A 57,671-nucleotide genomic window follows, 5' to 3' on the forward strand; every position below is an offset into this window, starting at 1 on the left:
GTATTTTATTTTAGACCGGATACTTTATAGCCTGGGTGAAGCAAAGCGTAACCGCTTTGCTTCACCCAGGCTACACTTATGCTACATTTTTACGCTTTAGAATTCTTCTCAGAGGGTATAGAACGGACAATTAAAACATCACATTCTGCACCATGCAAAATGGCATTTGCTGTTGAACCTAATAATAAGGAAAGACCATGCTTGCCATGACTTCCTGTAACAATCAAATCGATATGGCGCTCTTGTGCAACCCTTAAAATTTCATTTTTTGTGGAGCCAAATTCAATAAATCGGTGTTTTGCATCTACTCCCAACTTTTCACCCAATTCATTCAGTTCTTTTTCAGCTTGCTCGCGAATAGATAATTCAACTTCAGCAAATCCGGCAAAACCAGGATAAGCATAAGCAGGAATGGGTTCTACGACATGAACTAATATCAGATCAGCGCCATTCTCATCAGCAATTTTTTTCGCTTTATGCGCTGCTATAATACCAACCTCATCAAAGTCAGTAGCAAACAATACCCTCTTATACATCATTTTCTCCTTATAATTCTGATGCCTATTTATAGACTAGCAGATTTAAAATTAATTGCATTACAAAAAGATACGTTTCACATCGTAATAGAAAGTATTTAAAAACAAAAGGGAAAATAAAAAGAGTGAATGATGTTAAAAAAGCGCATTTATCGTAAAAAATCAAAAATGCCCTGTTTCGCTTTTGAGAAATAGTTACAAATTTAAAGGAGTCGTGTGTAATACAATAAATTTTACCACCTCTACGTACCGCGCATAAAGCGCGGTACGTAGGGTGAAAAAATGTGTGGGGATCGCTCAGCGTTGCGCTTGAGTTCTCGATCTTTATAAATCAATCCAGATCTTTATCTCTTAACTTCAGATGCGCTTCAGCTTTAGCAATTGCCTTGCGAATTGCTTTAGCCTCTTCTGATTGTTCTGGGGCCAGTTTTAACAAACGTCGCCAATAACTTATTGCATCTTCATACGCATGGCTTACAAAAGCATTCATTGCGAGCATCGCCAATGCATCGGGCTGATTTGGATTGTTTTTTAATAATCGGTTAAATAGTTCAGTGATCTGTTCGGTAAATTGCTGATTATTCAGTACCCACAAACTGTGCGCATAATTCACTGCATATTGTTCATCATCGGGATTAAATTGATATGCTTTTGCAAAAGCATTTACAGCATTTTGTTTTTCATTTTGGCCGCTGTACAAACGTCCTAAGAGATACCAACCTTTAGCACTTTTTGGGGTTTCATCCAATTTTGCACGCAATTTCTCGATTAATTCTTGTGGACTTTTAATCGATTCCAACATTTTTTTAGCTTGTTTCTGTGAATTAAGATGATGGAGATGCTCTTGCCATCCTCCAAAGCCGCCCCAATAAAAATATCCTGTAAATGCCCCTAAAAAAATAGCAGGAACCAGCAACAGGCTGGCGGTAAAACGGCGCCTGAATGGATAAACCATGAGTATACAGGCTAAGCCAGTTAGACCTGCTGCTAATCCCAATAACCACCATTCATTCATAAAAAGCTCGCTAAATTATGCATGTTCCTTCTCTCGGACTCCAAAACAAGTGCGCCAGAAAATAACAAATCCTAAGAGTAAAAATAAAATAGGTCCAAACCACAATAAAAAAGTCACTGCTTTAACCGGAGGATTAAACAGGATAAAATCTCCGTAACGAGCAGTCAGATAATCACTGATTTCACTATCACTCTTACCCTCTTTCACCATGTGATAAACTTGATTACGCAAATCTTTAGCTAATTCAGCATTAGAATCTGCCAAATCTTGATTTTGACATACCAGGCAACGCAAGTCTTTGAGCAGATGATTAAATTGAGCTTCCTTTTGAGCAGAATCCAAAGGATAAGTACTATTTGCCCAGGCCAGCGAACTTAAAAAAAGAAAAAAACACCCGAAAATAAAGCCTATTCTCATGAGGTTTGCTCCAGCTGCTTCATTAAAGGTAAAATCTCTTTTTGCCACATCTCTTGAGTCATAATTCCAGCATGTCGATAACGAATTATTCCTTTCTTATCGATCACAAAAGTCTCTGGTGCGCCATACACACCTAAATCGATAGCAACTTTTCCATCCTGGTCTTCGATGACACGCTTATAAGGATTTCCCCATTGCTTCAACCAGAGGAGCGCGTCCGTAGATTTGTCTTTATAATTCAACCCATAAATCGGCACTCCTTCACGCGCCAATTGCAACATAAAAACCTGTTCATCAACACAAGCTGCACACCAACTAGCCCAAACATTTAACAAAACCACCTGACCACGTAATTGTGTGGAACTAAAAAAAGAATTCGGGTGATACAATTCAGGTAGGTTAAAGTGAGGTAATGACTTTCCAAGTTGTACTGAAGGTAATTCATGCGGATTTAAGGATAAACCACGCCAAAGAAAGACACAAAGCAGCAAAAAAAGAGTAATTGGAATCACTTTCCATCCTATTTTTTTCATGCTTTCAACTCCTGGGTACCAATTATTGCTTGCTGTCTTTTTTGATAATAGCGCCTATCTGTCAGTGCAAAAAAACCACCGGCTAAAATCATAAACCCACCGGCCCAAATCCAACGAATTAAAGGTTTGTAATAGAGTCTTACTGACCAAGAGTTATCAGCTAATGGCTCACCTAAAGCAACATAAATATCTCTAAAGGGTGTTACGTCAATTGCGGACTCAGTCATTGCCATTTGACCTACTGTATAAAGTCTTTTTTCAGGATAAATCAGCTTGCTCTTGCCCTGATAATTAATTTTAAATTGGGCTTTAGTTCCTTTATAGTTTGGTCCGATTAACGGTTCCTGGTGTATAAACTCAATAGAATAACCAAGTAACGATACTTTTTTTCCAAGCTCCATGGGTACATCATCTTGCACACCATAAGCTGTAGAAACAGCAATACCAATTACCGTAGTTGCTACTCCCAAATGTGCGAGAATCATTCCCCAAAAAGCTTGCCCTACTTGATATAAACCACGATCAAAAATCCGTCTATAAGCAGCTTGAAATGTACTTAAAATCACCCAGAAAGCCAGGCTCAACCCGATAAAAGCTGAACTATTAAATTCTTTAGCTGTAGTAATTAACAAAACTAAAGGTATTAAGAAGCTAAGAAAAACTGTTTTCCAAAGCTTTTTTAATACACTTCGCCAATGATCTCTGTTCCATCTTAAATGAACACCAATTCCCATTAATAACAACAAAGGAATCATTAAAGGAATGAATACCGAATTAAAATAAGGAGCTCCGACAGATAGTTTACCCAGGCCTAAACCTTCAACAAGCAATGGATACACAGTTCCCATTAAAACAGTGAGCATAATTACTACTAAAAAAACATTATTTAATAATAAAGCACTTTCCCTAGAAAAAGGACTGGGATTGCTGCCTGAATGTAAGGTTTGTGCTCTAAAAAGGAACAATAATAAAGAACCACCAATAACAAATAATAAAAATACTAAGATATATAATCCGCGCTGCGGATCTACGGCAAATGCATGAACAGAGGTCAAAACACCGGAACGCACAAGAAAAGTACCGATTAAGCTTAAAGAAAAAGCAGCAATTGCAAGCAACATGGTCCATGCTTTAAATTGTTGGCGCTGCTCAGTTACTGCCAAAGAATGCAATAAAGCAGTTCCTACTAACCAAGGCATAAAAGAGGCATTTTCGACTGGATCCCAAAACCACCATCCACCCCAACCCAACTCCCGATAAGCCCACCAGCTTCCCAAAGTGATACCCGCCGTTAAACAACACCATGCGGCTAATGTCCAAGGTCTAGTCCACTTTGACCAACTGGCTTCTACTCTACCCGCCCAAAGTGCAGCAATGGCAAAGGCGAAGGCTACAGAAAAACCTACATACCCCATATACAACATTGGCGGATGAAATAAAAAACCCGGATCTTGCAATAAGGGATTCAAATCACGACCTTGTGTATCTAAAACCTGAAACTGACGTAAAAAAGGATTGGATGTAGTCAACAAAAAAAGAATAAATCCAATACTCAGCCAACCGAGAACAACTAAAACGCGAGTCCGCATTTCTTTATCCAAACCCGTACTGCAAAAAGCTACCAGCAACGTCCAAAAGCTCAGAATGGAGACCCATAACAACATGGAACCTTCATGCCCGCCCCAAACAGCACAGAACTTATAAAACCACGGTAAGTTAATGCTGGAATTACTGAGTACGTAAATTACCGAGAAATCATCTTTTAAAAAACAAAGGGTGAGGAAAAGATAGGTCAAGGCAATGAAGAAAGACTGGCAGACTGCATAAGTACGTGCAGCATCTATCCAATTACTTCGTTTTAATTGCAACCCAACGAGTGGAATTAATGCAAGCATTATGGAAGAAAGCAAAGCCAAAACCAAAGAAAAAAGCCCTAATTCTGCAATCATGAATGTACCTTTTGGGATAAAGCTGCTTTCACTTCCGGCGGCATATAATTCGCATCATGCTTCGCCAATACCTGTGAGGCACGAAAATGTTGGTTATCAAGCAGCTGCCCTTCAGCAACTACACCCTGCCCCTCTCTAAATAAGTCTGGAAGAATACCCGTATATTTTACGGTAATGGTTTGATTAAAATCGGTTATTTTAAATTCTACATCCAAACCTTTTTTCGAGCGAATAATAGAATCCTTTTCAACCATCCCCCCCATACGAATATTATGCTGCTGTGGTGCTTCACCTGCTACAGCCTGGGTAGGAGTATAAAACAAGCTTATATTTTGTCTCAGTGCATACAAAACCAACGCTGCAGCAATGGATAAAATAGACAGGGTAAATACTAAAATCATTATCTTACGTCGGCGTGCTGGAATCATCTTTATCGCTTAAACCATTGTTGTAATTTTTGTCGTGTCTGTTTTCCTTTCCATTTCATACCTAATAAATTCATTACTAAAACAACACAGACCAAACCATAAGCCGGCCAGACATAAATGGAGTATCCTCCCATTGCCAACCACTCTAAAAGTTGATTCATTTAAATTCCCCTTCAAATTGAATCTTGACCCAAGCTTGCCTCTTTTCCCTAAGCAATAATTCATGACGCGCTTTCTCTAAAATAATCCACAAACAGTATAAAAAAAATCCAGCTATGGTCAACAATAAAGGATATAACATACTTCCATCAATCTTAGGCTTGGCAAAGACTGACAAAGTAGATCCTTGATGCAAAGTATTCCACCAATAAACTGAATAATGAATAATCGGTAAATCAATAATTCCCACCAAAGTTAGAATGGCAATAATTTTATCTCCATTATCTTTATTTTTTATCGCATAGTGGGTTGCTAAAATTGCAGCATAAAGCAATAAAAGAATTAATTCAGAAGTCAAACGAGCATCCCAAACCCACCAAGTACCCCACATAGGTTTACCCCAAATACTGCCAGTCACCAGCGCAAGAAAAGCCATACTAAGGCCAACTTGAGCAACAATATTAATTAAAAGACCTGCTATTTTAATACGCCAAACCAAAAGCAATACAGCTAAAAAACCCATCCAGGCATAGAGCATCATGGACAAAAAAGCACTGGGTACATGGACGTAGATAATGCGGAACGCATCACCTTGTTGATAATCAGGGGGGGTAAATACCAATCCCCAAATGATACCAACAACTAAGATCACTAAAGCGCCCACTGCCAAACTTGGAGTGAAGCGTCCAGTAAAATTATAAAAAAACTTAGGCGATGCCAGTTGATATAATAACTTCCACATAGGAATAATTGAAATCAAAAAAAGCGGATTTTAACACGTATCCCCCTATTCGCAAAACCCAGAAGCCTTAGAATCTGTTTTCATTTCGCGAGCTTAAGCTAAAATGCTCTGTAGGATCGTCAGTTTGATAGAAACTTTGATATGTATAAGCCATTATTCAATAAGTAGTGCACTCTACTTACGTAGTAATGTAGCCTGGGTGAAGGCGAAGCCGTAACCCAAGTTTCTGGATAAACAGCACGCTTCCATAACCCGGGTTACGCTTCGCTTCACCCAGGCTACATGTATCTAACAATAACGAGAAAATCAGGACAGTTTGGCCAAGATAGTAGAAATGGAAACAGACCCTATTCAATGTGACTGATGCGTATTATCCCGGCAATAGCATAAGGTAAAAAACCTGTAGCAACTACAGACATTGCAAGTAATAAGGCTAAATAGGCACTAATTGGCAATCCTTGCATGGCTATATTTAAAGTGCCGCTTCCAAAGATAAGTAAAGGCAAGGTTAGCGGCAATAAAATTAAAGCCATTAAAAGCCCCTTCTGGTTGACTCCAACTCCAAATGCAGCAGCCAAAGCACAGAGAAAAAGTAAGGCTGGGGTGCCGCAAATTATAGTAAGCGCAAGCACCTCTGTTTCCCAAACACTCAATGAAAATAGTAAAGCAACCACAGGACATAAAATGAGTAAAGGCAATAAATTAAATAACCAATGAGCAATTACTTTTGCACCAACCAGTAAAGGTAAAGACTGACCGGAAACAATCCATTGTTCGATCACACCATGTTCATAATCTTGTTGAAATAAGCGCTCGGAAGAGAGCAAAAAAGACAAGAGTATCGCCATCCAAACTAAACCAGGGGCAATCGTTTTAAGCAGCACGACTTCCGGCTTGAGAGTCAGAGGAAACATAAAAAGAAAAATTAAGAGAAACAAACATGAGTTCACTAAAAAACGAATTTGACGCACCTGAATAAGCAACTCACGTTTGCATTGTTTGGCAAATAAAGAAAAGGAAGAAATCACAAACAATACTCCTCATAATCAGAGGGATTTAGCGGTAATTGCTGGTGAGAAGTTAATAAAACTGAGCCACCCTGCTTTCGATGAACTGCGATTTTATCCATAATCAGGGCAATAGCCTTATCATCTAATGCGATTAAAGGCTCATCAAGAAGCCATAATTTGACATTGGAGAACCACAAGCGTAGTAATCCTGCTTGCCTGCGCTGTCCGGCAGATAACAAGCCACAAGGGACATCAAGGTGGTGTTCGAGTGTAAAAATTGAAGCGAGTTCTTCTAAGTTATTATGCCCTTCTTTCTTTATACTGCGCGATGAGGAAGCATAATGCAGATCAAAGAAACAATTCTCTTTTAAGGTTAAATTAGGGTTAATACCCGTTTTGTGACCTACAAAACACACATGACGCTGGTAAGCAGATTGGTCCTTAGCAATATTTTTTCCAAAAAATTGAATTTCACCTTGAAGCGGATGATATAAACCGGCGATTAATTTTAATAGAGTGGTCTTACCTGCACCATTTCTACCACGTAAATGAAGTAATCCTCCTGTGGGCAAATGAAAGCTTACTTTATTTAATAAAGGTTGATCCTGATAATCAAAATCAAGGTTAATCACATCAAGCATAGGCCATGATACACTTCTTTGGTTGATATTTAAGTAGCCTGGGTGCAGCGCAGCGGAACCCTGGAAAATTTCGAACTCTTAATCCCGGGTTCCGCTACGCTGCACCCAGGCTACACTTAATAAAGAAATAGTACTCGAACTAAAAAACAAAACAAGTTTTAATTCATTGCCAAACCCTTTTCAAACTCTAAATCACTTTTTCGTTCTGCAACCATTTCTCTAAAGGCTTTTACAGAAGAAGTATCGCGTCGAAAAAACCAAGTTGTAAATCCCTGGCTTGTTGCAAGCACTGTATATGCAGTTTTTTTCATTAATTCTTCAACTACATCATCAAAAGTCTCTAAAGTGGTTTCTTCGAGTTGTTTTTTAAAGTTCAAAAGTATTTTGCTTTTTAAAAAATCTCCTTTGAGTCCTTGATACTCCCCACCTAACTCATCACCATCTGCATTGAAAATATGAAATCTATTTTCTGACGGATCTTTTACTTCAGCTTCATAATGAGTACCTTGCAAACGTAGTTCTGGTTTTATAATTTCATTAGCACTTTTGATTAAATCGGCACAAACTTCATTTTCAACGCTTATAGCCTCTAATAGATTTGGAGATAGTTCTTGATTAGAAAGCTCAAATATATTAGGACCAATCATTGAAGCCAAATTTTCTGCGGGCATCTTTGTTTGCGCTACCTTTTCTAAAGATTTTTTTAACATCGCAAACAAGTAATATGTGATTTTTTGATTAGTCTCTGATTTTTTTCCTAAAATATTGTTTATTGCTTTTTTATATTCAAGTAATTTATTTTTATTATCACTCAACTGTTTTTGGTCCTCTAGGCTAAATAGAGGTTCACCATTTTCTTGCAATTTCTGTAAAACTTTCTTCAATAAGTTAGCACACTCAAGTTGGTTCATTGTAGAAAAATCCATCTTACCTTTTTGGATTTCAGCTAATTTAGCATTAACAAGAGTCAATGAACCTGCAACCCGAAATATACCTTCTTCAGCCTTACCCCTTAACTCATTGTCTATTTTTTTAATGAGAATCAATGCAGCGTACTGCAAGTTTTCAATTTTTTTTTGCCTTAATTTTTCATCAGATGGCATATATCCCCCTATTTTTTACAACTAATTTACCTTCTACTTAAATGGACTCTTGCGAACCGCCTTATTGATCGCCATAATTTGTTTTTATTTTTTTTAAGGTTTTAGTAATGGAATTTTTAAGTCAATACGGTATGTTTCTTTTAAAATCAGTAACGGTAGTTATTGCCTGCCTAGTAGTCTTTGCAGGTTTTTTTTCTATGAGCCGTAAACAAAAGCCTAAACTGGAGATTACGTCTTTAAATAAGCATTATGAGCATATCACATCCATAATGAACAAAGAAGTTCTTGGTAAGAAATTGCCCAAAAAGAAAAAAAGCACGTCAGAACAGCCCACACTTTATGTAATTGATTTTCACGGTGATATTAGAGCCTCTCAGGTAGAACAGCTTAGAGATGAAGTAACTGCGATTCTTTGCACGGCAAAGCCTGGAGATGAAGTTTTAGTTCGTCTGGATAGCCCTGGAGGTATAGTCAATAGTTATGGACTGGCTGCTTCGCAGCTCCAACGCATTCGTGATAAAAAGATTCCTTTGACTGTAAGTATCGATAAAATGGCAGCCAGTGGCGGTTACTTAATGGCCTGTGTTGCTAATCAAATCATTGCTGCTCCTTTTGCAATTATTGGCTCTATAGGTGTAGTAGCCCAAATACCCAATTTCCATCGTTGGCTTAAAAAACACGATGTAGATGTAGAACTATTAACTGCAGGGGAATATAAACGCACGCTAACACTTTTAGGCGAGAATACTGAAAAAGGCAGAAAAAAAGCTCAGGATGATCTGGAAAAGATACATGCTATTTTTAGAAATTTTGTAGCTGAGCATCGGGGGCAACTCAATATAGAGCAAGTTTCTACAGGAGAACATTGGTTAGCCAAAGATGCTTTTGATCTGCATCTCGTAGATAAATTATGCACAAGCGATGACTATCTCATAGAAAAAATTGCAAGCCATAAAGCATTTAAACTCACTGTTCCAGCCAAAAGTTCTCTAGCAAATAAATTACTTAAGCCGGCGATGCGGTTTATGCACCCATGGGGTTAAGGAAACAACACATCAAACTCAACAGCTGAATTATAATGATAAATAACAAAAAGCCTTAATATTCAAAATACTGGGTAAACGGATGAATTTTAGATAATGGTGTATAATTAATTTATATTACAAAATGGAGTGAGCCATGAGTGACTTTAAATCAAAACTACCTGATCTCAAAGAGTTAGCTTCAATGACAGGAAAGTTATTTACAGATATTAAAAAGAGCGTTGGCGAAATCGTTCACAACTATAAAGAAAATAGAGCACAGCAAGCAGAAGAAACGGAACAAACAAAGGGAGAGCCAGTTAAAGAAGCCAAACCCCAAAAACCTGTTGAGGAAAGTAAAGCTGCTGCCGAACCGGTTAAGCCTTCTGAACCTATTGAAACCATTGAGACTATTGAAACTGTTGAAACTATTGAAGTAGTCGAACCTAAAAAATCAAAAACTGATGACACCAAAGAATAAATAGTTACCCATTCTACTCAAACAATGTAATTGTTCAGAGGGTCTGTTTGAAGCTTGATGGAAAACCCTATTTAAGGTTGAACTCAAATAGGGCTTCCCGGCCATAGAGTTGAACGCTTACCAAACAAATTTACACTGATGAGTTCAAACCCGCTCAGGGCGTGTAAGTCCGTATTTGCGCATTTTTTCAACCAAAGTAGTACGTCTCATATTCAAGTAACTTGCGGCATGAGCCACTACCCAATCTGATTCATTTAATGCTTGACTAATTAGTGCTAACTCAGTTTTTACCAAGTGTTCTTTTAAGTCTATTCCTTCTGCAGTGGAAATCTGCTCCTGATTTATCACCTCTAATAAAGCTTCTCGTTCAGAGTTGGATGTATCAGATTCTACATATAGGGGCATATATTCACCACGGACTTTTTGTGGCAAATCCTCTTTACTTAAAATTCCTTTGGGATACAAAATAGTTAGTCGTTCTACTAAATTAGCTAATTCTCTGATGTTACCTGGCCAACTGTACTGGCTTAATACAGCCATCGCATCGGGCATTAAACGTACGCTGGGCCTGTTTTCGCTCTCAATGCGTGCAATCAATTCGTTAAATAACAAAGGAATATCTTCTGCCCGCTCTCTTAAAGGAGGCATTTCTATAGGAAATACATTCAGCCTATAAAATAAATCCTCCCTAAATTTCCCTTCTTTAATCGCTTCTTCCAAATTTCTATGTGTCGCAGCAATAATTCTTACATTAACATCAATGCTCTTATTGGATCCAACTCGCTCAAAACAGCGCTCTTGCAGTACTCTTAATAATTTCACTTGCATAGGCAAAGGCATATCCCCTATTTCATCAAGAAATAGAGTCCCTCCGTTCGCTAATTCAAATCGTCCTTGTCGGGAAGTAATTGCACCAGTGAATGCACCCTTTTCATGGCCAAACAATTCACTTTCTAGCAATTCTCCCGGAATAGCACCGCAGTTAATTGGGATAAAAGGTTTCGTAGCTCTTGATGATAATGCGTGGATATTACGTGCAACAACCTCTTTGCCTGTTCCTGATTCTCCAAGGATTAAAACACTGGCTTCAGTATCAGAAACTTGCTCTATTAATCGGCGAACATTGCGAATACTGTGACTATTACCCACCAGACTACGTAATAAAGGATTTTTATGATCGCTAATCATAATGGTTTTTACCGCTTCTTTAGCAATTTGACATTGATGCAAGGATTCCATTATTTGCGCATAAGTAAAAGGGAACGGTTGACAAGCAACAACATTGCGCAAGAGGCATTGAGTATTATTTAATTTTTGACCCACCACAATGATTGGAACTTTAGAAAACTTGTTTACCAAAGAATCCAGCTCATTTATTGTTTCTTGAATTGATTCGCTTGCACTAAGAAGAATAACGTCGGGACTCATATCAGAAAAGTACCATTCGCTATACTTACTGACTTCAGTAGATTCACCGATAAAATCCAGTATTGTGCGTAGCTTGCCGCAACGACTTTCATTATTATCAATGATAAGAACCTTGTCATTAATACTCATAAACTTATCCTTAAGTTTCATACACTTACCATCATTCTCTCCCTTAAAGCGAGGAAAGACTTTCAATAATTAATTTATCGATAGCACACGATTAATTTAAAACCATTACACTGATTCCCAAAACACAATTCCTGACTACCAATTGTTTTAGTAGCACTTACCTGGGTTTCTTTCACAAAATACTTAGCCTGCATAAAGCCCATACGATTGCAAAAAGAATTGGCTGCCCGTGAACCACAACCTTGTTTTTGGTCATAACACCAATCTACACGATAATCATTAAAACGAGGGACGGCAAAACGTTTTTCCCGATAGTGATAAGGTTTTGGAGGGTTATGAGATAAGCCAGTAGCGCAAACAATAGTCATAAATCCGTTGCAGCGCCACCCTTTGCAGCTTTGACTGGTGGATAAGTAATGGGTTAATCCTATATTGTAGGCTATTTCATTATCGCTGGAATAATCATAACCAAGCATTTGGCAATAATGATCTGCTACGACTTTGCCACATTCCTTACCATCTGCAGTACAATAATCCAGGCGCTCCCCTAGATAAGTGGGATGCCAAAAATTTCGAAAAGCTTTATTGTGCTTTTCACTTGTATTTGCTTGGCCTGAAAAGGAACAAAATAAAAAAACTAAAAACATAAAGTAACGAAAATTGATCATTAAAAACAATCCTTTAGCGATTATTAAATCATGTTAGCCTATGATGTCTACTGGTACAAGAGTAACATAAGGTAAATCACTATTGATTTATTAAATGTAGCACATCTAATTTCATTCATTTGCAAATAACGGTTATTTTTGCTAGTTAATCTGGTAGAATAATGACCATGAAAATATTTTTTATTTTTTTTGCAATACTTCTTGTACTGCTCCCATATACAATGAGCAATAAAAATATTGTTTCTAATCCTGTTACAACTACACGTGCAGGACCTGCAACTCAATGTTTACAAAAAGCGCCTCTTACTGCATCGATTCGCTGTAATTTTAGCCAAGCCTATGTCATACCAACTGAATTGAGCTTATCAAAGACCCATTCACTGATGGGTTTGCTCTCTTTTTCTTTATATCTTTTATCTCTATGCTCAGGATTTACAAAACGAATCTATAAGCCACCACGTTCATTTTCTAATAATTAACCCCTATTTTTAAATGCTTATGCCGATGACCGGTTATATTATTGGAGAATTTTATGAAAAATTTATTTAAAATCATTTTATTAGTTATGGTAATTTCTTATTTGCCTACATCTTTATGGGCTTCAACAGAGAGCGAAAATCATAATGAAAAGAATTATTTTCAATTTGCTATCCCTGAATATCATACAAGTAGACAATCAGGACAAACAGTTAATATTTATGTGCGCTACGCCTACAAGAAAAAATTACCGAACAGTGAATACCCTGACTATCGGGTGCTACGTACGACTGTTTTAAAGTATATGGAGCCTACAGTGGAATTTCCTCAAGAAGTATTTTGGGAAATTCTTGCTACCGCAATGGGGAGAGATTTAATGAAAAACTACCCCCTGGATGGTGTCAGTATTCAACTGGACGTTCTGGATAACCAAAATCCCAACAGTTTTGAGCCAGGTGATCATGGACCTACATTTACTGTAGGTGACATAGAACCTATGGATGTTCATCACTAACTGGATAAATTCAAGATACAAGCCTGGGAGAAGCGCAGCGAAGCCCAGGGTTTCTGGAGTTCCAACTAGAATATAATCAAATATTCCCCTTTTAACCAATTCGTAAAAGGGGAATATATAAAATGAGAGGAGCAGTCAGAATCTCGCATTCACCCAGGCTACAAGTTTAATTTGGCTAAATAGGATTATCACTGTCTATAAATAGATGTTCTAACTCAAACTGAGAGGCAAGATGCTTTCCTAAAGCCTGAATGCCGTAACGCTCTGTTGCATGATGTCCGCAAGAATAATAATGAACCCCTAATTCTTTTGCTTGATAATAAGTTCGTTCGGATATTTCTCCACTTATATAAGCATCTACACCTAAACGAAATGCATCCTCAATAAAGTCCTGCGCTCCGCCACTGCACCAGGCAATATGAGTGATCGGTTTTTCACTGCCTTCGATAGATAAAGGGGGGCGCCTTAATTTTTTTGTTAAATACTCAGCAAATTCTGCGTGTTTCATCGTTTGAGCTAACTTTCCTGACCAAAGCAGATTGTCAGTACCACCTGCTCTATGCGTGTGTACCATATCTACTTCAAATAATTTGGCCAGGCAGGCATTATTTCCAAGATCAGGATGACAATCCAAAGGAAGATGATAGGCAAATAAATTTAATTTATTGCATAATAACATATAAATTCGTTGCCGTTTCATCCCTATAATCACAGGTGTTTCACCACGCCAAAAGTAGCCATGATGAACCAGCAAAGCATCTGCGTTCCATGCAATAGCTTGAGTAATGGCATCCTCAGATGCAGTGACTGCAGTACAAATTCGGCTAATCTGTTCTTTGCCTTCAACCTGCATTCCATTAGGAGCATAATCATTGTAGCGTTCGCAACCCAACAATTGATGCAGGTATAATGATAGTTCTTCTTTAGTAATCACCGGTCAGAAACTCGCTTGATGTCAGCACCTAGTAAAGATAGTTTTTCTTCTATGCGTTCATATCCTCTATCTACATGATAGATACGCTCAACTGAGGTTTCACCTTCTGCAACTAATCCAGCTAAAATCAAACTGGCTGAGGCACGTAAATCCGTTGCCATAACAGGTGCGCCGGTTAATTTCTCAACGCCATTAATTATTGCTGTATTTCCATTGAGTTGAATCTGCGCCCCCATGCGCTGTAACTCCTGCACATGCATAAAACGATTTTCAAATATCGTTTCAACAATAGTTGAAGAACCAACTGCTACTGAGTTCATCGCCATAAATTGAGCCTGCATGTCTGTTGCAAAAGCTGGGTAGGGTGCCGTAGAAATATTTACTGCCTGAGGGCGTTGATTGTGCATATTAAGACTAACCCAATCTTCACCTATGGTTAATTCCGCACCGGCTTCTTCAAACTTACATAACTGTGATAATAAAGTATCAGGTCGTACTCGTTTTACAGTAACATGTCCTCGTGTTAAAGCCCCGGCAGCAAGATAAGTTCCTGCCTCAATTCGGTCAGACATTACAGAGTAAGTCCCACCTGAAAGTGATTCGACACCTTCAACCTCAATTATTGAAGTTCCAGCACCAGAAATCTTTGCGCCCATTTGAATTAGAAAATTGGCTAAATCAACCACTTCTGGCTCGCGGGCAGCATTTTTAATAATTGTTGTCCCTTCAGCAAGAGTGGCTGCCATAAGCACATTTTCAGTACCGGTCACAGTGACTGTATCAAACATTAAACGCTTTCCTTGTAAACGACCACGTTTACAGCGGGCATTGATGTAACCATTTTTGACTGTGATATCAGCCCCCATAGTTTTCAACGCTTTTAAATGCAAATCGACAGGTCTTGTCCCAATAGCACAACCTCCGGGTAACGATACATCTGCCTTACCAAATCGAGCAAGCAAAGGTCCCAAAACTAAAATCGAAGCACGCATCGTTTTAACTAAATCATAAGGAGCAACAAACTCATTTACTTGACTCGCATCAACCTGGACATTCATTTTCTCGTCAACAATTAATTGGGCACCTAATTGACCGAGTAACTCCATCATAGTGGTTATATCTTTGAGATGAGGGACATTGGAAATGGTGACATGATCTCGTGCCAGTAAACTTGCAGCCATAATGGGTAAAGCAGCATTTTTTGCTCCTGAAATAACTACTTCACCATTGAGTGCTTTACCACCATTTATTAATAATTTATCCATTTTGCGTTCCCCATTCTTCTTTTGTCCACGTCTTCATGCTGATCGCGTGAAGTTTACCCGTGGTAATCAATTCTTTCAGCTGTGCATAAACCCACTGCTGTCTGGCTATCTTAGGCTTATTTAAAAAGACATCACTTACTACAGTTATCTGATATTGATAACCATCCCCCTCCACTTTGATGTAAAAAACATCATCTATGGCTTTAAACTTTTGTTCTATTTCTTCATTACTTATCATTAAAATTAGCTCACAAATTGAAATAAATACAACTTTTGACAACAAATACATTTAGGGTGAAAGCACAAGCATTTCCTAGGGTTCTGTTATCCAAATAAAAAAGAAAACCCGGGCTACGGCACTCACCTTCACCCAGGCTACAATTTATAATCCTAAAAAAAGTAACCACTTTCCAAAAAATTGGAAATTCCTCTCAGAAAATTACAAAAAAATTATACGGCCTCCAAAATACGTTTCACGCCACAAAACTCTGCTAAAGATTGGGTTTCATCAGGTATGCCTATGATTTCAAAAAGTTTATTATTTTTTTTACATAGCTTTCTAGCCTCAATAAGCAATGCTAAACCAGCACTATCACAATGCTTCACATCACTTAGATCCAGACTAAAGCGATCACTTTTATCTTCCATCAAAGCCTGATAAAGCTTTGCCCGCACGACAACAACTGACTTAAATGTAAGCTCGATACCCGGTTTAAAACAAACGTTATTCACCATTAGGCCGCCCTTTTAAGTTGCTTTTTTTCCATTAACTTGATGACATCGTCAATACTGGAATTTTGTAAGGCCGCTGCAAACTGTGATCTGAAACTTTGCAACAAACTCACTCCTTCAACGCTGATATCATAAATCTTCCACTGACCATTTTTGTCAACAAGACTATAAGACAACGGAATATTTTGACCTTCGGCACGAACAATAATGCTGTTCACTCGCAAAAATCGAGAACTCAGGGAGCCTCTTAAAGGTAAAAATTGTATGCTTTCATTGGTGTACTGTGCCAAGGGGCTAGAATAAGTACGAATCACCAAACGTGTAAACGCTTTGGAAAATTGCGCTCTTTGAGAGCTTGTTGCTTTACTCCATGCCTGTCTTCCCAAAACAGAACGTGACATACCCGCTACATCAACAATAGGGAGCAAATTTGTTTCTACAGCCTGATAAATAATATTGGGATTGCTTTTTAATTTGGCTTTATTTTCTTTTAGGGTAGCAATGATATTATTGGCAGTTTGCTCTAGCATAGGTATGGGAGAGTTTTGTGACGCATTCATCATAGGAGATAAAATCACACTGACAACGAATAAAATTGTTTTTATTATTCTCATGTTCTGACCTTATTTTTTAATGTTAAACAGTAGTTGACCAATTAAATTTTCAAGAATAATTGCTTCTTGAGTCTTTCCAATCACATCTCCATTTCGTAAATAAGGATGGTCTTTATCATCATCATCCTCAAAACCCGGGACAATACTAATATAATTAGAACCAAGCAACCCTTCTGTTAAAATCCGCGCTGAAGCATCTTCATAAGGTATTTTCTTATCACTACGCAAGCGCATAGTTACCTTTGCATTAAGTTCTCCTGGCTGCAAATCAATATGAGTTACTTCTCCAATTCTAACTCCCGCCACAGTAACAGGTGCCCGCACTTTCAATCCACCAATATCAGTAAAATCTGCAGTTACCTCATAGCTGTCATGAGACATAAGACTAGAAAAACCGCTCACTTTCATTGTCATGACTAACAAAGCCAATATACCAAGCAACATAAATAGGCCGACACTAAAATCTACGTAACGTTGCTTACTCATTTACCAATCTCCAATCATCATTGCGGTCAACAAAAAATCCAGCCCTAATACAGCAAGCGATGAATAAACTACTGTTTTCGTCGTCGCCTGACTAATACCTTCTGCAGTAGGCACACATTCAAAACCCTGGAATACAGAAATCCAGGTTACAACAAAAGCAAAAACTAAACTTTTAATGATACCACTGAGTACATCAATACGGAAATCCACTGCTGCTTGCATATTGGACCAAAAACTTCCCGCATCTACACCTAACCAGTGAACACCGATAAAATAACCTCCAAAGATAGCTACAGCAGAAAAAATTAATGCCAAAAAAGGTAAGGTAATAAAACCCGCTATAAAACGAGGATAAATAACCCTGCCTAAAGGGTCAACTCCCATCATATCCATACTGGATAACTGCTCTGTTGCTTTCATCAAACCAATTTCAGCGGTTAAAGCAGAGCCTGCACGCCCAGCAAACAATAAGGCACTAATTACTGGTCCAAGTTCTCTTGAGATACTTAAGGCCAATAATTGACCCAATTGACTTGATGCACCAAATTTTTGCAACGTGTTATAACCCTGCAAACCAACAACCATACCAATAAATAAAGCAGAAACAACGATAATCAAACACGACAAAACACCAACAAAATGGATTTGATAGCGCAGCAAAGGCCAAAGCTTTGAAATTCCTGGTCTTCTAAACAGCATGAAGAACAGAAATAATCCGGAACTCCCCAAGTTTTGCAAAACCCGTGAACTGCGGTTACCGATACGCGTGATGAACTCAAGCATCTAATAGCTCCTCTATATACGATCTGGCTGGATAATGAAAAGGAACAACTCCATCCGCTTCTCCATGCATAAATTGTTTGATCTGAGGCTCAGATGATTGAATTAGCTCCTCAGGAGTTCCTTGTCCAATGATTTTGCTGCCAGAAATAAGGTAAATATAATCTGCTATAGAGCAGGTTTCTTCGACATCATGTGAGACAATAATTGTTGTTGTATGCAATAACTCATTTAACCTTTTGATCAAGCGAACTAAAACACCCAGAGAAATTGGATCCTGTCCTGTAAATGGTTCATCGTACATCATAAGTTCTGGATCCATTGCGATAGTACGCGCTAAAGCAACTCGTCGGGCCATTCCGCCTGATAACTGAGCCGGCATCAGAGAGGCAGCCCCCCGCAAACCAACTGCTTCAAGTTTCATCAATACGATGTCACGCAACATCGATTCATTTAATTGAGTATGTTCTCGTAAAGGGAAAGCCACGTTATCAAACACAGAAAGATGAGTAAATAACGCAGAACTTTGAAAAAGCAAGCCCATGTTGCGCCTCGCTTCATACAAAGCCCTACGAGGTAATAGATGCATATTTTGACCATTAACATGAATAACGCCACTGTCAGGTCTTAGCTGAGCACCAATTAACTGCAGTAAGGTAGTCTTTCCAGAACCACTGGGCCCCATAATTGCGGTAATCTTACCTCGCTTAACCACCATATCAATGCCATTGAAAATGTACCGACTTTCACGAGTGAAGACTAAATTTTTTATTTCAACCCAATTTTCAGGCATGTTCTCTTTTCCGGTTATAGCCAAAAGTAGAAGTATATACTGGATCGAAAAAAAAAATGAGGTGTTTAATCCTATTTATTCAAATGTTTTTTTGTTAAAATGAAAAATAAACAAAAAACATCCAATAGCCTATGAATTTCTGCACACTTGGACTTGCTGTTATTGAAACTGAAGCACAAGCTGTCTTTGAATTAACCCAGCGAATCGATAACCGATTTGAAAAAGCCTGTGAATTGTTGCTTGCCTGCCCAGGAAGGATCGTCGTAACGGGTATGGGAAAATCAGGTCATATAGCGAACAAAATTGCTGCTACCTTATCAAGTACAGGCAGTCCCTCATTTTTTATGCATCCAGGTGAAGCAAGTCACGGAGATCTGGGAATGATTACCCGACAGGATACCGTAATTGCTATTTCTCACTCGGGCAACACGTTAGAATTAGTCACTTTACTTCCTTTATTAAAGCGATTGGAAGTTCCTCTGATTACCTTAACTGGAAACTCTGAATCGACTTTAGCGAAAGCAGCTGATGTTAATTTAGATGTCAGTATCAAACAGGAAGCATGTCCACTTGGTCTTGCGCCAACAACCAGTACTACCGTTGCCTTAGTTATGGGGGATGCACTGGCGATTGCACTGTTACAGGCCAGGGGATTTAGTGAGGAAGACTTTGCTTTGTCGCATCCTGGAGGGTCTTTAGGTAAACGACTTTTACTGCGCATTGACGATCTCTGTCATCAGGGAGGACAACTTCCGCTTGTGCATGAAAATGCAACAGTGAGTGAAGCACTCATTGAAGTAACGGATAAAAAATTGGGCATGACCTGCGTTATCGATCATAAAGGGTATCTTGTTGGAATCTATACAGATGGAGATGTTCGACGGACTCTGACACGTCAGTATGATATTAATACGACTCCAATAAAAGAAGTCATGACGCGTAATGCCCGTACAATTCCTAAGGGAATGCTTGCTGCCGAAGCTTTAGCTATTATGCAAAAACACTGTATCACTTCATTAATTGTCATCGATGAAGAAAAACGTCCGGAAGCTGTTCTTCATCTTCATGATTTATTAAAAGCAGGTGTTTTTTAAATGAATAAATTAATTGAACGAGCCAAAAATATTAAATGTCTTATCTGTGATTTGGATGGGGTTCTTACTGATGGCCTCTTGTATATTGATAATCATTTTAATGAATTGAAAACATTCCACATTCACGATGGAGTAGGTTTAAAATTACTCATGGCTGCTGGAATTGAAGTAGCCGTTATTACTGGCTCGCGCAATGCTGTAGTGGATCACAGGATGCACCAATTAGGTATTATTCATTATTATAAAGATCAGTTGGATAAACAGGAGACATACAAGCAGCTGAAAAATAAATTAAATCTTCAGGATGAGCATTTTGCTTATATTGGTGATGATATTCCTGACGCTCCAATTATGCAGCAAGTCGGTCTTAGCGTTGCAGTTGCCAATGCAGTGTACCCAATTAAAGAAATTGCCATGTGGCAAACGTCCCTATCAGGTGGTCGTGGAGCAGTACGCGAGTTATGCGACCTTATTCTTAATGCACAAAATAAAATGAATTTGGCAATAGCAGGTTATCTAAAATAATGAACGCAACAAAACAATTCATGTGGCTTTTTTTTACTTTAATTCTCCTCGCATGCTCAGGATGGTATTACAGCCACTCAAGAACATTAATTCGCCTGGATAGTGAAACCTTGGCGAATTCAGTAGATACCACGATTTCTAACGTTACAGTACGTCAGTTTAATCAAAAAGGACTGCTTGCCAATCAACTCACCTCCCCCTTTATGCAACATATTCAAAGAGATAATGTCTATTTATTTCAAAATCCACATATTGTAGTAAGTCAGGAAGAGCAACCACCCTGGGATATTAGCTCAATAAAAGCCAAATCGTTTGAAGGTGGAAAACAAATAACCTTTACAGGTAATGTTGTTGTGCGCCAAAAAAAGGGGAATAACTCACAAGAAAGTACGTTAAAAACAGAAGAAGTAACCTACTACCCTAAGGAAAAGAAGGCAAGTTCCGATGTGCTTGTTACATACGAGCAACCAGGTAATATTATTCAATCGACTGGAATGAATGCTTATCTCGATGAAAAAAGAGTAGAGTTACTCCACCAGGCAAGAGGAAGTTATGTTCCAGCGCATGGTTAACTACAGTCTGTTCTTTCTTTTAATATTTACTTCTTTTGCATACGCGCTTACAGAAGATAAAGAAAAAGTAATGCATGTAATGGCAGACTCAGCGGATCTCAGTCAACAGGAGCATAAAGGGATTTATACTGGCAATGTTGAATTGGTACAAGGTACAACAAATCTGCAAGCCGCTAAAGCAGTGACTCTAGGGAATAAAAAAAATCAACTTGAAGTCGCTATAGCCACTGGAACTCCTGAGAAACAAGCACATTATTGGACAATAACCGATCCCAACAAACCGCCAGTACATGCCTATGCAGACACCATTCGTTATTATCCACTGCGTCATTTAATTGAACTACTAGGAAATGCTCGAGTAGAACAAGGAGAAAACTCTTTTTCTGCTGCAAAAATAAGCTATGATACTGAAAAACAACATGTTTTGTCTCAAGGTAATGGCAGTAAACGAATAACTATTATTTATCATCCAGAAAAGAAACCATCATGAGCATCCTGGAAGCGCGAAATCTAAAAAAATCGTTTAAATCGCGAACTGTAGTTAATGGCATCAGTATCCATATTAAAAAAGGTGAGTGTGTTGGTCTGTTAGGACCTAATGGGGCAGGAAAAACAACCTGTTTTTATATGATCGTTGGTTTGCAATCATGCGATGAGGGTCAAATCTTCCTGTCCAACCAGGATATAACAACATATGCCATGCATCAAAGAGCACGCTTAGGGATCAGCTATCTTCCCCAAGAAGCCTCTGTTTTTCGTAAACTCACTGTGGCGGAAAATATCATGGCCATCCTAGAACTTAGGCCTGATCTAAATGAACAAGCCCGAGAAGAAAAACTGGATTTGTTGCTTCAAGAATTTCATATTTCACATCTTCATAAAAGTCTGGGTATGTCCTTATCCGGGGGAGAAAGACGACGTGTTGAGATTGCAAGAGCACTTGCAATAGAGCCATCTTTTATCCTTCTTGATGAACCTTTTGCCGGGGTCGACCCTATTTCGGTCATTGATATCAAAAAAATCATCCAACATTTATGTAATAAAGGCATTGGTGTTTTAATTACTGATCATAATGTAAGAGAAACCCTAGATATATGCGAACGGGCCTATATTGTCAGCCAAGGAAAAATATTGTGCGAAGGAACCCCGAATATTATACTGGCCAATCAACAGGTAAGAGCTGTTTATTTAGGTGAGGAATTCACTTTATAAAATAAAATTGTAGGTTGAGTACCTTCTGTAGCCTGGGTGCAGCGCAGCGAAACCCGGGGTTAACTAACTCGGATACATAATTCCCGGGTTTCGCTGCGCTGCACCCAGGCTACATCATCAACCAATATTTTGATTTAACATGTTACTTATTATTGACAATTATGACTCATTTACCTACAACTTGGTACAATATTTCCAATGCCTCAATCAGGAGGTATGTGTTTACACCCATGACCAAATCAGTGTGAACCAAATAAAAAAACTTGCTCCTAAATACTTGGTCATTTCACCAGGGCCCAAAGCCCCTCAAGATGCAGGTATTTCTATGGAGGCTATTCGTACGTTTTACCGCACCATTCCTATATTAGGCGTTTGTCTGGGACACCAAAGCATCGCTCAAGTCTTTGGCGGTCGAATAATTCCTGCTCCGGAAATCATGCATGGAAAAACGTCAATCATAGAACATAATCAACAAGGAATTTTTAAAAATATTCCAAATTATTTCAAAGCAACTCGTTATCATTCCTTAGCAGTAGATAAAAACACTCTTCCAGAATGTTTTTCTATTGATGCATGGGTGTATGATACAATTATGGCAATTTCGCATCGTCATTATCCTGTTTTTGGTCTACAATTTCATCCAGAAGCAATATTAAGCCAATATGGACTGCAATTATTAGAGAATTTCTTAAAATATGAAACCCAATCTTCTGTTTGAGCATCTCATCGCGAAAAAAAATTTAGATCCAGAGCAAATGAAAACCGTCATTCATGCGTGTATGTCAGGTCAATATAATGATGTACAAATCGCGACTTTTTTAGCGCTCATGCGTATGAAAGGGGAAACAACCGATGAATTAATTGCTGCAGCTGAAGTAATGCAGCAATTAGCCCATCCAATAGAATTAGGTCCTAACCTAATTGATATTGTTGGAACAGGAGGTGACGGTAAAAATACATTTAATGTCTCAACGGCATGTAGTTTTGTAGTAGCTGCAGCAGGATACCCGGTGGCAAAACATGGCAATCGTTCTGTCTCAAGCAGTAGCGGTAGTGCCGACTTATTAGAACAAGCAGGCTTTATATTAAACCTATCCGATCAGCAAATAAAAACGTGCATTCAACAATGTGGCTTGGCATTTTTATTTGCCCCCCACTACCATCCCGCGATGCAACACGCACGCTCGGCACGACAACAACTTGGCATTCGAACCTTGTTCAATCTACTTGGCCCCTTAATTAATCCTGCCCGAGTAAAAAAGCAAGTTGTTGGTGTATTTTCAACAGCTTGGCAAAAACCATTAGCTGCAGTTCTTGCTCATTTAGGAAGTGAAAGAGCCTTGGTAGTAAGTTCCCAAGATGGTTTAGATGAGATCAGTGTTGCAGCGCCTACAGACGTCATTGAGTATCGAGAAGGAACTTTTAATCACTGGATAATTAATCCAGAAGACTATAAGATCAAACATCACACGTTAAATGAAGTTATTGTTGATTCGCCAGCCCAAAGTTTAGAATTGATTCAAGCAGTGTTTTCTGGAAAACAAGGTGCGGCACGCGATATGGTTTTATTGAATTCTGCTGCAGCAATATACTGCGCGCATGGAGAGATTTCTTTTCTACACGCATTAGAGCAGGCCAAAATCGTTATAGATAATGGTAAAGCCAGCCATTGTTTTACTCAACTTAGTCAACTAACCCAAACTTTAAATAAAGAATCGCATCATGAATAGTATGTTACAACGTATCGCTCAACGTAAGCAGGAAGAAGTTGCTCTTGCAAAGAAAAATAAACCCTTAAATGTATTAATACAACAACCCCTTATGGAGCGACGTGATTTTGTTGCCGCTCTGCAATCTAAGGAAACACCAGCAATTATTGCAGAAATTAAACGCGCCTCTCCAAGCAAAGGATTGATTCGAGAAGATTTCAATGTGAACGAGATCGCTACAAGCTATGGGGAACATGGTGCACGCTGCCTTTCAGTGCTTACTGATGTAGATTTTTTTCAAGGTCACCCTGATTATATAGCCCAAGCAAAATCACATTGTAAATTACCTGTACTCCGAAAAGACTTTATTCTTGACACTTATCAAATTCATGAAAGCCTAGCATTAGGTGCAGACTGTATCTTACTTATTGTCGCTTTACTTGATGATGTGCAGTTAGCAGAGTTCTGTCAATTAGCGCAGGAGCTGGAAATGGCGGTACTTGTGGAAAGCCATAGCAAAGAAGAACTGGATCGCGCCTTACGGTTACCCACACCTTTAATTGGCATTAATAATCGCAGTCTTCATACTTTTAAGACAGACATTCAACTCAGTATCCAGTTAAAACAATATATCCCACAAGATAAAATAGCCATTACTGAAAGTGGCATTAATACATATTCAGATATAAATTTGATGCAATCTCATGGAATTAATACTTTTCTCATAGGAGAAAGTCTAATGAGAGCCAAAGATATAGGAAAAGCTCTAGATCAGCTTATAACTGGAGAGTAGCACAAATGTAATCGTATTTTGTAGCCTGGGTGGAGGCGCAAGCCGTAACCCGGGTTTCTGGATATGAATGAACCTTTCGACCCCGGGTTACGCTGCGCTTCACCCAGCTACGTAACTACTCCCAATTTGGCTCAGAGGGTTGCGATGGCTCAGGCTCAGGAGAACCAGGATCATCAGGCTCATAAGGTACTGGTTCTGTTGGATATTCGTCAGGCTCATCAGGATACTCATAAGGCTCTGGTATTTCGTCGCCGTTTTTCAAAATAACACCCTTATGTTTAGAAGATTTATAAAATTATAGCAAAAGGAATGAAAATGAAAGTAGCTGTAATCACCGGAGCTGCGAATGGGATTGGCTTAGCATTAAGCGAAATCAATTTACAACGCGGCAACATTGTAGTTATGGTAGATAAAGATGAAATGAAACTGAAGCAGGAAGCCGAACGATTATTGACCCTGTTCCCAGAAAAAATTCTAGAAATTTCTTGTGATATAACACAACCTACTGACGTAGCACAATTGACACAGCTCGTTGAAAATAAATTAGGGCGTATTGATTGGATCTATAATAATGCAGGCATTATAGGTCAATTAGCCCCCCTTTGGGACTTGAGTTCCGAACACATCCAAAAAGTCATGGAGGTTAATTTACATGGAATGATTCATATCATCCAGGCTTTTATTCCTTTTTTATTCCAACAAACTTTTCATTCGCATATTATCAATATAGCGAGCTTATATTCGTTATGTACGGGTTCCCAAACTGCTCCTTATGCCATGTCAAAACATGCAGTACTCGCCTTGTCTGAATCATTGTTTTTTGATCTGGCACGCATGAAAAAACCAGTAGATGTCTCCGTAGTTTTTCCTTCTTTTACTGATACATCTCTTTTATCTCATACTACCAACGTCAATTCGTCCTTTCATGAAGTGTTGCAATCTCTTTTATCACATTCACGCCCTGCCCTAGATATAGCGGAACATATTGTTCATGAAGTGGAACAAAAGAAATTCTATATTTTTCCAGATAAAGAAGTAAAAGGATATTGTGAGGAACGTACCAAGGCAATGATTTTACAAGAAAACCCGCATGTAACCAATATTGAAAAATTAATGGCTGCGCTCATGAAACGTCAGGAATCCAGGAATTAAAATGTAGGTAATTGATCAGAGTAAACCTCACACGAAAGACCTGAGCTAGTACAAATGTAGCCTGGGTGCAGCGCAGCGGAATACGGGGTTTCAGAATATGAATGAACACATCGATTCCAGGTTCTGCTGCGCTGCACCCAGGCTACGATTATGTAATTAAGCTTCCAACATATCCAATAATTCTCGACGGAATTTATGATAATCAACCTCTACAGCATGTCGTGTATGCGATTTAAATCGATAATGAGGCTTATTCATTTCCTCATGAGCTTTTTCATGCAATTTATCAGGTCGTTTTAAAGTTCCCATAATGATGCGAGCAGCTATTTTTGATTGATAATCAGCAAGCGGCCAAATACATCCTTGAGGCTGGCACAAACCAATAAAATATAGATTATCGTAGTCTGGATGCATCATTTTTCGATAAAGTGGTATCTTTGTTGAATTACTGAAGTCAGCAATTTGCTTGTCAATAAACGGGAAACTTATTTTATAACCCGTAGCAAAAATCACTGTATCAAACTCTTCCGACTTGCCGTGGGTAAAATAGACACGATTTCCTTCAAAATGAGTAATTCCCGGGCGCGGAAAAATTTCACCATGACGAATAAAATAAAGCAGTTCTGTGTTAATCGTTGGATGAATTTCTAAAGGACCACAATCTGGTTTCATTAATTTATATTTGGAATATCTACCTTGAAGAATTCGAGCAAAAAAACTCAAAACCTTCTGCCTTAACCAAGAAGGCATCCACCTGATTTTTGCCACCGCATCATCAGTCGGCTTGCCAAATACAAATTTAGGAAAAATATGATAACCTCTGCGCATACTGATGCAGGTTCTTGGAGAAATACGTGCCACCTCTACAGCAATATCACACGCAGAGTTGCCGCCTCCAACTACCAAAACACGTTGCCCCTTAAACTCAGAAGCTTTTTTATATTGATGTGAGTGAAGCAGCTTACCAGAGAACTCACCTGGGTATTCAGGCATAAAAGGATCCCAATGATGGCCATTAGCAACCAATAAATAATCAAAATACTCTTCATGGGTACCCTGATTATTTTCAAAAATGACTTTCCATTGATGTTGATCAGTATGCTTGACGTGTAAAACAGTGGTATTAAAGCGGATGTATTTAGTTAAATCAAAATGATTTGCATAGCTTCTAAAATAATCTAATACCAAAGTATGTGATGGATAATCAGGATAATTCTTTGGCATAGGAAAGTCTTCAAACTCCGACCAACGCTTTGAACTGATAATATGGGTCGTTTCATACACACTGGAATGATTGTTTTTCTCGTCATATACCCAATTCCCACCGATCTGATTATTTTTTTCAAATACAGTGATATCCGTGACACCCTGCTCTTGTAGATTTTTAATTGCAGCAAGTCCGCTTGGACCTGCTCCGATAACGCAGACACGAGGAAAATTTTCTTTACCCTTTTGCTTTATTTGCATTACTCAACACCTTTTTTACTTCTTCCATTATCATTGCTTGTACAACAGGCTCTTTATCAATCGTGAAATGATTCACCGTAACGCCTTTTATCGCAGCAACATTAATGTTGTCAATACGAGTTTGCCCCGGATTTACAGCCCTGAGCTTCAAACCACTAAACATGGGCACATACCCAGATTTATAAAAGTTCATTGCGTGTTTCACGTTAGGAGGCACAACAGTTTGAGATACAGCATCAACAGTAACCAATAAGTCCACAGAAATACCTGCTTTATTCAAATTACGCGCAACCTTGATTTGCTCATTAGCACCTAAAGAATGTCCCACTAAAATAATGGGCCTATGCTGTTTATGGTTCTGATAATAAGCAACAATTTTACGAGTCACATTACCCGCGTTGTACCACATGTCACTGGGTGCTGCTACATTACACTCTTCTTCAACAGTGTCACTAAGTGTTCTCATCCCCGTGCTAAAAACCCCTAATCCACCTAACATAGTATGCACTTCACCATGATAGGGCTGCGACTTGCTTACTTTCACTGTCTTCGCTGCTTTTTTCGATGCATTCTGGGTCGCAGATTGAGCTGTTTTAGGTATTGGTCTTTTCTCTGAAGCCCTGCCGCCTGATAGGTCGACACAACCAGCTACACTCATGGTTATGAGTAAAAACAAAAATGAGCTGAAAACATTTAATTTTCTATTTCGGAATAAGTTCATTTTATTTTTATTTATTATTTTAAAGCGGGGATCATAGCTTATTCTGCGAAGGTTTGCCAAGATGAGCTTAGTGATGAAGTGAAATTCTTTTATCTCTATAAGTAAGTTATTAATTTTGATACTCTTCGTGTGAGATAGGGTCTGTTTACATTTCTACTATCTTGGTCAAAACCGTTTGATTTTGACTCAAGCTAGCGAAATGTAAACAACCCTACAAACGTTTATATTTAAAATTTAGGGAACAACCCTAATCTGGTATGTCATTGTATGGGGACAATCACAATTGATCATAGAAAAAAAGAACGCAATTCTTACTGTCAGCCAACTTAATCGACAGGTTAAAAGCTATCTTGAAAATGAACTGGGTACGATCCATGTCGAAGGAGAACTCTCTAATTTGAGTAAGCCGGTCTCTGGGCATTTTTATTTTACCTTGAAAGATACTCATGCTCAAATTCGCTGTGTTTATTTTAAAAATCGCCATACCAGCGCCCTTGCATATAAACTTTGCGATGGGCAACATATAGTCGCCAGCGGAAGATTAAGTCTGTATGAAGCTCGTGGCGATTATCAATTAATCGTAGAACAAATTACCGAAGCGGGTCTAGGGGCGCTCTATCAGCGTTTTGAAGAGTTAAAAAACAAACTGGCTGCCGAAGGTTTATTTGATTCAATAAAAAAAAGACCAATTCCCGTCATGCCTCGTGCCATTGGAGTGATTACTTCAACCACTGGTGCTGCAATTCGCGATATATTATCCACTCTTGCTCGACGATTTCCTTTAGCTGATGTCCTCATCTATCCAAGTGAGGTTCAAGGTTCTTCAGCAGCACAACAACTGATTAAGGCATTAAAACGTGCAAACTCAGAGAACCGATGTGATGTACTTCTGCTTGCTCGCGGTGGAGGAAGTATTGAAGATTTATGGGCATTTAATGATGAACAATTAGCACGCGATATTGCAAACAGCACAATCCCTATCGTATCAGGCGTGGGACACGAAACAGATTTTACAATTGCCGACTTTGTAGCGGATTACAGGGCAGAAACACCCACAGCAGCTGCTACTGCGGTGACTCCTGATTGTAATGAATTGCTCAAATTATTAAATCACTCCATCTCACGTATGCATGAAGCAATGTACCGTTTTTTGCAAAAGTACCAAATCAAATTACAGCACTTAATCGAGAAAATATCTTCACCACAAAAGGCGATTGCCAGTTACTGGCAAAGTACCGATTACCTTGAGCGGCAATTGATTGCTCGCATGGACTACATCATCAAACAAAAAAACCATCAACTTCATCTGTGCATCAACCATTTGAATGCTCAAAATCCTAAAACACAAATCAAGCAAACACAAATACTCTTACAAAAAATTTCAACGCAATTAACCCATCATATGCAAAATAAGATCAATCAGCTCAAATATCAATTGAGAACACAATTGTCTACCTTGCATGCGGTCAGTCCCTTAGCTACACTGGATAGAGGATATGCTATTGCAACGAAAAATAGTATGGTGTTGTTTTCGAGCCAACAAGTAACTATTGGCGAGACAATCAATGTGAGATTGGCGCAAGGTAATTTAACTTGTGAAGTCACTCAAATACACGAGTAAAAAATGCTTGAAGAACTGACTTACAGTTTAAACTGGATTATTAGTCAAACAAAAAATAACATTCCCATTTTAGAAATTATTTTATTAATTCCCTGGCTTTTCTTTTTTGTAAGCATATTTTTTAAAAAAATATTATTGTTAGGTATTATCCCAAGACGCATCAAAGGCTTGCCCGGCATTTTATTTGCCCCGCTTTTACACGATAATTTCAACCATATATTTTTTAACTCGATCCCTTTAGTGGTTTTAAGTAATTTCATTTTAATTAACGGGCTTGCCTACTATATCGTTGTTACCATAATGATTACCGTTTTAAGTGGAATTGCTATTTGGTGCTTTGCCCAATATGGCTTGCACATAGGCGCTAGTGGTGTAATTACTGGTTATTGGGGGTTTTTAGTGAGTAATATCTATCAAACAGGTACATTAACTACCATAATCCTGGGTATCATTTCTCTTTATTATTTTGCCGGTATCTTCTTGGGGATTTTTCCTAAAGATAAAGGCGTCTCATGGGAGGCTCATTTATTTGGCCTTTTAGCCGGGCTGGTTACCAGTTATTTATTTTCCCTTTATCCTAATTACGTACAGATAATTACATTTTCATCTAATAATTTAGGAGCATAGGAGCAGAAAATCAGGGCAGTTTGGCCAAGATAGTAGAAATGTAAACAGAGCCTATGCTATTCTAAAAACAAAAAAATAATTCGAGAAATCAGGATGCAGTCACTTAAAACTCTTTTTTGTATTAGTATATTAAGTCTTCTTATTTCACCTGTATACGCCGGAGGAGGAACCCAATTTTTTATTTCCGGTTGTTGTAGTCAAATGGGTGGTGTGAGCTACTGTGACTCATCAGCAGGCCGACTTGTGTGTAAAAATGGTTTTTACTCGACGTGTTATTGCACGCCGCATGCTGTGATGGATTTAAATCTGTTTCGAGGTTGCTGCTTATGGAAAGGTGGAGTTGTTTCTACTTACACCATAACTGGATACGTTGTCTGTAATGATGGTTCCATTTCAGAAGAATGTTCTTTGCGGCCAGAGGAGAAAATTGCGGCGTGGTAAGCTCTAATATTTTTCAATGTGTACTTTAGCAAACTACTTGTTTTAGTCAATGAGACCTATTGACTCATAAGCAAATAAAAGCACCTGCCACATTAAATACTTATCAATAATCTTTCTGATCTGACTGAGCGGATTGTAATGTCACTAACTGTTGCGAGAGAGTGTTAAATGCGCTACAAAGCCTTATCTATAGCAGGATTTGATGGCTCTGGCGGAGCTGGAATCCAAGCAGACCTAAAGTCATTCTCCGCATTGGGTTGTTATGGAATGACCGTACTTACAGCATTACCTATACAAAACACTTGCGGTGTAAAAAGCTGTTACAGTATTCCATTGCAAGCTATAGAAGATCAACTCAATGCTATTTTCGATGACATTAAACCGGACAGTATCAAAATAGGCATGCTCTTCAACAGCGAGATCATTGAATTAGTCTCTTCATTTCTTAAGAGAAAAGCGGTAGATATTCCTATTGTCATTGATCCAGTAACCGTCGCTAAAAGTGGCGATCCTTTATTATTACCCGAAGCTGTAAATTCTTTGATAACAGAACTTATGCCGCTTGCTACCCTGATTACCCCTAACCTTCCTGAGGCATCTACTTTTACTGGAATATATGCTTCATCTGAAAAAGAAATGAAGGGCATTGGTCAAAAATTGCTTGATTTTGGACCAAAATACGTTTTACTCAAAGGGGGACATCTGCAGTCATTAGAGTCAAATGACTTATTAATAGGAGCAAATGGAGATACTCATTGGTTTTCAAATCCAAGAATTAATTCACAAAATACCCACGGAACTGGATGCACTCTTTCTGCAGCGATAACGGCTTGTCTTGCCCAAAAAATTGATCTAGTCAAAGCATGTAGCATTGCAAAAAATTATGTGTTCAATGCCATAAAGGCTGCAAAGGAAGAACGTATTGGCCTAGGAAATGGGCCGGTGCATCATTTTTATCATTTTTGGCCGGTGCAATTGTTGGATTAAGCAAGCCAAGGCTACAAGGCAATGTAGCAGGTCACGGAGGAAGTTTTCACATTGCATTGTAGCCTGGGTGCAGCGCAGCGGAACCCGGGATTAAGCATATCCAGTAAAACTCGGGTTTTGCTGCGCTGCACCCAGGCTACAATATACTTTTTTGATTAGAGATCTTGACGTATTGAACCATTATTCAACAAATACTTTACTTGCTTACTATCTCCGCTACTTGTTCGCGGGACCTAGAAGCAAAAGATAATGAAGGTGATGATTCCTCAGGTTTATGTACCCTCACCCAGAATACGAGTGAAAAATTTACGTTGAGTTCAAATTTATCTTTAATCAATTTTTTGTAAGCTATTCCCTTTTTTTCAATTAATTCGCCAAAACATAAGGCACTGAAAAGAATTAACAAATATCCTATTGCTGAATAACAAAATATAGTATCTGAGAAACATAACATACAAAAAGAAACCAGCATGCCCAATAAAAACGGTTTCATTTCTTTAAGCTTCAATGCAGTAATAAACAATGTACCTATGAAAAACAGAAACAGAGCCATTCCTATCAAACCAAATTCTGCAAGGGTCAGCCAATATTGGCCATGAGGCTCGTTAAGCTTATGCCCCCAGGAAGGAACTGGTTGATCTATAATAAAGTTATACTGAAACCCTCCTGTCCCTACTCCTAAAATTGGATGTCTTTTAAATAAAGATTTTGCATATCGATGAAATTGATATCTAAAACCTAAAGAAGTATCTGTTTGATTGTATTTTAAGAGCCTAAGATCATTCACCAGGGAGTAAGCGCCATCTTGCATGACTGGGCTCAGCATAAAACCTAAACCACTTACACTCGTAAATAGTATAAGTCCTATTAAAGCCTTTCTAAGAGGAAATTTTTGCACGATCAGCAAACACATTAATACACCATAAATGATGTAACCTGCCCGTCCGGAATTGATAAAAAATATTTGATAGCTTCCTAATACAATCATGGATAAATATAAAGATCGCAACCACTTGTCTGCATTCGCTTGGATCAGCAAAATTCCAGCAAAATAAACTCCCAAAGCAATCATGATCCCAGTAACAATATGATTATAAAATACTTCTCCAGGATCCAGGGAATGAAATAAATCATTTATGAATAGATTGTTAATTTTCAGTATTGAAAGAACACTCGTGAATAGCATGGACAATATATAACCATTCAAAGCCCATGTTCTTGCTTGAGGTTTAATAAAACCCACAGCAAAAATTGGTAAAAAAATTAGCTTAGAATATTTATTGATAATATTGTATTCCAATTTGAATGGGGCTTTTGACCATATACAAGCGATAAGAACATAAAGAAATAAAGCAATCGCAGCTCGGGCCCATAAGGTATTAAACGCATAAAGCAGATATTGTCGGTATGAAGGGGTAAATCCTATAGCTAACAAACTAAGTACAGTTAATATTGACTTGATACTAGGACTTATAGGAATAAAAAATACCAATAACACAAGAAGAATTGGTATGAGTAAGTGAATTTTTTCGATTTTTTCTTCTAGGAAGCTCAGGTTCAAATTAATTCCTCTGTGCTTTTTGCCAAAGAAGGCAATTGTTCCAGGTTACTGTCTTGATACAACTGCTTAATACCACGATAGAAAGTTCCTTGTGCATTAAACACTGCAAATAAAAAACCTATTCTGCCATCCAGAAAGCCACGTTGCAAGACATAACATCTAAAAAACATCCAGGAAGTACTTGCCAATGTTTTGATAAAGCTGGGTTTTCGCTTATTTAAGATATATGTTTTTGCACTATAAGACGAATATTTGTTCATTTTATAGAGTACGTGACTGACGTCTTTAAATGAATGGTGCATAATCGTATTTTTGATTTTACCAATACGTGTTCCTTCAGGAAGAACGATTTTTTCATGCACAATATCATTACTGAAATATGCATTTGCACGCTTAAAAAGTCGAGCATGGCGCTTAGGGCTGGAGGAGTATTTTAAGGGTTGATCATAGAAGTACATTTGAATTGCAATTCTAAAGGCATCTGCGGAATCGGATGCCATGGCTTCAATGATTTCTCGCTGCAACTCTTCACTGACTGACTCATCAGCATCAAGATTCAACACCCACTCTCCTTGAGCTTTTGATAATGCCCTTTGTTTTTGAGCACCATAGCCTGGCCAGTCTGTTGAAAAAACATGCTCCGTATATTCTTTGGCAATAACAACCGTTTTATCGCTACTTCCCGAGTCCAATACTATTATTTCATCAGCAAATCGAACAGATTCGAGACATCTTCTAATATTCTTCTCTTCATTTTTGGTTATTATTATTACACTCAACGTCATTTAAAAAACACCCTCTCGATGATCATGACTATCAAAGTGTAACTTACCATCTTTAACTTTTAAGGTTACATGACCACCATGCATCAACTTACCAAATAAAAGTTCATCAGCCAGAGGTTTTTTTACATTCTCTTGAATCAATCTGGCCATTGGACGAGCCCCCATCACCTTGTCATAACCATGTTCAATAAGCCATTCACGAGCCATTTTATCGACGTTAAAGGTAACACCTTTATGACTTAATTGCTCATCCAGTTCCATAATGAATTTATCAACGACTAAGCCAATCGTCACTGCATCCAATGGAGCAAAATTAATGATTGCATCAAGTCTGTTTCTAAACTCAGGGCTAAATTGTTTCTTAATTACTTCAAGCCCATCATTACTATTGTCTTGCATTGAGAAGCCCATGGAGTTTCGCACCAATTCTCCTGCCCCCGCATTAGAGGTCATAACCAGAATAATGTGTCTAAAATCTGCTTGACGTCCGTTAGTATCAGTTAAAGTTCCATGGTCCATAATCTGTAGCAGCAAATTAAATACATCTGGGTGCGCTTTTTCGATTTCATCAAGCAACAGTACTGCATGAGGATTTTTAGTTACGGCTTCAGTCAACAATCCCCCTTGATCATAACCAACATATCCTGGAGGAGCACCAATTAAACGTGAAACAGTATGTTTTTCCATGTATTCAGACATATCAAAACGTAATAGTTCTATGCCTAAAACATTAGCCAATTGTCGAGTTACCTCTGTTTTTCCTACACCTGTTGGTCCAGCAAACAAGAAACAACCTACAGGTTTTTGAGGATCTCTAAGTCCGGAACGACCTAATTTAATCGCAGAAGCTAATGCAGTGATCGCTTGATCTTGTCCATAGACTAAAAGCTTCAAATCACGCTCTAAATTACGCAAGGTATCTTTATCACGTGCTGATACTTTTTTAATCGGTATACGAGCAATTTTTGCTACGACGCTCTCAATCTCCGTTACACTTATTATTTTTTTACGCTTGCTTGCTGTTAATAAATTCTGATAAGCGCCCGCTTCATCAACAACATCAATTGCTTTATCCGGTAAAAATCGGTCGTTAATGTATTTTGCAGATAATTCAGAAGCTGCTTTTAACGCAGGAATCGTGAATTTCACCCCATGATGCTCTTCTAATCGACCTTTTAGTCCTTTCAATATTTCAAAAGTTTCGTCGACTGTAGGCTCTGGAATATCAATTTTTTGGAAACGTCTTGCTAAAGCTCTGTCTTTTTCAAAAATACCTCGGTATTCCTGATACGTTGTAGAGCCAATACATTTTAACTCACCATTTGCCAGCAGTGGTTTAATTAAATTGGATGCATCCATGACACCGCCTGAGGCTGCTCCAGCACCAATAATTGTATGAATTTCATCAATAAACAGTACTGCCCCTTCCTGTTGTCCTAACTGCTTTAATACAGCTTTTAATCGTTTTTCAAAATCACCCCGATATTTTGTTCCAGCAAGCAAAGCACCTAAATCAAGTGAATAGACGATACAATCACGGATTGCATCCGGTATTTCACCATCTACAATGCGTCGAGCTAAGCCCTCAGCGATTGCGGTTTTACCTACACCTGCTTCGCCAACAAGCAATGGATTATTTTTCCTGCGTCGGCACAGTACCTGAATTGTACGTTGTACTTCTTCATGACGTCCGATTAAAGGATCAATTTTTCCTTGTTTCGCACGTCGGTTGAGGTTTGTGCAATAACTTTCGAGAGGAGACTCATTACCTTCTGATGAGCCCATATCATCTTCCATAGAGTTCATGTTCTCATGCATATCATTATTTTGATACTTAGAAACACCATGAGAAATATAATTAATCACATCAAGACGTGTAATATTTTCTCTGCGTAAGAAATAAACGGCCTGGCTTTCTTGCTCACTAAAAATAGCTGCTAGAACATTAGCACCAGTAACCTCGGTTTTTCCCGCAGATTGCACATGAAACACAGCACGTTGTAATACACGTTGAAAACCAAGTGTAGGTTGAGTTTCTCTATCTAATTCATCTTCAGGGATTCTAGGAGTAGTTTCATCGATAAATTCAATTAAATCCCGACGTAATGCTTCAATATTTGCATCACATGCTTGTAATACACTTCCAGCTGCTGGGTTATCAAGCAATGACAACAATAAATGCTCAACGGTCATAAATTCATGACGTTTTTCTTTTGCTTCCTTGAAAGCTAGATTCAAGGTGAATTCAAGTTCTTTATTTAACATTGTCGTTGCTCCTCTTCAGCCCATAGCAAGTTACTCGGGTTCCATGCTAGATAGCAATGGGTGCTGATTCATTCTGGCGTATTCATTTACCAGCGCTACTTTTGTTTCTGCTATATCTCGCGTAAATACCCCACACACGCCTTTTCCTTGAATATGAACCTGTAACATCACCTGAATGGCAATTTCTTCACTAAGATGAAAAAAATGCTTCAGTACATCAACTACAAAATCCATAGGTGTATAATCGTCATTGAGCAACACTACTTTGTACTTTCTAGGCACTCTGATCTCGGTGCTCTGCTCCGGCTCAGCTACTTTAGGCCTTATAATTTCCTCTAGATTCTGCCCACTCATAACATACAACCTCTATATTATTTTTATAGACTCCCTACGCACTTTTGGCCAGTAAAATCAGCTAATTTTAATGAAAAAATTAGCCTTTGAAATAATCAAAAACATATTGATTAGATAGCATTCATTAACGATGGAAATCATAAATGGTATAAATTGTAACGTAATGGAAACAATCTGAACTCGGAGAGAATGTATTCATCTCTCCGAATTGCACTCACATCCCTCAGGTTATACTTATCCCATGCACGTTACATCTGCTTAATTACTTCATCTCCAAAACCGGAGCTACTCACCAAAGTTGCACCGGTCATACCACGCTCAAAATCATAAGTTACAGTTTTGGCTGCTATAGCACCTTGCATGCCTTTGATAATTAAATCAGCTGCTTCAGTCCATCCCATATGGCGTAACATCATTTCGGCGGAAAGGATAATGGACCCAGGATTTACCTTATTCTTGCCCGCATATTTTGGTGCTGTTCCATGTGTTGCTTCAAATACAGCAACTTTATCACTTAAATTTGCACCTGGAGCAATACCGATACCACCTACTTGGGCTGCCAAAGCATCAGAAATGTAGTCGCCATTTAAATTAAGTGTGGCAATTACGCTGTAATCTTCCGGTCTTAAAAGAATTTGTTGCAGAAACGCATCCGCAATTACATCATTAATGATGATTCGCTTACCTGTTTTAGGATTCTTGATTTCCATCCAGGGGCCGCCTTCATATTCTTTGGCGTCAAAAAAATCACGTGCAACTTGATAGCCCCAATCTTTAAATGCACCCTCGGTAAATTTCATAATATTGCCCTTATGGACCAAAGTTACCGTGTGTCGGTCATTATCAATTGCATATTGGATTGCTGCTCTGACTAAACGTGTAGTTCCTTCTTTGGAAACTGGTTTAACTCCTATACCGCAATGCTCAGGAAAACGGATCTTTTTAACACCCATATCTTTCATCAAGAACTCAATCACTTTCTTGGCTTCAGGAGTATCCGCTTGCCATTCAATGCCCGCATAAATATCTTCAGAGTTTTCCCTGAAAATAACCATATCCGTTTTCTCGGGTTCTTTAAGGGGGCTTGGAACGCCAGTGAAATAACGAATTGGACGTAAGCAAGTATAGAGATCCAGTTCTTGACGAATTGCAACATTAAGTGAACGAATTCCACCGCCAACAGGAGTCGTCAATGGGCCTTTAATCGAAACAACATATTTTTTCAGTGCGTCTAAAGTTTCTTTAGGTAACCATTGATCAGAACCATAAACTTTAGTTGCTTTTTCACCTGCATAAACTTCCATCCAGGCGATTTTTCTCTTATCGCCATATGCTTTTGCAACTGCAGCATCAACAACTTGAATCATAGGAGGTGTTACATCTACACCAATGCCATCTCCTTCAATAAAAGGGATAATGGGATTATTGGGTACACGAAGTGATAGATCAGCACTAACTGTAATCGCTTCACCATGTGCAGGCACTTTGATTTTATCGTATGTCATTGACAACTCCGCAAAATTAGAGAGAAGGCAATGATAGCATGTGATAACTTGGAATCCCAAGTACCATTTCCATTTAATTAATCACGTTTTGATGCGTGTTATGAATGTTGCAACATTTTAATTTGCTCAATTAGTTGATCGTATCCTGCTTCAACATTGATATAATCACTTTTTGCCAAATAAACAGATAATGATCCATCATCTGTTGCAGAAGGTTTTTGTAAAACGCCATTATAACCTTGGCTTTTTAAACGAAGAAAATCATTGATTTTGGTAACGAGATAAAAATTACGAAAATAATTATCAGGAACCATATGAATTGCCTGAGCATCATTTTCTAACGATTTTCCTGGCAAATAATCTTTAAGTGAGTAGGTTGAATTGTTATGAACAGCAACTACTTTACCTTTGGGGAGTAACTGTTTAATTTTACGTGCCAACTTATTTACTTCTTGATGTGCCCGAGGAGTATATGGTCCAAACTGCGAAAGTGTTTTTTTAATTCCAATATCTGTAAAAATGCGGTTCGGATCAAACTCATAACGCTGATTATTTAAATGAAATACTATGTTGCGACCACCGGAGTGTACTAAAGTAATAAGGCTCCCCCCATCTTTTTGAATCACAGCCTGTGCTGCTTTTAAAGCTGTTTGTTCATTATGATGCACATGAACATAGGTTTTGCCTCTACCTATTGTGTGCTTAATCTCTACTTTCTCATCACCAACCATAACAATATGATTCATCGCGTATGCAAACTGACAGAAAAAAAGTGAAACTAAGAGTGTGGATTTCATAAAAATTTTCACCATAAAGTATAATTTTTGCGTTATTGTATAAGAATTGACCTACAAAAACAATCAATTGTATTGAGGAATTGCTCATCATGTAGAAAGCTCCTACTATAAGCGCACTCAAACTCTTTTTTATATCATATTTAATGCCAGAAATTATACTTTTCAATAAACCTTATGGGATCGTCACTCAATTCTCTGGTGAGAACCCCGAACACACATTGGCTGCTTTTATTAAAAAACCCGATTTTTATGCTGCAGGACGATTGGATAAAAACAGTGAAGGATTGTTATTATTAACTAATAATGGCGCTTTGCAGCATCATCTAACTCATCCCAAATTTAATAAAAAGAAGTATTATTGGGTACAGGTGGAAGGAATACCTACTGAAACAGATTTAGAGCCTCTTAAAAAAGGTTTGGTTCTTAAAGACATTACCTTTTTGCCAGCAGAAGCCAGACTTATTGATGAACCCCAATTATGGCCGCGTAATCCGCCAATTCGTTTCCGCCAAAATATCCCTACCAGTTGGCTGGAAATAGTTTTAAAAGAAGGAAAAAACCATCAGGTACGAAAAATGACTGCAGCAATTGGATTCCCCACTTTAAGGTTGGTACGACATCAAATTGGTAACTGGAAATTAGAGAATTTACAACCTGGTGAATATCGAGTCATACATCACCCCTTCAATGATCATTCTATAACTCGGAAAAAAGAAATTAGATAATGTTTAAAAAAGATTCTGGGTGCAGTGCAGCGAAACACCCGGTACGAATAAACAGCCTAGTAGCGCAACTGCTTGTAGCTGTCTCTTGATCAAATCTCTGTCTACGCCCTGCGGCTTTTCCGCGGGGCGTAGAAATAGAGCTGAACCTTTTTTCAGGGATGTATAGAAGATTCGCTGTAAGCAGCTCAGTTATGCTTGCTGTATCTTTTCCAAAGTTAGATAAAATTTAAATACCTGCAAGACACTCTCTTCTGTCGCGCTTCATTATCAATAACTTCCGATTAATTTGCTCTCAGAGTTATAAATCAATGTCAATAGGTGAATTTCACCGATGTAACTTTATGCATATACAAATACAATTTGTTTCTCATTTAATCAACTAGGAAGAATATTTATAAATAAGTCCATTAAAAGGCATTTATAAATTTCAGCCATTTTTTAAAAAAACCGGAGAAAATATATGACTATAGAAGTTACTGTTAAACTTGATGATAACAAAATAAGAGTTTATTTAAATAGTAATGATGCAACAATAGAAGCGATTGGAGATCATTTAAAAAATCAAGGCTATAATAACATTGCTTCAGTAAAAGCGGTGGAAGAAAAAACACATGCGAAGAAGTGTCAGGGCTATTCTTTAACCCCTTACTCTCTTGCTTATAATGTCATTGGAAAAGAAGCTATGCAAATTGAGGCCTGGTTCAATATAGGAAGACATTATACAGATGAAACTTTGTCTGCAGCTATTGATACTTTAATAGCACCTGTATTACCTACTGTTATCGAAGATACAATTCTTCCTGCACCCAATATGCACGTGAAAGACTTGAAGTCTCGAGTATATGTTACTGTCTTTGAAGAACAAAATGCATCATTAGGAGATGTTTTAAAGTTAGTTGGTAATTTGGAATCATGCGTGCAGGCTGTGAGGAAACAAGCCGGGCTTAAAGGCGATAAGATCGCAAGCGACGTGGTTATAGCATTTGATGATAAAGTAAAACCTGCACATCATGCAAAAGGCTTGTCTGTATTTGGCTTAATGCCTGCTCCACAAAATAGTAATGGACCCGTATCTAATGGAGTAAGCTATTATCCTTCTCAAAGTTCTTCAGCAGGTATATAGTTTACTTCCAGTAAGTAGCCTTGTTGCAAGCAACCAGGCTACAAATTCTGGGTTATGCTTCATCTCAATCCAGGCTAGGATTTCTGCACTTTTCAACGATAAACCAAACGTTTCAACAAAGTACCTTCTCCAAGCAGGCGAATCCATGGCCAGATAAACATACCTACCAAAGCGCTGGCTGCGGGTGCAAACACGCTGTAATTGAATCCGAGCAGAGCAGCAATTAAAGAAATAATCGATTGATATAAAAGACAGAAGAATCCAATTAAAAAGATTTGTTGCATCATAGAAAAAAATTGAAATCGTCTTGATTTGCTGGAGGCAATCCAAGTGACTAAAAGCAAAGCAAAGGAATGTTCTCCTATTACTGTCGCAAGTAATACATCCAATAATAATCCCACAAACATTAATGTAGTCAGTCTGAAGTTGCCTGGTAAAAAATATTCGATATAAAGCACAAGCAATAATATCCAAGGGGGACGAAATACTGAGATTAACTCAGGCATGGGTAATATAGATAAAAGAAGAGCCACAATAAAACCCAGGCACAAACGTACGCGAAGATTTTTTATCACATAGTCTCCTTGGCATTTAAACGCTCATTAATTTGTGCATTCAATTGCTCTTGCTCTGCATCGGACCATATGAGTAATACCAACCGGTTACGATTGAGGAGTGCAACGGGTTTCACTTTCACTTTCACAAAATCTTCACCAGGAATACTATTCACTTCTTCCACAAGTCCTACAGGGTAACCTTCAGGATAGTGTCTGTCCAAACCCGAGGTGACTAGCACGTCACCAGGATGAATGGACGAAGTTTTTGGTAAATTAATCAAGGACAGTTGCTCTATATCGTTGGTTCCAACAAGAATCGCCCGCTCTCCTGTGCGATTGTTACGTACAGGTACAGCACTTTTTGAGTCCGAAATAAGCAAAACTGTGCTGGTTATAGGGCCTATATCGACAATTTGCCCCATAACTCCTTTTGCATCCAAAACAGGCTGCCCTACATAAGCTCCATCACGTTTTCCCTTATTTAAAACAACTACCTGGCGAGAGTTGCTGGTATCCACAGCAAGAATTTGTGCGGCCATTGCACTCGTATTTGCTTGTGAGGAGGTAAGAAGTAATTCTTTTAATTGTAAGTTTTCTTTTTGAATAACAATGAGTTTTTGTAGTTCTGCTTCCAGCATAGTCTGCTGATAACGCAATTGCATGTTTTCTGCAATCAAAGCTTTTTTTGCACTAACCAATGACTGTACCCAACCAATGACGCGGACAGGATAATCTACTGCATATTGCAAAGGAGCAACCACTAAAGAAAAACCGCTACGCACATTATCTAAATAACGATAATGATAATCAGAAAACATTAGAAAAACAGAAAAAGCAAGAGCAAGTACAAATCCCATAGAACTGTACCCACTCCGGCTAAATAATCTGTTGTGTTTATTATTCTGTTGAGAGGAAATCACCACCGCGTAAATCCATGGTTTCTAAAGCTTTACCACCACCACGTGCCACACAGGTCAGCGGATCTTCAGCAATTAATACAGGTAAGCCTGTTTCTTCCATGAGCAAGGTATCAATATTTTTCAATAAAGCACCGCCTCCAGTAAGAACCATGCCACGCTCAGCAATGTCAGCTGCCAGTTCAGGAGGAGCTAACTCCAAAGCTGCCCTCACAGCACCAACAATACCTGATAAAGGCTCTTGAAGTGCTTCTAAAATTTCCGCACTCGTCAGAATGAAACTACGAGGAACACCTTCAGCAAGGTTTCTTCCACGAACTTCAATTTCAAATAAATCACGACTTGGGAAAGCAGAACCAATTTCATGTTTAATACGTTCTGCAGTTGTTTCACCAATTAGCGTGCCGTAATTGCGACGTACATAAGATACAATAGCATCATCGAACTTATCGCCACCGATACGAACAGATTGGTGATACACAATACCGCTTAAGGAAATGATCGCAACTTCAGTGGTACCACCACCTATGTCCACTACCATAGAGCCACTGGCCTCTTCTACTGGCATTCCCGAGCCTAAAGCCGCTGCCATAGGTTCTTCAATAAGAAATACTTCTCGAGCGCCAGCACCCATTGCAGATTCACGAATTGCCCGACGCTCAACTTGCGTAGAACCACAAGGAACACAAACCAAAACACGTGGACTTGGTCGTAAAAATTTATTTTCATGAACTTTATGTATGAAGTGTTGCAGCATTTTCTCAGTAACAAAAAAGTCAGCAATCACGCCATCTTTCATTGGTCTAATGGCATTGATGTTCCCCGGAGTTCTTCCTAACATTCGCTTCGCTTCGAGGCCCACCGCCGCAACACGTTTTTGTCCTGACTCATTACGTAAAGCAACTACGGAAGGTTCGTTTAGGACAATCCCTTTATCTCTTACATAAATCAATGTATTAGCTGTTCCCAAATCAATCGATAAATCATTGGAGAACACGCCCCTTAATTTTCTGAACATATGCCGCACTATCCCATTCTTCTTTTTGTGCGCTACTTTATCCTAAATTTGGATAAAAATCGACAGTTCTTACACAACAATTTAAAATTAAAGAATGAATTTTGGTACATGAAAAGAATTCTTGAGTTTTTGACCAGAAACACAGATCAAAATAAAGAGCGTTAATTCTATTTACGAACATTCGGCAATCAGAATAATCAGATGATTCTTCTTTTATTAACTCAGGGCCTTCCTAACATCTCATCCCAATTTAAAATATAATTTGTAGTCAATATGATTACATTATATACTGCGCATCCAGTCCTTTTGTTATTTTGAGGTTTGTAATTATTATGCCTAGTTTAAAAGCAAATGAACTATCACAATGGACCGATGGCGATGCGGATCTCTTGTCAAAACTTCTTTTGTATCTGTTTCTTTTTACGAAAACAGCAACTAATAAAGGGAAGGATACTAATTCCGCTTATCAAAAAGTAGAAGAAAATATTCGTAATTTTATAAGTGTACGCGGTGATGATCGACTTCATATTCCTGTATTAAACAGAGCATCCATTGATGCTTCCGCCATGTTAGGGGCATATTTACGTCAGCATATGGTATTAAAAGGAAAACCCATTGTTGAATTAAGTGAGGAACAAATCCAAGCAGTACATGATTTTGTAAAACCACTAATCCCAGAAGAATTTACACCAAAAAAATTTTTTGACAGTCTAGAAGGTTCTCCAGCCCAAAAACATGTAACCATATTAAAACTTCTAATATTTAAAGGCATTTCTACTGAAGATCAAAAGGCGATGTTCAAGCCTAAGTATGCTGAAAAAATAGATGATCTTCTGGATTCAATCCTTAAGCTGGTTGAATTTATGCGAACTCCTTTTAGCGTTTTAGATTTAGAGGAGATGGCTTCTAAAGCTGCAGCAAAACAATTAGGAAAAGAGCAAGCGTCAACCTCTGGAATAGACTTACAATGGGCCTCATTGTACAACGCTATTAATCGATGTTTACAAGATATTGTCACTTTAAAAAAGGGTAAAATAGGAAAAGCAGAAGAGCTTCTTGATCAAATAAAACAATTCCTAGGTACATGTCAAAAATGCTTTGGAGTAGCCAACGCCGGTTATAAAATAAAAAAAGAAGTTCTTTCAGAAGTCCAAAAACAAGAAAGCGAACAGATTGAAGCCCTTAAAATACTCGGTTTTCCGGAAGGGAACCCAGTGAAAGTCACCCGCTATATCAGTGATTTTAGACAAAGTCTTATGGGAAACGATCCTGAAAAAAATGAAGCGATAAAAACCATGACGCTGACGCAACTTATCAATACTTATGCAGCTCAATGGCAAGCCGCTTTAAACAAGATAAAAAACGAATTAGCTTTATCTAAAGAAGAATTACAAAAGACAAAAAATACCTTACAACAAAAAGAGTCTGCTTTAGCTGAGTCCGATATACAGCTACAAAGTGTTCGGCAAAAATATGAAACGCTAATACGTGAATCCTCTGAAACGAATATAAAACTTCAACAACAACGCTTAGAACTTGAGCGATTAAAAACAGTCGAATCCACCTCAACAGAGACAATCACGAAACTAGAGAAAGAAATAGAAAAAACTCGGAGGGATGCGCAACAAAAAAATACCGCTTTAGTGCAGTTGGAAGAGCAATTGCAGGTTGTCAAAAAGGAAACTGAAGAGTTAAAAAGCAAACTAAGTTCTGCAAAAAAACACGGACAAACTATTCTTGAACTGCAAAAGCAATTAACAGCCTTACAAAAAGATAATGAGTTATTGCATCAGCAACTCGAAGCAGAGAAACAAACTACTAAACCCATGAGTGAAGTAACATCTGAAGTGTCTCAGCTTAAATCTCGGTTAGAGTCTTTGCGACAAAGATCTCCCGAAGTAGAGAAACAAGCCAAGACTTCATCGAGTGATGTTCAGTCCGAAGTATCTCTGCTTCGTTCTCAGTTAGAATTGTTACGACTCGAAAATAAAAAACTTAAAGAAGAGTTACGCAATGCAAAACCACCCTTGCCTATAGTAGAACCTAAATTGCCTGGTTTCGATATAAAAGCTGGTTTATTAGTCGCTCTTGGAGCACTACGTTTAAATCAAGAAGATACGATCAGGATGAGAAATAAAATAATTACAAGCCAAAAGGATACAGAGCTAGCAGAAGTTAACACTGAAATTATGCGTTTGCAGAAGATTAATGAATTTATTGAAGATATCAATAAAGGAATTTTGGATCGCGCTGGATTTTTCTCTTCTGATCCCCATAAGAAAACGAAAGCAATTGAAACCGCTTTCCAAGAGTTGTCTGTTGATGATAAATATAGAATAGCTACTTTATCTGAAGAAAACATCGATGAGGAATTAAAAAAGGACAATGAAGAAGAAAGTGATATCGGAAAATTCCTTAAAGCCATTCATCATAAAAGAGGGTTTATCGCGATTCATCAAGCAACAAGTTTTACCTTCTTTAAGAGCAATATTGGCAATCTAGATCAGGAGCTAAAACAAATTAAATCTACTCTAAAAATTTGATTTATTTTTAGGGTCTGTTTACATTTCTACTATCTTGGAAAATGGCCTGATTTTCGAGTACCAAAGCGCAGCATACATGAGTATGTGAGCATCGGAACGCAGAAAATCAGGCCATTTTGACTCAATCTAGCGAATAGAAACAGACCCTGGTGCTCACGCAATAGCGTCAACTTAAACGTAGCCTGGGTGTAGCATAGCGAAACCCGGGGTTCAGTCTTTCAAACCTTCACCCAGACTGAAAAAATAAATCCTCTGATTCAGTAGTGTTTTTATTCTATTTTATTAACAACAAACACTTGATTCAATTTATCTCGATTCGCAGTCACAAAATGTTGTCCTAGGCCTTTCACCTCAGCAAGCTCCTCCAAAGATTTAAAGCCGTGGTGACTTTTTCGATAGGCAATAATTGCTTCCGCTCGTTTTTTCCCTATGCCTTTAACTGAGCCGGTAAGCATGGATAAATCAGCGGTATTCAGATCAATTTTATGAATGACTACAGGAGGCTTTATTTTGATCGAACTTTCTTTAGCAAGGACTGCATGAGCAGATAGAGTAACTGCAGACAATGACAATACAGCAGCAATAAATTTTGCTTTCATAATTTTCTCCTAATTGTTGGACTATATGGCTCGTTCCAGAGCCGAGCAAAAGTATCCCAAGAATTGAGTATACTGTCGAGTAGTTTTTTAATTTTTTTATCTTATTTCAATGAGTGACAAAAAAGGCGGGGTTCCATTAATATGTTGGCAATGTGCCAATCATGGATGGATTCCTGCCTTCGCAGGAATGACAACATCGGCTTTCTGCTTAGTATAGTAGCCTGGGTGCAGCGCAGCGGAACCCGGGTTTCGCTACGCTGCACCCAGGCTACAACGCTGGTTACGGTTCTGCAAAATTGGATCAATTGAATATCCTGACCCAACTTAGATGTACCTAGTAAATGGATCACCTGCCTGAGCCGGGATGACAACCTTTTAGACATCACTGTAGACTATAGAATACGTATTTTCCTGGATGCCTTATATATTGACATTAAGATGCATGATAAAGCACATAAGCCACACTTGCAGTTAGCTTTTTTACCATATCCAGATGCAAGAACTCATTAGGCCCATGTGCATTGGAATGAGGTCCCAAAACGCCGGTAATCATAAATTGTGCCTCGGGAAATTTCTTTCCTAACATTCCCATAAAAGGAATGGTTCCACCTTCTCCCAAATAGGCAGCGGGCTTACCATAGTAAGTCATTGATGCCGCATCTGCAGCCTTTTCCAGCCAGGGAGCAAGCTTAGGTGCATTCCATCCAGGCGAGCCATCACCTATCTTAAAACTCACTTTAGCATGATAAGGAGTCTCTTTAGTTAATGCATTGTGCATCACTGTTGCAGCAATCTCAGGATCTACCAAAGGGGGTAGCCGCATGGATAATTTTAATGCCGTTTGTGGCCGCAAAACATTTCCTGCATCCCCTATGGCAGGAAATCCATTGGCCCCAGTAACCGTCAACGCGGGTCTCCAGCTTCGATTCAGAATCAATTGCTTTCTATCTATTGTCACTGGTTCAACCCCTTTATGGAACGGAAACTCTGTGTAAACAGAATCCCCTAACACCTGGGCACACTGTTCTGCCTGGCTTGTTCTTTCTTCAGGAATGTCACAATACAACTCAGGTAATTTCACCTCTCCTGAAACTTCATCTTCAATACGACTAATTAATTGTCGAGCAACTCGGAAACTGTCAGCAACGATACCACTCGCCGCACCCGAATGAACGCCCTCTTGAATTAGCTCAACCGATAACTCGCCCACTAAATTGCCGCGTAAGGAAGTAGTCATCCATAATTGCTCGTAATTACCTGCGCCAGAATCAAGACAAATAACTAATTTGGGTTTGCCAATCCTGTCATTTAGCAGTTCAATGTAATAAGGCAGATCATAACTGCCGCTCTCTTCACATGCTTCAATAATCAAAACACAGCGAGGGAAAGGTAACCCTTGCTTCTGTAATGCGCAAATCGCGGTTAAGGAGGCATAGGCGGCATAACCATCATCTGCAGCACCGCGACCATACAAGCAGCCATTTTTTAACACAGGTTTCCATGGATGCAAATCTTCATTCCATCCGGACATTTCCGGCTGTTTATCAAGATGTCCATACAACAAAACAGTTTCATCAATTACTCCAGGGACTTCAATGAAAATTAATGGAGTACGCCCTTTTAACCGCATAATCTCCAGCATCATTCCTTTCGGCGCATGTGCCTTACACCAATTAGCAATATGGGAAACTGCCTGCTCCATAAATCCATGCTCCTGCCATTTAGGATCAAAATGGGGTGATTTATTAGGAATTCTTATATAGTCACATAAGCTGGGAATGATTTTCTCTTCCCATTGATGACAAACAAAGTCATACAGCGCTTGCGGATTGAACATGAACTTGCTCCTCAATAATAGATACGATGTGATCCGTCGCGGACTTAATATTTAGTGCATCGATTTTATTCCTAATATCCTCTTTATTATTCTCCAGTTCATGTAACGTTTGCAGCAAAGCATCGGTATTCAAAGATCGATCTTCAATGACAAGGCTAATACCTAATTTTTGAAAATATCGAGCATTTTGGATTTGATCTCCTCGACTTACCTCTGCTGGTAAAGGAATTAAAATATGAGGTTTACCCAGAGCTAAGAGTTCATATAGAGAATTAGCTCCAGCCCGCGAAACAACTACAGATGCTGCAGCAAACAAATGCGCTAATTCTTCATTAACATATTCAAATTGTTTGTACTCTTTTTGATCAATCAGGGATGGCTCTAATTTTCCTTTTCCACAGATGTGAATGACTTGATATTTTTTGGTCAATTGAGGTAAAGCCTCACGAATACTACGATTGATAGAGCCGGCACCTAAGCTACCACCTATAGCTAAAAGACAGGGCTTATCTGCATTAAATCCACACAATTCAAGTCCGTGGTCACTGTTACCAGTAAACAACTGATCACGAATAGGAGTACCCGTTATTTCTATTTTATCTTGTTTTTTAAAATGTTTTTTTCCCGCATCAAAAGTCAAACATATTTTATTAACAAAAGGAAAACAGAGTCGATTGGCAAGTCCGGGACTCATATCAGATTCATGAGCAACAACAGGAATCCGATTTAACCAGGCACCCACTACCACTGGAAATGCAACAAAACCGCCTTTAGAAAAAATCACGTCGGGCTTTAATTTATTAAGTAAGAAAAAAGATTGCACAATACCCAGAAGTATTTTAAATGGATCCAACACGTTTTTAAAACTCAAATATCGGCGTAATTTACCACTGCTTATCCCGTAAAATGGGATTTTAAGTGGCTCTATCATCTGTTTTTCAATACCATGAGCAGAACCAATATAGGCGATTTCCCAACCTTTAAGGCTAAATTCTTTAATTAACGCCATGTTAGGCGCCACATGCCCTGCTGTACCTCCTCCTGTAAAAATAATCATTGGCATCATAAAATTTTCCTAATTAGTAAACTTAAGTCTATGGCTTGAATTGATTTGGTAATCGCACCAACAGAAATGAAATCAACACCCAATTGAGCTATTGCAGTAATATTTTCTAACGTAACTCCGCCAGAAACTTCTAAAGTACAATGTTTTGGTTGATTCATTCTAACTGCCTGTTCAAGCATCTCCCGACTAAAATTATCCAGCATGATTCGATCAGGGTGAGCACACATTGCTTCGCGCAACTCATCCAGAGTTTCGACCTCTACTTCAATTAAAACATTCTTTTGGTTCTTTCTAGCCAAAGCAATCGCCTTCGCTACTGAACCACAGGCCGTAATATGATTTTCTTTAATTAAAACAGCATCATAAAGTCCCATGCGATGATTAAAACCACCTCCACACGTAACCGCATATTTTTGTGCAGCTCTTAATCCAGGAAGCGTTTTCCGTGTATCCAGTAATCGAGTTGACGTACCGCGAAGCTTTTCTGCATAACGATAAGTTTGTGTTGCTGTAGCTGAAAGAGTTTGTAAAAAATTTAATGCAGTGCGCTCGCCTGTTAAAATATTTCTTGCTGAGCCATATAAAGTACATAGCGTAGATGGGGCTGGTAACCATTCACCTTCAGCAACTTGCCACTCCACTTTGATTTGATCATCGAGTTGATTGAATACCTCATTAACCCAAAGTTGGCCACATACCACCATAGGCTCTCGACAAATAATTTTTGCTTCAGCCTGAAGATGAGCGGATAACAAAGTTGCCGTCACATCCCCATCACCCACATCCTCATGCAATGCACGTGTTACCTCAGCCTCTATTTGTAAAGAAGTTTTATTCATCGATTACTTCCCTATTATTCTTTGCATAGCGTGCTTTTAATAAAAGAGGCGCAATAAAAGTGGTCACCATAACCATTAAAACAATTGCAGAAAATAATTCATCTGACATAACCCCCAGAGTTCGACCAATAGAAGCGAAAACTAATCCCACTTCGCCGCGAGGTAACATCCCGATGCCAATAAGCAATCGATCATCTGAAGCTCGTGCCCCATAACCACTGAGTAATTTGCCAATCACCGCCGCGATGATTAAACCACTTGCTAAAATAATTACATTCCAATGATAAAAGCTCTCTAATTTAACTTGAATGCCGATCACAATAAAAAACATAGGTGCCAAAATGGATTCTAATGGAGATAATAAATGATAAATACTGCGATTTTCTTGTTGACTCAGAGGCATACCATCAAAATAGTCATCATGAAGAATTACGCCAGCGGTAAATGCGCCAATAATTGTTGCAAGTTGAAGCACTGAAGCGAGCCAAGAAAGAGTCATGATAAATATAAAAGAAATAAATAATTTTGCTTCCCAAGGCTCCAGAAAACGGAAAAAATAAATCGCTTTGCGTAAAACAATCGGACCTAGATATAAAGTGCCGGCAAAAAACAACAGCGCACTCACGATAATGCGTAGCACCACCATTATATCTACCGCACCGCTAATCACTAGCGAACTGACTACGGCTAATATAATTAAGCCCAAAACATCATCCAACATTGCCGCACCTAAAATAATTTTTGCTTCCCTGGTACGTAATTTTTTCATTTCAGAAAGTACCCGCGCAGTAATTCCTATACTTGTTGCACTAAGCGTCGCTGCAATAAATAAATCGACCTGATAGGATCCATTAGGTATAAATATATAAGCGACACCAAAACCCAGCAGCATAGGAGCAATTACGCCAATTAAAGCAACAAAAAGTGAATCACGGCCTGTATGCTTCATTTCTTCTATTGAACTTTCCAAACCAACCATAAATAGAAGAAAAATGACCCCATATCGCGAAAAAATATCAACAATATAAGTAATTTTCAAAAAATCAGCACCGTGAGGCCCACTTAAAGCACTTACAACTTGCTGTGAATAATTTGGATTAGGAATAACTGAAGTAACCGCCTGATTTAAAGGCACGCCTTCAAGTATTTGTCTCACTGCATCAAAAATTGCAGAGCCTTCCCGGAGCAAAATAGCTAATGGAAATCCGTAATAATAGAATAAATTGCCTATAAGAATTCCAATCACCAATTCGCCAAGAACGCTGGGTTGATGGATACGTCTTGCCGTATAACGACCAATAATTGCAAAGAAGAAAATAGTAGTCACGCCAAGTAACACAAACGCAATTGGATCATCATGAGTTGGCTGTCCAGCAGAGGCAAAAACCATAACTGGATATATTCCTGCAATAAGAAGCCACCATTTTAAATGCTGCATTACTCTTTTATACCTCGCGAAAATATTCTCTTATTGCCGAATAACCTTCGGCAATTTACTCATAACGTGTCAAAAATCCTTCTCCCACGTCCTGCGGCTGCAGTTTGTGCCTAGCTATCGAGAAGTGACATTTATTCCATTGAATCCTATTGCTTTGCCAAAAATAAACACGTCTCCAAAACAGAGTCCGGATTCAGTGAAACACTTTCTATGCCTTCTTTCATTAACCATTGGGCAAAGTCTTGATGATCTGAAGGCCCTTGACCACAGATACCTATGTATTTATTGGCCTTTTTGCATGCAGTAATTGCCATATGTAATAAAACTTTCACTGCGTCATCTCGCTCATCAAATTGAGCCGCTATCAAACCAGAGTCTCTATCTAAACCTAATGTCAATTGAGTTAAGTCATTAGAGCCGATAGAAAAACCATCAAAATACTCTAAAAATTCTTTGGCTAACAATGCATTGGAAGGTAATTCACACATCATAATAACACGTAATCCATGTTTACCCCGCTCAAGTCCATGCTGCTTTAAAACCTGAATTACATTACTTGCTTCAGTGACTGTTCTTACGAAAGGAATCATAATTTCTACGTTCGTCAAGCCCATTTCTTCGCGAACACGTCGTACTGCTTTACATTCTAAAGCAAAGCACTCTGCAAACGACTCAGAAACATAACGTGATGCACCTCTAAAACCCAGCATTGGATTTTCTTCATGTGGCTCATATAAATTACCGCCAACAAGATTTGCATATTCATTTGATTTAAAATCGGACAATCGTACAATTACAGGTTTAGGATAAAATGCGGCAGCTATTGTTGCAATTCCTTCTTTTAATCGCTCAATATAATATTCAACAGGAGATGTATAGGCTGCTGTTTTTTCGGTAATAAATTGTTTTAATTCCTTATCTTTTAAGCGATCAAAATCAAGTAATGCACGCGGGTGAATACCAATAGTATTGGAAATTAAAAACTCAAGGCGAGCTAAACCCACTCCTGAGTTAGGAATAGATTGAAATGTAAAAGCACGTTCTGGATTACCTACATTTAACATCACTTTCATTGGCAATTCAGGCATGGTTTCTACATCAAGTTGCACTTGCTCGAACGGCAACAAACCTGCATAAACATAGCCGTTATCCCCTTCAGCGCAACTAACGGTTACTTCATCACCATCACGTATGGTTTTTGTAGCATCACCGCACCCTACTACAGCGGGAATACCCAATTCGCGAGCAATAATCGCCGCATGACAGGTTCTGCCACCGCGATTAGTAACAATCGCTGAAGCACGCTTCATTACAGGTTCCCAATCAGGATCAGTCATGTCTGAGATCAATACATCACCCGGTTGGACACGATCCATTTCACTTACATCTTTGATGATCCTTGCCCTACCTTGTCCTATACGTTGACCTATACTGCGTCCTTCGGCCAATATCTCACCTTTTTGCTGTAGGGTGTAACGTTCCAATATTTGTTTATTGTCGCGGCTTTTTACTGTTTCAGGACGAGCCTGTAAAATATATAATTGGCCATTTAGACCATCTTTTGCCCATTCTATATCCATTGGTCGGCCATAATGCTTTTCGATAATTATGGCTTGACGCGCCAAGCTTTCCACTTCGCTCGGAGTTAAAGAAAAGAGCAGACGATCTTTTGCATCAACCTCAACCGTTTTGACTCGTTGCTGCTTGCTAGGGTCATCACAATAAACCATTTTCAAGGCCTTACTTCCCAGATTTCTGCGAATAACCGCGGGTCTACCTGCTTGAACCCCAGGCTTATGCACATAATACTCATCTGGATTGACAGCTCCCTGGACAACCATCTCGCCCAAGCCATAAGACGAAGTGATGAAGACTACTTGATCAAACCCTGACTCAGTATCCATGGTAAACATCACACCACTTACTGCCAAATCACTACGGATCATCTGTTGAATACCTGCAGATAAGGCTACTTCATGGTGGGCAAACTGATGATGGGTCCGATAAGTGATTGCTCTATCATTGAACAACGATGCAAAAACATGTTTGATCGAGAGCAAAACATCATCAATTCCTTTTACATTTAAAAAAGTTTCTTGTTGACCTGCAAATGATGCATCGGGTAAATCTTCCGCTGTTGCTGAGGAACGAACCGCCACACTAAAATTATCATGACCTATCGAGTGAGACATCTGTTCGTATGCAGCTCGCACTGCATGTTCAAACTCAGGAGTAAATGGTGTATTGACAATCATTTCTCTAATTTCTTTCCCAACAAGAGCCAACTGCTGTACATTATCTGAATCTAAAGCCGCTAATTTTTCATAGATTTTCTTATCTAAATCATTTTGGGACAAAAACTCTCTGAATGAATCCGCTGTCGTTGCAAATCCGCCAGGAACAGACACTCCTGCTGAGGATAAATGACTGATCATCTCACCAAGAGAAGCATTTTTTCCACCAACCTGTTCCAGATCGTGCATGCCAAGATGTGCTAAATCGATAATATGTGTTTTGACCGTCATAACTACCCCGAATCCATAAAATGATAGTTATTTTACTGAAAATGTGGGGCTATGGGAATTAGAAACTTTATTTGTCAGCCAACATTTGTTTTTACCCCATCAAGACAAACGATCATTTCATCTAATCCGAGAGGCAAGTGGCAAGATTATGCATTGCATGCAACTAAAGCTTGAGAAAATTCCTTATGGAAATTCTTCTCTCCTAGAAGTTTAATAATTCCTCCCTTACGTAGTTTTTCTTCTACTCGTGAGTTGGCTCCACTTAGAATCACTCTCACGTTACGTTCTTGTAAATCTTCAATAATTTCTTCCAAAGTTTGCAAGCCAGTTACATCCATAAAGGGTACCCAACGCATTCGAATAATTAACGTTTTGGGATCGGTATGGGTTACTGCTAAAGCATGTTGAAAGGACTCTGCTGCGCCAAAGAAAAAAGGGCCTTCTACAGCATAGACTAATACTCCATCCGGTAAGGTTTCGATATTTTGTCGTGCCATTTCATGTGCCAACTCTTCTTGAGTCATTTGTTGCACTTCAACACTGGAAGCCATACCTCGTATAAAATTCAGTACAGCAATAATTACACCTATATTTACTGCAACTACCAAATCAACAAACACGGTAAGGAAAAAGGTTACTAACAAAATCACAACATCAGCTTTTGGGGCACGTTGTATTAATTTAATGAAATGTTTTACTTCACTCATATTCCAAGCGACAACAAACAAAATTGCAGCAAGCACCGTAAGCGGTATATTCACTGCCAAAGGTGCCAAGAAAAGAATAATTAAAACTAAAGTCAGTGCATGGATTACACCTGCTAACGGACTATTAGCACCATTACGAATATTTGTCGCTGTACGAGCAATAGCTCCTGTTGCTGCAAACCCTCCAAACAATGGCGTAAAAATGTTAGCTATTCCTTGACCAATCAGCTCCTGATTGGAATTATGTTTTGTTCCTGCCATTCCATCTGCAACAACTGCAGATAAAAGTGATTCTATAGCACCGAGCATCGCAATCGTAAAAGCGGGGCCTATTAATTCGATCACCTTATCTATTGTGAGATCAGGCAATTTAAATTCCGGTAAACCTTGAGGTATCCCACCAAACAAGGAACCTATAGTCGCAACTCCGGAAAAACCATAGATTGTCTGCAATCCGGCCACAACCAATAGAGCCACAAGCGGTCCCGGAACACGCTTTAACCCTGGAACCCTATTTGAAAAAATAACCAAAAACAGTGAAAAAAAGCCTAAAATGGTTGTCAGTATATTGAGCTGAGGAAAAGACTGCAGTAAATACCATAATTTTTCATGAAAATGGCCGCTTCCACCAGAGGGAAGCCCAAAAAAGTAGTGCCATTGCCCAACCCAAATTACTACACCAATTCCTGCAGTAAAACCAATAATCACTGGGGCTGGGATAAATTTAATAATGCCTCCTAAACGAGCAAGACCAAAAAATAAAAGTATGACCCCCGCAAGTAGCGTTGAAATTTGTAAACCAGAAACTCCATATTTAGCAGTAATTCCCGAAAGAACCACAATAAAAGCGCCGGTAGGACCTGCAATTTGTAACCGGCTTCCACCCATAACTGAAACAATCAAGCCAGCAATAATCGCTGTATAAATACCTTGTTCTGGTCGTACACCTGACGCAATGGCGAAAGCCATTGCCAAAGGCAAGGCAACAACCCCCACGATAATTCCTGAGATAATATTTTGTAACCAATATTTCTTGTGGAACAGGCCCGCCTGATATGATTCAATGATGGTTTTCATAAAATCCTATGACTCATTCTTAAAAATGCTATCATTATACACAATCATATTAAAAAAATATCAATTTTCTGATAAAATTCCTCGCTTTATTCACATCTGAACGCGCATCTAATATTATATGTGCTTTATTATTAAGGCTAGCTACTTATGACTCTTACTGCTTTAAATGCGATCTCTCCAATCGACGGGCGTTATATTAATAAAACAAGGGCTTTGAGTCCTTATTTTAGTGAGTTCGCCTTAATTTATTACCGCCTGACTGTAGAAATTCGTTGGCTTGAATCTTTAGCAGCCAATAAAGCGATTTCCGAGGTTCCTCAATTAGATCAAAAGGCTCAAGACTTTCTTGATGATCTTATTGCCAATTTTGATGAGGAAGAAGCCATCAAAATTAAAGAATTTGAAAGGCAAACAAATCACGATGTTAAAGCAATAGAATATTACCTAAAGGATAAGTTCCAGCAGAATGCCAGTTTGAAAGCAATTACTGCTTTTATTCATTTCGCGTGTACCTCAGAAGATATCAACAACTTAGCTTATGCCTTAATGGTCAAACAGGCAATTGCCCAGGTTATTCAACCCACGCTTGCTGAAATTATGGGAGGAATTACGCTACTTGGAAAACAGCATGCCGACGTACCTATGTTATCCAGAACACATGGTCAACCAGCAACACCTACAACTATGGGGAAAGAGTTAGTCAATTTTGTTGCCCGTCTCAAAAGACCACAACAGCAATTATGTGAAGTATTGATTCCTGGTAAATTCAATGGTGCCGTTGGTAATTACAACGCACATACTATAGCTTATCCCGAAGTAGACTGGCGCAAGCACTGCGCTAATTTTGTTACGTCACTGGGTTTATCTTTTAATGCCTATACCACACAAATCGAGCCGCATGATGGATTAGCAGAAGTATCGCAAATTATGGTGCGTATTAATAATATTTTGCTCGATTACACTCAAGATATTTGGAGCTATATTTCTCTTGGTTACTTTAAACAAAAAACTGTAGCAGAAGAAGTTGGTTCATCCACTATGCCTCATAAAGTAAACCCCATTGATTTTGAAAATGCCGAGGGAAATTTAGGAATGGCGAATGCCCTCTTCATTCATTTTGCAAATAAACTGACTCAATCACGTCTGCAACGCGATTTATCTGATTCTACCGTATTGCGTAATATAGGTATGGCATTCTCTTACAGTCTTATTGCCTATCTGTCCCTAGCCAAAGGTAATGATAAATTACAAATCAATAAACGTCCTTTACAAGAAGATTTAAAATCAAATTGGGAAGTATTGGCTGAAGCAGTACAAACCATGATGCGTCGTTATAATGTGCCAAATGCCTATGAACAGTTAAAAGATTTAACCCGTGGGCAAGGAATTGATGAACAAAGCCTCAAGCAATTCATTAAAGGACTCTCGATCCCTGAGGAAGCTAAAGAGCAATTAATTAAACTCACACCAGAAAATTATACTGGTCTGGCAACCCAGTTAGTAAAGGCCTTTTTATGAGTGAGACACTCTCGCAACAAGGACAGACCTTTGAGTTTGATGTCCTTGTTATGGGCACAGGACTGGCTGGATTGCAATATTGCTTACAGCTGATTCAACTGCAACCTCGGTTAAAAATTGCTTTAATCAGCAAAGCAG

The 57,671-nt window shown here is 38.6% G+C and carries 62 protein-coding genes (1 of these 62 cut by a window edge); 22 read left to right on the forward strand and 40 right to left on the reverse strand.

Annotation, left to right across the window (positions count from 1 at the left end):
• Positions 1-89: 89 nt before the first annotated feature.
• The 11 genes from Lani_RS00455 to Lani_RS00505 all read right to left on the reverse strand — a co-directional run bounded on the left by Lani_RS00455 (position 90) and on the right by Lani_RS00505 (position 8,533).
• Entirely contained in the window at positions 90-536 is a 447-nt protein-coding gene (locus tag Lani_RS00455) for a universal stress protein (protein WP_019235109.1), read from the reverse strand.
• Between the two features lie 331 nt (positions 537-867).
• Positions 868-1,551: a tetratricopeptide repeat protein gene (locus Lani_RS00460; RefSeq protein WP_019235108.1), complete on the reverse strand. Its 684-nt coding sequence runs from the start codon at positions 1,549-1,551 to the stop codon at positions 868-870.
• Between the two features lie 15 nt (positions 1,552-1,566).
• A complete protein-coding gene (locus Lani_RS00465) occupies positions 1,567-1,968 on the reverse strand; it encodes a cytochrome c-type biogenesis protein (RefSeq protein ID WP_019235107.1) in 402 nt (133 codons plus the stop codon).
• Positions 1,965-2,501, reverse strand: a complete 537-nt coding sequence (locus Lani_RS00470) for a DsbE family thiol:disulfide interchange protein (RefSeq protein ID WP_019235106.1) — start codon at positions 2,499-2,501, stop codon at positions 1,965-1,967. Before Lani_RS00470 ends, Lani_RS00465 begins: the two co-directional genes overlap by 4 nt.
• Complete coding sequence (locus Lani_RS00475; protein ID WP_019235105.1) at positions 2,498-4,450, reverse strand: heme lyase CcmF/NrfE family subunit; 1,953 nt, start codon at positions 4,448-4,450, stop codon at positions 2,498-2,500. Before Lani_RS00475 ends, Lani_RS00470 begins: the two co-directional genes overlap by 4 nt.
• Complete coding sequence (gene ccmE / locus Lani_RS00480; RefSeq protein WP_019235104.1) at positions 4,447-4,878, reverse strand: cytochrome c maturation protein CcmE; 432 nt, start codon at positions 4,876-4,878, stop codon at positions 4,447-4,449. Before ccmE ends, Lani_RS00475 begins: the two co-directional genes overlap by 4 nt.
• Positions 4,879-4,880: 2 nt before the next feature.
• Positions 4,881-5,039, reverse strand: a complete 159-nt coding sequence (gene ccmD / locus Lani_RS00485; protein ID WP_019235103.1) for a heme exporter protein CcmD — start codon at positions 5,037-5,039, stop codon at positions 4,881-4,883.
• Positions 5,036-5,779 carry a heme ABC transporter permease CcmC gene (gene ccmC / locus Lani_RS00490; protein WP_040523255.1) on the reverse strand — a complete coding sequence of 248 codons (744 nt, stop codon included), beginning with the start codon at positions 5,777-5,779 and terminating at the stop codon, positions 5,036-5,038. The genes ccmD and ccmC overlap by 4 nt, the downstream gene beginning before the upstream one ends.
• 347 nt (positions 5,780-6,126) lie before the next feature.
• A complete protein-coding gene (ccmB, locus tag Lani_RS00495) occupies positions 6,127-6,807 on the reverse strand; it encodes a heme exporter protein CcmB (RefSeq protein ID WP_019235101.1) in 681 nt (226 codons plus the stop codon).
• Positions 6,804-7,430: a heme ABC exporter ATP-binding protein CcmA gene (gene ccmA, locus Lani_RS00500; RefSeq protein ID WP_019235100.1), complete on the reverse strand. Its 627-nt coding sequence runs from the start codon at positions 7,428-7,430 to the stop codon at positions 6,804-6,806. Before ccmA ends, ccmB begins: the two co-directional genes overlap by 4 nt.
• Positions 7,431-7,588: 158 nt before the next feature.
• Positions 7,589-8,533: a RhoGAP domain-containing protein gene (locus Lani_RS00505; protein WP_019235099.1), complete on the reverse strand. Its 945-nt coding sequence runs from the start codon at positions 8,531-8,533 to the stop codon at positions 7,589-7,591.
• 107 nt (positions 8,534-8,640) lie between these two features.
• Between Lani_RS00505 and sohB the strand changes: the two genes are divergently transcribed.
• Together sohB and Lani_RS00515 are read left to right on the forward strand one after the other, a co-directional pair.
• Positions 8,641-9,576 (forward strand): protease SohB, encoded by a 936-nt coding sequence (gene sohB / locus Lani_RS00510; protein WP_019235098.1) that lies wholly within the window; start codon positions 8,641-8,643, stop codon positions 9,574-9,576.
• A 136-nt stretch (positions 9,577-9,712) separates the two neighbouring features.
• Positions 9,713-10,036 (forward strand): hypothetical protein, encoded by a 324-nt coding sequence (locus tag Lani_RS00515; protein ID WP_019235097.1) that lies wholly within the window; start codon positions 9,713-9,715, stop codon positions 10,034-10,036.
• Between the two features lie 144 nt (positions 10,037-10,180).
• On the opposite strand, the gene Lani_RS00520 is transcribed toward Lani_RS00515, so the two are convergent.
• Positions 10,181-11,593: a sigma-54 dependent transcriptional regulator gene (locus tag Lani_RS00520; protein WP_019235096.1), complete on the reverse strand. Its 1,413-nt coding sequence runs from the start codon at positions 11,591-11,593 to the stop codon at positions 10,181-10,183.
• Positions 11,594-11,667: 74 nt separating this feature from the next.
• Positions 11,668-12,261: a hypothetical protein gene (locus tag Lani_RS00525; protein ID WP_019235095.1), complete on the reverse strand. Its 594-nt coding sequence runs from the start codon at positions 12,259-12,261 to the stop codon at positions 11,668-11,670.
• A gap of 161 nt (positions 12,262-12,422) precedes the next feature.
• On the opposite strand from Lani_RS00525, the gene Lani_RS00530 reads away from it, so the two are divergent.
• Positions 12,423-12,740 carry a hypothetical protein gene (locus Lani_RS00530; protein WP_019235094.1) on the forward strand — a complete coding sequence of 106 codons (318 nt, stop codon included), beginning with the start codon at positions 12,423-12,425 and terminating at the stop codon, positions 12,738-12,740.
• Positions 12,741-12,793: 53 nt separating this feature from the next.
• The gene (locus tag Lani_RS00535; RefSeq protein WP_019235093.1) at positions 12,794-13,252 is read left to right on the forward strand and encodes a hypothetical protein; all 459 of its coding nucleotides are present in this window, start codon (positions 12,794-12,796) and stop codon (positions 13,250-13,252) included.
• A 175-nt stretch (positions 13,253-13,427) separates the two neighbouring features.
• Here Lani_RS00535 and Lani_RS00540 read toward each other — a convergent pair whose 3' ends face one another.
• From Lani_RS00540 to Lani_RS00575, 8 genes are all read right to left on the reverse strand, one after another.
• Positions 13,428-14,186: a Nif3-like dinuclear metal center hexameric protein gene (locus tag Lani_RS00540; RefSeq protein WP_019235092.1), complete on the reverse strand. Its 759-nt coding sequence runs from the start codon at positions 14,184-14,186 to the stop codon at positions 13,428-13,430.
• A complete protein-coding gene (gene murA, locus Lani_RS00545) occupies positions 14,183-15,451 on the reverse strand; it encodes a UDP-N-acetylglucosamine 1-carboxyvinyltransferase (protein WP_019235091.1) in 1,269 nt (422 codons plus the stop codon). Before murA ends, Lani_RS00540 begins: the two co-directional genes overlap by 4 nt.
• Positions 15,444-15,689 (reverse strand): BolA family protein, encoded by a 246-nt coding sequence (locus tag Lani_RS00550; protein ID WP_040523253.1) that lies wholly within the window; start codon positions 15,687-15,689, stop codon positions 15,444-15,446. The genes murA and Lani_RS00550 overlap by 8 nt, the downstream gene beginning before the upstream one ends.
• 212 nt (positions 15,690-15,901) lie before the next feature.
• Entirely contained in the window at positions 15,902-16,186 is a 285-nt protein-coding gene (locus Lani_RS00555; protein ID WP_019235089.1) for an STAS domain-containing protein, read from the reverse strand.
• Positions 16,186-16,797 carry an MlaC/ttg2D family ABC transporter substrate-binding protein gene (locus Lani_RS00560; protein ID WP_019235088.1) on the reverse strand — a complete coding sequence of 204 codons (612 nt, stop codon included), beginning with the start codon at positions 16,795-16,797 and terminating at the stop codon, positions 16,186-16,188. The genes Lani_RS00555 and Lani_RS00560 overlap by 1 nt, the downstream gene beginning before the upstream one ends.
• A gap of 9 nt (positions 16,798-16,806) precedes the next feature.
• Complete coding sequence (gene mlaD / locus Lani_RS00565) at positions 16,807-17,283, reverse strand: outer membrane lipid asymmetry maintenance protein MlaD (protein ID WP_019235087.1); 477 nt, start codon at positions 17,281-17,283, stop codon at positions 16,807-16,809.
• Positions 17,284-18,066: a lipid asymmetry maintenance ABC transporter permease subunit MlaE gene (mlaE, locus tag Lani_RS00570; protein ID WP_019235086.1), complete on the reverse strand. Its 783-nt coding sequence runs from the start codon at positions 18,064-18,066 to the stop codon at positions 17,284-17,286. It lies immediately after the preceding gene.
• Entirely contained in the window at positions 18,059-18,856 is a 798-nt protein-coding gene (locus tag Lani_RS00575) for an ATP-binding cassette domain-containing protein (RefSeq protein ID WP_019235085.1), read from the reverse strand. The genes mlaE and Lani_RS00575 overlap by 8 nt, the downstream gene beginning before the upstream one ends.
• A gap of 131 nt (positions 18,857-18,987) precedes the next feature.
• On the opposite strand from Lani_RS00575, the gene Lani_RS00580 reads away from it, so the two are divergent.
• The 8 genes from Lani_RS00580 (at position 18,988) to trpC (ending at position 24,761) form a co-directional block, all read left to right on the forward strand.
• The gene (locus Lani_RS00580) at positions 18,988-19,950 is read left to right on the forward strand and encodes a KpsF/GutQ family sugar-phosphate isomerase (protein ID WP_019235084.1); all 963 of its coding nucleotides are present in this window, start codon (positions 18,988-18,990) and stop codon (positions 19,948-19,950) included.
• Positions 19,951-20,475, forward strand: coding sequence for a KdsC family phosphatase (locus Lani_RS00585; protein ID WP_019235083.1), 525 nt, complete (start codon positions 19,951-19,953; stop codon positions 20,473-20,475). It begins immediately after the preceding gene.
• Entirely contained in the window at positions 20,475-21,047 is a 573-nt protein-coding gene (gene lptC, locus Lani_RS00590) for an LPS export ABC transporter periplasmic protein LptC (protein ID WP_019235082.1), read from the forward strand. The genes Lani_RS00585 and lptC overlap by 1 nt, the downstream gene beginning before the upstream one ends.
• On the forward strand, positions 21,028-21,537 hold the full coding sequence (gene lptA, locus Lani_RS00595; RefSeq protein WP_040523229.1) for a lipopolysaccharide transport periplasmic protein LptA: 510 nt from the start codon (positions 21,028-21,030) through the stop codon (positions 21,535-21,537). The genes lptC and lptA overlap by 20 nt, the downstream gene beginning before the upstream one ends.
• Positions 21,534-22,259 (forward strand): LPS export ABC transporter ATP-binding protein, encoded by a 726-nt coding sequence (gene lptB / locus Lani_RS00600; RefSeq protein WP_019235080.1) that lies wholly within the window; start codon positions 21,534-21,536, stop codon positions 22,257-22,259. The genes lptA and lptB overlap by 4 nt, the downstream gene beginning before the upstream one ends.
• 139 nt (positions 22,260-22,398) lie before the next feature.
• A complete protein-coding gene (locus Lani_RS00605) occupies positions 22,399-22,977 on the forward strand; it encodes an anthranilate synthase component II (RefSeq protein WP_019235079.1) in 579 nt (192 codons plus the stop codon).
• Positions 22,955-23,989 carry an anthranilate phosphoribosyltransferase gene (gene trpD, locus Lani_RS00610; RefSeq protein WP_019235078.1) on the forward strand — a complete coding sequence of 345 codons (1,035 nt, stop codon included), beginning with the start codon at positions 22,955-22,957 and terminating at the stop codon, positions 23,987-23,989. The genes Lani_RS00605 and trpD overlap by 23 nt, the downstream gene beginning before the upstream one ends.
• Positions 23,982-24,761, forward strand: a complete 780-nt coding sequence (gene trpC / locus Lani_RS00615; protein ID WP_019235077.1) for an indole-3-glycerol phosphate synthase TrpC — start codon at positions 23,982-23,984, stop codon at positions 24,759-24,761. Before trpD ends, trpC begins: the two co-directional genes overlap by 8 nt.
• Before the next feature lie 115 nt (positions 24,762-24,876).
• Here the strand turns inward: trpC and Lani_RS20435 are convergent, their stop codons facing one another.
• Positions 24,877-25,023, reverse strand: a complete 147-nt coding sequence (locus Lani_RS20435; RefSeq protein WP_019235076.1) for a hypothetical protein — start codon at positions 25,021-25,023, stop codon at positions 24,877-24,879.
• Between the two features lie 53 nt (positions 25,024-25,076).
• Here Lani_RS20435 and Lani_RS00620 point away from each other — a divergent pair, with 53 nt between their 5' ends.
• Positions 25,077-25,913: an SDR family NAD(P)-dependent oxidoreductase gene (locus Lani_RS00620; RefSeq protein ID WP_019235075.1), complete on the forward strand. Its 837-nt coding sequence runs from the start codon at positions 25,077-25,079 to the stop codon at positions 25,911-25,913.
• A 156-nt stretch (positions 25,914-26,069) separates the two neighbouring features.
• On the opposite strand, the gene Lani_RS00625 is transcribed toward Lani_RS00620, so the two are convergent.
• Together Lani_RS00625 and Lani_RS00630 are read right to left on the reverse strand one after the other, a co-directional pair.
• A complete protein-coding gene (locus Lani_RS00625; RefSeq protein WP_019235074.1) occupies positions 26,070-27,380 on the reverse strand; it encodes a flavin-containing monooxygenase in 1,311 nt (436 codons plus the stop codon).
• On the reverse strand, positions 27,358-28,101 hold the full coding sequence (locus Lani_RS00630) for a hypothetical protein (protein WP_019235073.1): 744 nt from the start codon (positions 28,099-28,101) through the stop codon (positions 27,358-27,360). The genes Lani_RS00625 and Lani_RS00630 overlap by 23 nt, the downstream gene beginning before the upstream one ends.
• Before the next feature lie 283 nt (positions 28,102-28,384).
• Between Lani_RS00630 and xseA the strand changes: the two genes are divergently transcribed.
• The 4 genes from xseA to thiD all read left to right on the forward strand — a co-directional run bounded on the left by xseA (position 28,385) and on the right by thiD (position 31,777).
• Positions 28,385-29,722 carry an exodeoxyribonuclease VII large subunit gene (xseA, locus tag Lani_RS00635; RefSeq protein WP_019235072.1) on the forward strand — a complete coding sequence of 446 codons (1,338 nt, stop codon included), beginning with the start codon at positions 28,385-28,387 and terminating at the stop codon, positions 29,720-29,722.
• Between the two features lie 3 nt (positions 29,723-29,725).
• Positions 29,726-30,349 carry a rhomboid family intramembrane serine protease gene (locus tag Lani_RS00640; RefSeq protein ID WP_019235071.1) on the forward strand — a complete coding sequence of 208 codons (624 nt, stop codon included), beginning with the start codon at positions 29,726-29,728 and terminating at the stop codon, positions 30,347-30,349.
• 93 nt (positions 30,350-30,442) lie between these two features.
• Positions 30,443-30,790, forward strand: coding sequence for a neurogenic locus notch (locus tag Lani_RS19615; RefSeq protein ID WP_081595199.1), 348 nt, complete (start codon positions 30,443-30,445; stop codon positions 30,788-30,790).
• 168 nt (positions 30,791-30,958) lie between these two features.
• Entirely contained in the window at positions 30,959-31,777 is an 819-nt protein-coding gene (gene thiD, locus Lani_RS00645) for a bifunctional hydroxymethylpyrimidine kinase/phosphomethylpyrimidine kinase (protein ID WP_019235070.1), read from the forward strand.
• A 196-nt stretch (positions 31,778-31,973) separates the two neighbouring features.
• Here thiD and Lani_RS00650 read toward each other — a convergent pair whose 3' ends face one another.
• From Lani_RS00650 to Lani_RS00675, 6 genes are all read right to left on the reverse strand, one after another.
• Entirely contained in the window at positions 31,974-33,338 is a 1,365-nt protein-coding gene (locus Lani_RS00650) for an O-antigen ligase family protein (protein WP_019235069.1), read from the reverse strand.
• The gene (locus Lani_RS00655; RefSeq protein WP_019235068.1) at positions 33,335-34,123 is read right to left on the reverse strand and encodes a glycosyltransferase family 2 protein; all 789 of its coding nucleotides are present in this window, start codon (positions 34,121-34,123) and stop codon (positions 33,335-33,337) included. Before Lani_RS00655 ends, Lani_RS00650 begins: the two co-directional genes overlap by 4 nt.
• Positions 34,124-36,388, reverse strand: a complete 2,265-nt coding sequence (gene clpA / locus Lani_RS00660; protein WP_019235067.1) for an ATP-dependent Clp protease ATP-binding subunit ClpA — start codon at positions 36,386-36,388, stop codon at positions 34,124-34,126.
• 30 nt (positions 36,389-36,418) lie between these two features.
• Positions 36,419-36,742: an ATP-dependent Clp protease adapter ClpS gene (clpS, locus tag Lani_RS00665; RefSeq protein ID WP_019235066.1), complete on the reverse strand. Its 324-nt coding sequence runs from the start codon at positions 36,740-36,742 to the stop codon at positions 36,419-36,421.
• 248 nt (positions 36,743-36,990) lie between these two features.
• Positions 36,991-38,247 carry an NADP-dependent isocitrate dehydrogenase gene (gene icd, locus Lani_RS00670; RefSeq protein WP_019235065.1) on the reverse strand — a complete coding sequence of 419 codons (1,257 nt, stop codon included), beginning with the start codon at positions 38,245-38,247 and terminating at the stop codon, positions 36,991-36,993.
• Positions 38,248-38,345: 98 nt separating this feature from the next.
• On the reverse strand, positions 38,346-39,044 hold the full coding sequence (locus Lani_RS00675) for a hypothetical protein (RefSeq protein ID WP_019235064.1): 699 nt from the start codon (positions 39,042-39,044) through the stop codon (positions 38,346-38,348).
• A gap of 143 nt (positions 39,045-39,187) precedes the next feature.
• On the opposite strand from Lani_RS00675, the gene Lani_RS00680 reads away from it, so the two are divergent.
• Positions 39,188-39,769 (forward strand): pseudouridine synthase, encoded by a 582-nt coding sequence (locus Lani_RS00680; protein WP_019235063.1) that lies wholly within the window; start codon positions 39,188-39,190, stop codon positions 39,767-39,769.
• Positions 39,770-40,229: 460 nt separating this feature from the next.
• Positions 40,230-40,892 carry a hypothetical protein gene (locus Lani_RS00685; RefSeq protein ID WP_019235062.1) on the forward strand — a complete coding sequence of 221 codons (663 nt, stop codon included), beginning with the start codon at positions 40,230-40,232 and terminating at the stop codon, positions 40,890-40,892.
• 92 nt (positions 40,893-40,984) lie between these two features.
• On the opposite strand, the gene mreD is transcribed toward Lani_RS00685, so the two are convergent.
• Genes mreD through Lani_RS00700 form a run of 3 tightly spaced genes read right to left on the reverse strand, consistent with a single transcriptional unit; the run spans position 40,985 to position 43,384 of the window.
• Positions 40,985-41,464 (reverse strand): rod shape-determining protein MreD, encoded by a 480-nt coding sequence (gene mreD / locus Lani_RS00690; protein ID WP_040523242.1) that lies wholly within the window; start codon positions 41,462-41,464, stop codon positions 40,985-40,987.
• Positions 41,464-42,369 (reverse strand): rod shape-determining protein MreC, encoded by a 906-nt coding sequence (gene mreC / locus Lani_RS00695; protein WP_040523240.1) that lies wholly within the window; start codon positions 42,367-42,369, stop codon positions 41,464-41,466. The genes mreD and mreC overlap by 1 nt, the downstream gene beginning before the upstream one ends.
• A complete protein-coding gene (locus tag Lani_RS00700; protein WP_003636696.1) occupies positions 42,347-43,384 on the reverse strand; it encodes a rod shape-determining protein in 1,038 nt (345 codons plus the stop codon). The genes mreC and Lani_RS00700 overlap by 23 nt, the downstream gene beginning before the upstream one ends.
• A 332-nt stretch (positions 43,385-43,716) precedes the next feature.
• Here Lani_RS00700 and Lani_RS00705 point away from each other — a divergent pair, with 332 nt between their 5' ends.
• On the forward strand, positions 43,717-45,927 hold the full coding sequence (locus Lani_RS00705) for a coiled-coil domain-containing protein (protein WP_019235058.1): 2,211 nt from the start codon (positions 43,717-43,719) through the stop codon (positions 45,925-45,927).
• A 269-nt stretch (positions 45,928-46,196) separates the two neighbouring features.
• On the opposite strand, the gene Lani_RS00710 is transcribed toward Lani_RS00705, so the two are convergent.
• The 7 genes from Lani_RS00710 to Lani_RS00740 form a co-directional block, all read right to left on the reverse strand.
• Positions 46,197-46,526 carry a ComEA family DNA-binding protein gene (locus tag Lani_RS00710; protein WP_019235057.1) on the reverse strand — a complete coding sequence of 110 codons (330 nt, stop codon included), beginning with the start codon at positions 46,524-46,526 and terminating at the stop codon, positions 46,197-46,199.
• 433 nt (positions 46,527-46,959) lie between these two features.
• A complete protein-coding gene (locus Lani_RS00715) occupies positions 46,960-48,363 on the reverse strand; it encodes a M20 family metallopeptidase (RefSeq protein WP_019235056.1) in 1,404 nt (467 codons plus the stop codon).
• Entirely contained in the window at positions 48,338-49,429 is a 1,092-nt protein-coding gene (locus Lani_RS00720) for an undecaprenyldiphospho-muramoylpentapeptide beta-N-acetylglucosaminyltransferase (RefSeq protein ID WP_019235055.1), read from the reverse strand. The genes Lani_RS00715 and Lani_RS00720 overlap by 26 nt, the downstream gene beginning before the upstream one ends.
• Positions 49,426-50,268: a carboxylating nicotinate-nucleotide diphosphorylase gene (gene nadC / locus Lani_RS00725; RefSeq protein ID WP_019235054.1), complete on the reverse strand. Its 843-nt coding sequence runs from the start codon at positions 50,266-50,268 to the stop codon at positions 49,426-49,428. Before nadC ends, Lani_RS00720 begins: the two co-directional genes overlap by 4 nt.
• Positions 50,261-51,706, reverse strand: a complete 1,446-nt coding sequence (locus Lani_RS00730) for a cation:proton antiporter (RefSeq protein WP_019235053.1) — start codon at positions 51,704-51,706, stop codon at positions 50,261-50,263. The genes nadC and Lani_RS00730 overlap by 8 nt, the downstream gene beginning before the upstream one ends.
• A 146-nt stretch (positions 51,707-51,852) precedes the next feature.
• Complete coding sequence (ppsA, locus tag Lani_RS00735; RefSeq protein ID WP_019235052.1) at positions 51,853-54,231, reverse strand: phosphoenolpyruvate synthase; 2,379 nt, start codon at positions 54,229-54,231, stop codon at positions 51,853-51,855.
• Between the two features lie 146 nt (positions 54,232-54,377).
• Entirely contained in the window at positions 54,378-56,015 is a 1,638-nt protein-coding gene (locus tag Lani_RS00740; protein ID WP_019235051.1) for a SulP family inorganic anion transporter, read from the reverse strand.
• A gap of 147 nt (positions 56,016-56,162) precedes the next feature.
• On the opposite strand from Lani_RS00740, the gene purB reads away from it, so the two are divergent.
• Both purB and nadB read left to right on the forward strand, forming a co-directional pair.
• Positions 56,163-57,533: an adenylosuccinate lyase gene (gene purB, locus Lani_RS00745; protein WP_019235050.1), complete on the forward strand. Its 1,371-nt coding sequence runs from the start codon at positions 56,163-56,165 to the stop codon at positions 57,531-57,533.
• Positions 57,530-57,671, forward strand: the start of a protein-coding gene (nadB, locus tag Lani_RS00750; RefSeq protein WP_019235049.1) for an L-aspartate oxidase. Its footprint extends 1,508 nt past the window's final position; 142 of the gene's 1,650 nt are visible here — the first part of the coding sequence; the start codon lies at positions 57,530-57,532; the stop codon falls past the right edge of the window. Before purB ends, nadB begins: the two co-directional genes overlap by 4 nt.

Origin of the sequence: Legionella anisa (assembly GCF_001467525.1) — a bacterium.
Classification (GTDB): Bacteria; Pseudomonadota; Gammaproteobacteria; order Legionellales; family Legionellaceae; genus Legionella; species Legionella anisa.

What these genes read in the sequence shown, in the direction of transcription:
- Lani_RS00455 (WP_019235109.1), bottom strand. Translation starts at nt 536, where the DNA reads ATGTATAAGAGGGTATTGTTTGCTACTGACTTTGATGAGGTTGGTATT.
- Lani_RS00460 (WP_019235108.1), bottom strand. Translation starts at nt 1,551, where the DNA reads ATGAATGAATGGTGGTTATTGGGATTAGCAGCAGGTCTAACTGGCTTA.
- Lani_RS00465 (WP_019235107.1), bottom strand. Translation starts at nt 1,968, where the DNA reads ATGAGAATAGGCTTTATTTTCGGGTGTTTTTTTCTTTTTTTAAGTTCG.
- Lani_RS00470 (WP_019235106.1), bottom strand. Translation starts at nt 2,501, where the DNA reads ATGAAAAAAATAGGATGGAAAGTGATTCCAATTACTCTTTTTTTGCTG.
- Lani_RS00475 (WP_019235105.1), bottom strand. Translation starts at nt 4,450, where the DNA reads ATGATTGCAGAATTAGGGCTTTTTTCTTTGGTTTTGGCTTTGCTTTCT.
- ccmE (WP_019235104.1), bottom strand. Translation starts at nt 4,878, where the DNA reads ATGATTCCAGCACGCCGACGTAAGATAATGATTTTAGTATTTACCCTG.
- ccmD (WP_019235103.1), bottom strand. Translation starts at nt 5,039, where the DNA reads ATGAATCAACTTTTAGAGTGGTTGGCAATGGGAGGATACTCCATTTAT.
- ccmC (WP_040523255.1), bottom strand. Translation starts at nt 5,779, where the DNA reads ATGTGGAAGTTATTATATCAACTGGCATCGCCTAAGTTTTTTTATAAT.
- ccmA (WP_019235100.1), bottom strand. Translation starts at nt 7,430, where the DNA reads ATGCTTGATGTGATTAACCTTGATTTTGATTATCAGGATCAACCTTTA.
- Lani_RS00505 (WP_019235099.1), bottom strand. Translation starts at nt 8,533, where the DNA reads ATGCCATCTGATGAAAAATTAAGGCAAAAAAAAATTGAAAACTTGCAG.
- sohB (WP_019235098.1), top strand. Translation starts at nt 8,641, where the DNA reads ATGGAATTTTTAAGTCAATACGGTATGTTTCTTTTAAAATCAGTAACG.
- Lani_RS00515 (WP_019235097.1), top strand. Translation starts at nt 9,713, where the DNA reads ATGAGTGACTTTAAATCAAAACTACCTGATCTCAAAGAGTTAGCTTCA.
- Lani_RS00520 (WP_019235096.1), bottom strand. Translation starts at nt 11,593, where the DNA reads ATGAGTATTAATGACAAGGTTCTTATCATTGATAATAATGAAAGTCGT.
- Lani_RS00525 (WP_019235095.1), bottom strand. Translation starts at nt 12,261, where the DNA reads ATGATCAATTTTCGTTACTTTATGTTTTTAGTTTTTTTATTTTGTTCC.
- Lani_RS00530 (WP_019235094.1), top strand. Translation starts at nt 12,423, where the DNA reads ATGACCATGAAAATATTTTTTATTTTTTTTGCAATACTTCTTGTACTG.
- Lani_RS00535 (WP_019235093.1), top strand. Translation starts at nt 12,794, where the DNA reads ATGAAAAATTTATTTAAAATCATTTTATTAGTTATGGTAATTTCTTAT.
- murA (WP_019235091.1), bottom strand. Translation starts at nt 15,451, where the DNA reads ATGGATAAATTATTAATAAATGGTGGTAAAGCACTCAATGGTGAAGTA.
- Lani_RS00550 (WP_040523253.1), bottom strand. Translation starts at nt 15,689, where the DNA reads ATGATAAGTAATGAAGAAATAGAACAAAAGTTTAAAGCCATAGATGAT.
- Lani_RS00555 (WP_019235089.1), bottom strand. Translation starts at nt 16,186, where the DNA reads ATGGTGAATAACGTTTGTTTTAAACCGGGTATCGAGCTTACATTTAAG.
- Lani_RS00560 (WP_019235088.1), bottom strand. Translation starts at nt 16,797, where the DNA reads ATGAGAATAATAAAAACAATTTTATTCGTTGTCAGTGTGATTTTATCT.
- mlaD (WP_019235087.1), bottom strand. Translation starts at nt 17,283, where the DNA reads ATGAGTAAGCAACGTTACGTAGATTTTAGTGTCGGCCTATTTATGTTG.
- mlaE (WP_019235086.1), bottom strand. Translation starts at nt 18,066, where the DNA reads ATGCTTGAGTTCATCACGCGTATCGGTAACCGCAGTTCACGGGTTTTG.
- Lani_RS00575 (WP_019235085.1), bottom strand. Translation starts at nt 18,856, where the DNA reads ATGCCTGAAAATTGGGTTGAAATAAAAAATTTAGTCTTCACTCGTGAA.
- Lani_RS00580 (WP_019235084.1), top strand. Translation starts at nt 18,988, where the DNA reads ATGAATTTCTGCACACTTGGACTTGCTGTTATTGAAACTGAAGCACAA.
- Lani_RS00585 (WP_019235083.1), top strand. Translation starts at nt 19,951, where the DNA reads ATGAATAAATTAATTGAACGAGCCAAAAATATTAAATGTCTTATCTGT.
- lptC (WP_019235082.1), top strand. Translation starts at nt 20,475, where the DNA reads ATGAACGCAACAAAACAATTCATGTGGCTTTTTTTTACTTTAATTCTC.
- lptA (WP_040523229.1), top strand. Translation starts at nt 21,028, where the DNA reads ATGTTCCAGCGCATGGTTAACTACAGTCTGTTCTTTCTTTTAATATTT.
- lptB (WP_019235080.1), top strand. Translation starts at nt 21,534, where the DNA reads ATGAGCATCCTGGAAGCGCGAAATCTAAAAAAATCGTTTAAATCGCGA.
- Lani_RS00605 (WP_019235079.1), top strand. Translation starts at nt 22,399, where the DNA reads ATGTTACTTATTATTGACAATTATGACTCATTTACCTACAACTTGGTA.
- trpD (WP_019235078.1), top strand. Translation starts at nt 22,955, where the DNA reads ATGAAACCCAATCTTCTGTTTGAGCATCTCATCGCGAAAAAAAATTTA.
- trpC (WP_019235077.1), top strand. Translation starts at nt 23,982, where the DNA reads ATGAATAGTATGTTACAACGTATCGCTCAACGTAAGCAGGAAGAAGTT.
- Lani_RS00620 (WP_019235075.1), top strand. Translation starts at nt 25,077, where the DNA reads ATGAAAGTAGCTGTAATCACCGGAGCTGCGAATGGGATTGGCTTAGCA.
- Lani_RS00625 (WP_019235074.1), bottom strand. Translation starts at nt 27,380, where the DNA reads ATGCAAATAAAGCAAAAGGGTAAAGAAAATTTTCCTCGTGTCTGCGTT.
- Lani_RS00630 (WP_019235073.1), bottom strand. Translation starts at nt 28,101, where the DNA reads ATGAACTTATTCCGAAATAGAAAATTAAATGTTTTCAGCTCATTTTTG.
- Lani_RS00640 (WP_019235071.1), top strand. Translation starts at nt 29,726, where the DNA reads ATGCTTGAAGAACTGACTTACAGTTTAAACTGGATTATTAGTCAAACA.
- Lani_RS19615 (WP_081595199.1), top strand. Translation starts at nt 30,443, where the DNA reads ATGCAGTCACTTAAAACTCTTTTTTGTATTAGTATATTAAGTCTTCTT.
- thiD (WP_019235070.1), top strand. Translation starts at nt 30,959, where the DNA reads ATGCGCTACAAAGCCTTATCTATAGCAGGATTTGATGGCTCTGGCGGA.
- Lani_RS00655 (WP_019235068.1), bottom strand. Translation starts at nt 34,123, where the DNA reads ATGACGTTGAGTGTAATAATAATAACCAAAAATGAAGAGAAGAATATT.
- clpA (WP_019235067.1), bottom strand. Translation starts at nt 36,388, where the DNA reads ATGTTAAATAAAGAACTTGAATTCACCTTGAATCTAGCTTTCAAGGAA.
- clpS (WP_019235066.1), bottom strand. Translation starts at nt 36,742, where the DNA reads ATGAGTGGGCAGAATCTAGAGGAAATTATAAGGCCTAAAGTAGCTGAG.
- icd (WP_019235065.1), bottom strand. Translation starts at nt 38,247, where the DNA reads ATGACATACGATAAAATCAAAGTGCCTGCACATGGTGAAGCGATTACA.
- Lani_RS00675 (WP_019235064.1), bottom strand. Translation starts at nt 39,044, where the DNA reads ATGAAATCCACACTCTTAGTTTCACTTTTTTTCTGTCAGTTTGCATAC.
- Lani_RS00680 (WP_019235063.1), top strand. Translation starts at nt 39,188, where the DNA reads ATGCCAGAAATTATACTTTTCAATAAACCTTATGGGATCGTCACTCAA.
- Lani_RS00685 (WP_019235062.1), top strand. Translation starts at nt 40,230, where the DNA reads ATGACTATAGAAGTTACTGTTAAACTTGATGATAACAAAATAAGAGTT.
- Lani_RS00700 (WP_003636696.1), bottom strand. Translation starts at nt 43,384, where the DNA reads ATGTTCAGAAAATTAAGGGGCGTGTTCTCCAATGATTTATCGATTGAT.
- Lani_RS00705 (WP_019235058.1), top strand. Translation starts at nt 43,717, where the DNA reads ATGCCTAGTTTAAAAGCAAATGAACTATCACAATGGACCGATGGCGAT.
- Lani_RS00710 (WP_019235057.1), bottom strand. Translation starts at nt 46,526, where the DNA reads ATGAAAGCAAAATTTATTGCTGCTGTATTGTCATTGTCTGCAGTTACT.
- Lani_RS00715 (WP_019235056.1), bottom strand. Translation starts at nt 48,363, where the DNA reads ATGTTCAATCCGCAAGCGCTGTATGACTTTGTTTGTCATCAATGGGAA.
- Lani_RS00720 (WP_019235055.1), bottom strand. Translation starts at nt 49,429, where the DNA reads ATGATGCCAATGATTATTTTTACAGGAGGAGGTACAGCAGGGCATGTG.
- nadC (WP_019235054.1), bottom strand. Translation starts at nt 50,268, where the DNA reads ATGAATAAAACTTCTTTACAAATAGAGGCTGAGGTAACACGTGCATTG.
- Lani_RS00730 (WP_019235053.1), bottom strand. Translation starts at nt 51,706, where the DNA reads ATGCAGCATTTAAAATGGTGGCTTCTTATTGCAGGAATATATCCAGTT.
- ppsA (WP_019235052.1), bottom strand. Translation starts at nt 54,231, where the DNA reads ATGACGGTCAAAACACATATTATCGATTTAGCACATCTTGGCATGCAC.
- Lani_RS00740 (WP_019235051.1), bottom strand. Translation starts at nt 56,015, where the DNA reads ATGAAAACCATCATTGAATCATATCAGGCGGGCCTGTTCCACAAGAAA.
- purB (WP_019235050.1), top strand. Translation starts at nt 56,163, where the DNA reads ATGACTCTTACTGCTTTAAATGCGATCTCTCCAATCGACGGGCGTTAT.